The sequence below is a fragment of the Candidatus Clostridium helianthi genome, assembly GCF_045310795.1.
Taxonomy (GTDB): Bacteria; Bacillota; Clostridia; order Clostridiales; family Clostridiaceae; genus Clostridium; species Clostridium helianthi.
The window spans coordinates 1-57,671 of sequence record NZ_JBJIAB010000034.1 but is presented as its reverse complement, the minus strand read 5'-3'; the positions used below and the strand labels follow the sequence as shown (position 1 = coordinate 57,671).

Sequence of the window (57,671 nt, the reverse complement as noted above, 5' to 3'; positions counted from 1 at the left end):
ATTTTAGTATACTTTATACTTTATGCTTTATCTGAAATGACTGTTGCAAATCCACATTCAGGATCTTTTAGGACTTTTGCATCAGAAGCTTTTGGGCCTGGAACAGGATTTGTTGTTGGCTGGGTTTACTGGATTGGTATGGTACTTTCAATGTCTAGTGAGGCTACTGCTGTATCAATTTTATTGAATGAATGGATTCCGAATATATCAATAGCTATAGGAGGAACTATAATTATTGTTGGTGTAACTTTGCTTAATCTTTTAGGGGCTGATAAATTAAGTAAGCTCACTAGTGGTCTTTCAGCTATAAAGCTTTTTGCGATAATTTCATTTATAATTATATCTTTTCTACTTGTTACTGGAATAATTCCGGGAAGAACAGCGGTAGGAGCAGGAGAGCTTATGAGAGAGCCTTTTATGTCAAGTGGCATAGGAGGTATTGCAGGAGGAATGCTTATAGTAGTATTTGCTTATGCTGGTTTTGAAATAATAGGGTTAGCAGCCTCAGAAGCTGATAATCCAAGAAAAACAATACCAAAAGCAATTAATTATACAGTTGTAAGTCTTATATCACTCTACATAATTTCTCTTATAGCATTACTTCCTTTAATTCCTACAGCAGATTTAAGCGAAAATATAAGTCCAATGGTTGCGGCTCTTGATAGATTGGGAATTACATGGGCTGGAAATGTAATTAATTTAGTACTTATTACAGCTATACTTTCTGCATCTCTCGCTTCTATGTTTGGGATTGCAAGAATGCTAAGATCACTTGCAGATGAAGGTGATGCACCTAAGTTTTTGAAGGATAAAGGTGATATTCCTTACAAGGCTATAGTATTTTCAGGAATTTCAATGCTTTTGGGATTAGGATTTGGATTACTATTTCCTAGAATATATCTGTTTCTAGTAACGGCAAGTGGATTTTCACTACTTTTTACTTACGCAGTAATTATGGCAACGCATATAAGATTTCGTAAAAGAAATGGATGTCCTCCAGATGGGAAGTGTCAAATGCCTGGATTTCCGTATACATCTTGGATTGGATTAATAAGTATGATTATTGTTATTTTTAGCATGCCTCTTATTTCGGATCAGGCACCAGGACTTATAGTAGGACTGATAATGATAGCTTCATTTTCATCAATTTATATGATAATGAAATATTTTAGGAGTACTGAAAAGAATAAAAATAGTTATGTAAGGGTTAGCAATAAAATGAACCGTTCAAAGTTAATGACAGAATTTTCGGAAGAAGTTGCAGATGACAACGAATCAAAGCGAAATAACAATCAAAAAAACCAATGTAAGAAATGCAGTAAGAAATAGATCAGAATAAAAAAATATATATAAGTTCTAAATAAGATAATCAATTCTTTACAAAATTATTTGAGATAGTATCTAATAGCCTTAAATAAATATTAATGAATTAAATTTTATGGAACATATATATTATATAACTAAAATAATGATATCCTTTAAATGCTTAACTTTGGGATTAAGTATTTGAAGGATATTTTTATTCTAAATTTTTTAATAATACGGATTTATATAATATTAGTTTTATCGTCTACAATAATATTGAAACTTACTTTCTCTGGATTTGCTTATAGAATATTCATATACTCTACTATTAGTTAAATAACCTACATTTTCAATCTGCATTACAACAGACTCATTGGGTAAATCTAATAAATCGCTCTCATATTTATTTAATTTGACAGGACTGACAGTCCTAATACCGTGACTAATTTTATAATCGTATTGAGACTCAATATATGAAAGTAAACTGGATTCACAATCTTCTGTTTTAAGGTTTGGAAATAAGGAATATGGCATGTAAATCTCTTCTGTATGAATAGGATGGGAATCTATATAACGAACTCTTTTTATAAGCCAAACATGAGAATTTACTTCTACCTGCAATAATTTGCTAAGTTCATCAGATGAACTAATAAGTTTAAATTCATTAACATTTGATCTTATATTATCTGAATTGTAATAATCAGAAAGAGATGATAAAAAAAGAATGCTGTTATTATCAAAGTTCAACTGTAAAAGATGATCCGGAAGATGAGGAGAGTATAATCAAAGGAATGACACCCAACCCACTATTAAAGAAAAATGAATGGGGATGGGCTATTGATCCTATAGGTTTTAGAATAGCTTTAAAAGAGATATATGCAAGATATAAAATGCCTATCTTTGTAACTGAAAATGGAATTGGCGTTAGAGAAGAATTGAATGAAAATAAAACAGTAGAGGATGATTATAGAATAGATTATTTGAGAGCACATATAGAGCAAATGAAATTAGCCATGGAAGAAGGAGTTGATGTTATAGGATACCTAACGTGGGGATGTACTGACATTTTAAGTTCACAAGGTGAGATGAAAAAAAGGTATGGATTTATGTTTGTAAATCGTGATGAATCAGATTTGAGAGATTTAAAAAGGTATAAGAAAAAGAGCTTTGAGTGGTTTAAAAATGTAATTTCTACCAATGGAAAACAATTATAAGATAATGATTAAAGTGGAAACTAGAGACATAATATACTAAGAGATTATATGTTGCATTAGTAAATTTACATTTAAAACTTTAATAAGCCAAGCGATAAGTTAAAACTAGAGTACAGAGACCTAATTGTAATATATATTTAATTACTTGATAAATGTTAGAAGGATTTAATAAAAGTTAAGAAAATATAATTTTTATTAAATCCTTTTTCTGAAATAGAGTTATCTAATAAAATTAGTTGCAACTTTAGGTTCACTTTCAGGTAATGAAATACCTGCTTTTTTACCAGCCTCTATGGATTTTAAAAGCCATGCCATATTTTTGCCAAGCATTCTCATTGTCTGCATTCCTTCTAAATCTTGTTTAACTTCTTCAGGAGTATTGCCATGAACCATATTCCAATACTGAGAAGAAACAACTGGCATATTTGAAATAGTAAAATATTTATTTAATTGATCAAAAGCTGAAGCAGCCCCACCTCTACGGCAACTTACAACTGCAGCACCAGGTTTATGTGCAAAGCAATTTCCAGCATAAAAGAATCGGTCTAAAAAAGATGTAATTGAACCTGAAGGAGCAGCGTAATGAACAGGTGAACCGAATATAAATCCATCAGCTTCTTTTGCCTTCTCTAAAGCGATATTTACGATATCATCACTAAATACGCATTTACCTTCACCACTTTTATAGCAGCCACCACAACCAATACAGCCACTAATAGGTTTATTTCCTATTTGAAAGATTTCTGTTTCAATATTTTCTTTTTCTAATTCACCGGCTACTTCACATAAAGCGGTATAGGTACATCCTTTAGCTTTTGGACTACCATTAATAAGTAATACTTTCATTTTCACACCTCACTATTTAATCGAACAAATTTATATAAATTTTTAATAATTCACTATTGGATTGAAGTTTATGTTATGTTTGAATTATTATTTTATTGTGTTTATTTGAATAGTTTGTTTTAAGTCTTTTTCTTTTGTTAGAGGTTCAGTTGGATAACCTAATGCTAATGCAGCTGCTGGTACGAAACCTTCTGGCAAGCTTAATTCTTTTAGAAGATCATTATCACTAGAAAGAGCAAATAGAAAACCTAATAAATAGACACTACCGATTCCTAAATCAGTAGCAGCAAGAGACATGTTTTCAACTATACATGCAGCGTTAGCGACTTCGATAGCTGGAGCTTTTTCATTTGGTTTTCCGGAAACAATTACTAATGTAGGAGCGCCATAAAATGGTTTCATATTTGGATTTCCAAATACTTTTGCAGTAACTGCTGTAATTTTATCTAATAAGTCGGAATTTTGAATAACAGTTAGATGAACTGAGTTATATGCACCCATCCCTACTGGTGCTGCACAGCCAGCATTAATAATAGTATTTAAAGATTCATCACTGATTTGCTCAGATTTATAGCTTCTAGTAGATTTACGCATTGCGATTGCTTTCATTAATTCCATAGTTAAAATCTCCTTTTATAAATTATTATACTTAGTTAAATGAACTTAGTATAATAATTATACCTACTTGTACAATTACGAACAAGTAGGCACAATTTTATTATTAGGTATCATTTTTTATACTAAGTAACAATTTATTAAGGATATTATGTATGTTTATATCATTATTTGGAGCGCTTAACCATTCCTCTGGAATTATAATATGTTTGCAGCTATTAGATTTATTTTTTAAATATGTGTAAATTATTTGAGATTCATCGATTTCTTCTTTTCCAATTTCTATTGGAACATCTCCATTGTTAAAGTAAAATAAAATATTATCTTTAAGAATACTTTTTAATGTTTCTAAATCAAAGTTTTTTAAAGTATATTTTTCACTAAAGAGTATCCTATTTCCTCTAATAAGAAAAAATTTAACTATGTCATTATCTAAATATTCAATCAAAGCAATATTTCTATTCTTTTTAGTAAATTTGATAATTTTAATTTTCTCTAGCAAATAATTTACTGAGCTTATGTAATCCCTATATTTAGCGGCAGTTTCAAAATCAAATTTTTCAGAAGCGCTACTCATTATATGTTCCATTTCCTGGAGAATGATTTTATCATTACCATTAAGAAGATTTATTATTTTATTTAATATATTAAGATACTCTTCTCGTGATGTAGTATCCAAACACATTCCAATACATAATCCTAGAGAGTAATTAAAACAGGATGAAGTTTTTCGCTGATTATTACTGCATTGTATTTTGCAGTATTCTTTAATACCATAAAGCCCTTTTTCAACAATGTTTTTTCTTGAATATGGACCAAAATAAATGTTTCCATCCATTTCATTCGATTCATGAGATATTTCAATATTTGGATATTTTTCGTTAAGAATTATTTTTATGTAAGAATATGACTTTGGATTTTTCATTAGCCTATTATAAGCAGGCTTAATTTTCTTTATTAATTCACATTCAAGCAAAAAGGCCTCAAATTCAGTATCAGTAATTTTATACTCAAAATCCTTGAGATTTTGAACTAACTTAAGAATTTTAGGAGAATGAGATTTAGAATTTATAAAATATGATCCAACTCTACTTTTTAAGTTCTTTGACTTACCAACATAAATAACGTTATTCAGGGAATCCTTCATAAGATATACACCAGGTGAAGAAGGGAGTTTTTTTACTTTTTCTTTTAAATCAATATCCATATTATCTCCTCTAAAAATATATGTTGAGTAAATTATCATTAGTTAAATTAAAAATAAATTATACATATAATTATATTTTATCATCACGCCTGCAAAATTAATAATAATTTATAAAATAAATATTTAAGTTGTATATGAATATAAAAAAATGATATACTTGTTTGCGCAGAGTGCATCAGAAAAAATTATTAGAGTTTCATTATTTCAAGATAAAAAACTTTTACTGTTTGAACGTATGTGAGTTGAAAAATTTTTTATCTTGAAATGATAGAAATTCTTTGCAATTTTTTTTTTAGCAATCGAAGTAAACAAGTATATCATTTTTCTATTAACTAGAATTTTATTATTTCATTAATTTAACAAGGACAGCTTTTTGGGCATGTAATCTATTTTCAGATTCATCAAAAATTGAATCAGCATGTTCTTCCAAAATTTCAGCTGAAATTTCTTCTCCTCTATGAGCAGGAAGACAATGAAGCACCATAGCATTTTTATCAGCAATAGTCATTAATTCTTTATTAACTTGGAATCCTTCAAAGGCTTTAAGTCTCTCATTAGCCTCTTCTTCTCTGCCCATACTAGCCCACACATCAGTAATTATAACATCAGCATCTTTAGCTGCTTCAAGTGGAGATGTAGTAATTGTAAAAGTAACGCCTTCTTTTTCTGCGATCTCTTTAGCTCTATTAAGGTATTTCTTAGATGCAGTATAATTCTCAGGAGATGCAACTGCAAAATTCATGCCGACTTTTAGGCAGCCAATCATTAGAGAATTGGCCATGTTGTTACCATCGCCAATAAAAGCAACTTTTAGACCTTCTAATATATTTTTATTTTCCCTTATCGTCATTAAATCAGCTAGCACTTGACAAGGATGTTCTTCATCTGTTAATCCATTTATAACCGGAATTGATGCATACTTAGCTAATTTTTCAACTTCATCTTGTGAGAAAGTTCTAATCATTATGCCCTGTATAAATCTAGAAAGGACTCTAGCAGTGTCTTCAATTGGCTCACCACGACCAATTTGCATGTCTCTATCAGTCAAAAAAAGTGAATTTCCACCCAACTGATACATGCCAGTCTCAAAAGAAACTCTAGTTCTAGTAGATGATTTTTCAAAAATCATCCCTAAACTCTTACCTTTAAGGTGATGATGTTCTATGCCATGTTTTTGTTCGTATTTTAACTGATCTGCTAAATTTAAAATATCCAGAATTTCTTCTTTAGAAAGATCATCCATTTTTAGTAAGTCTTTTTTCATATATATGCCTCCAAACAATAAGAAAGTGAAAAATGAGCAGTTAAGGGGAAAATTCAAAAGATGCGATAAAGATCATATTCATGCCAAATTAAAATTTAATTAAGGCTAGATAAAATTTCAAGAATAATGTCTATACCAGCTTTTAATTCTTTCTCAGTTATAGTAAGGGGTGGGAGAAGCCTAACAACATCTTTACCGGCTGTAAGCACTAACAATCCCTTTTTTATAGCTTCTTTTTGGACTAGAGCAGGATCACATTTCACCTTTATTCCGATCATTAATCCCATACCGCGTACATCTACAATTTGAGGATTTTTAGCTTCATCTATTAGCTCTCTTACAAATAATCCTCTTTTATATATTTTCTCAAAGTATTGTTCATTACAAATCTCTTCAAGAACAACTAAAGCACCAGAACATACAACAGGATTTGCTCCGAAAGTTGAGCCATGATCACCAGGTTTGAATACATCTGCAACTTTAGAGGAACAAAGTATTCCGCCTATAGGAAGTCCTGCACCAAGACCTTTTGCTACAGAGACTATATCAGCCTCTACATTGAAATTATTATACCCAAACATCTTACCTGTTCTACCTATACCACATTGAACTTCGTCGAATATTACAAGAACATCTTTCTCATTACACGCTTTTACTACTTCTTGAACGAATTTTGTATCAAGTGGGATAACACCACCTTCACCTTGTATTGCTTCAAGCATTATGGCGCAAACATCATCTGTAAGTTTAACTTTAAAGTCTTCTATATCATTTGCTTTTACATAATCAAAACCTTCTGTAAAAGGGTAGAAGTACTTATGAAATTTCTCTTGACCAGTTGCTTTTAGAGTTGTTATTGTTCTACCGTGAAATGATTGAATTAGAGTAAGAATTTTACTTCTTCCAGCACCATATTTGTCGTAACTGTATTTTCTAGCTAGCTTAATTGATCCTTCATTAGCTTCAGCGCCAGAATTAGCAAAAAAGACTTTACTCATGTTGGCTTTTTCAGTTAATTCTTTAGCAAGTTTTAAACTTGGTTCAGTATGAAATATGTTCGATGTATGAGCAAGTGTTTTTAATTGATTACTAGTAGCTTTAACCCATTTTTCATGTCCATATCCTAAGCTGCTGACACCAATTCCACTTGTAAAATCTAAATATTTATTTTCATCTTGGTCATAAAGATAAACACCTTCGCCGTGAGTGAGTATAAGATCTAAACGACCATAGCTATTAACAACGTGTTCTTTTGCTTCGTTAAAATCATATGACATAAAATTGCCCCCTTTAAATTATTCAATAGTTAATAATATCTAGTATAAACTTTAGATCATTAACTATTATTAGAGAAATTTATTTGAAGTTTCTAAAATATTTTAATATTTTGATTAATAAATCATTGTTCCGATACCCTCATTAGAGAATAACTCTAAAAGAATGGAATGAGGTACACGTCCATCAAGGATAGTTGCTTTTTCAACACCCATTCTAATTGCTTCAACGCAACAATCAATTTTAGGAATCATTCCACCTTTTATTATCCCTTCAAGGCATAATTTAGGAATTTGATGTAATCTTAATGTGCTAATTAGAGTAGATATATCTTTTGGATCTTTCATAACTCCTGGAACGTCAGTAAGCAGTATTAATCTTTCAGCTTTTAATGCTGATGCAATTTTTGCTGCGCAAGTATCAGCATTTATATTGTATGCCTTATTATCATCTTCTCCTAAAGCTACGCTACCAACAACAGGTATATATCCTGAACTTATGGTAGTTTTTAATATTTCTGTATTAACCTTAGTTATCTCACCTACATACCCTAAGTCGTTATCAGATTCTATTTTTTTAGCTTTTAAAAGAGAGCCATCCATTCCACATAAGCCAATGGCCTTTCCCCCAAATTTCTCTATTAAAGAAACTAAATTTTTATTTACTTTTCCACCTAAAACCATTTGAACTACTTCAATGGTAATATCATCAGTATATCTTAAGCCGTTAATAAATTCACTTTTGTGATTTAATCTATTTAATAAATCTGAAATATCAGGACCACCACCATGCACTACAATTGGTTCGATTCCAACACATTTCATTAATATAATATCATTTATTACTGTTTCTCTAAGTTCATCACTTATCATTGCATTTCCGCCGTATTTTACCACTATTATTTTTCCACGGTAACGCTGTATATAAGGTAGTGCATGAACTAAGACTTCTGCTCTTTCAGTATGATTCAACAAGTTAATACCCCCAGTCAATTTAGAATGTACAGTTCATAATTAACATATTAAGAACTGTACATCGGAATAAGTTTAAAATATATTTATTTATAATTTAAGATTAACTTCTGTAATCACCATTTATTTTTACATATTCGTAACTTAGGTCACAGCCCCAAACATAAGCATTATAATCACCTAAGGATAAGTTAACTTTAATAACTATTTCATTTTCGCTAAGAACCTTTTTTGCAATATCTTCATTGAAGGGTAAAGAACTACCAGATTCACAAACTTTTATTGAGCCAGCCTTACTTTCAAAGGCAACATCAACTTTTTCGGGATCGAAATCAATATTTGCATATCCAAGTGCACAAAGAATTCTTCCCCAGTTCGCATCGCTACCAAACATTGCAGTCTTTACTAAACTAGAGTTTATTACACTCTTACCTAAAACAACTGCATCTTTTTCATTCTTTGCACCGATTATTTGACATTCTAATAGTTTTGTAGCCCCTTCACCGTCTTTAGCTATATTTTTAGCCATAATTGTATTTAACTCAGTAAGGGCGTTTAAGAAAGTATTGTAACTTTCATCTTTTTCAATTATAGTAGGATTTTCAGCTAAGCCATTAGCTAAAATTAATACCATATCATTAGTACTTGTATCTCCATCAACGCTGACTCTGTTATAAGTTACTCCAACACTAGATTGCAGAGCCTCATGTAGTAATTCTGGAGCAATAGAAAGATCAGTTGTAATGAAAGAAAGCATTGTTCCCATGTTTGGTTCAATCATACCTGAACCTTTTGCCATCGCTCCCATAGTGATTTTCTTATCACCTATATAAAATTCTACAGCTAGTTGCTTTTGAAAAGTATCTGTTGTCATTATAGCTAAAGATGCATCATTAGCACCTTCCTTTGATAACTTTTCAGTAAGCATTGGAATACCGTCTTTAATAGCATCTATATTTAAAGGAACCCCAATTACTCCTGTAGATGCAACTAAAACATCTTCTGCTTTTAAGTTTAGTTTATTAGCTTGCAATGAAGTCATTTTTTTTGCCTTAACTAAACCGTCATCACCATTACAAGTATTTGCATTGCCACTATTTATTATTATTGCTTGTGCTCTTTTGTTTGATAGATGTTCTTTTGTAACGTAAATAGGAGCACCTTTAACTTTATTTTTAGTATACATTCCTGCTGCTGCAGCAGGAACTTCCGAATAAATCAAAGCTAAATCTTTTTTTAAGCTTCCTGGCTTTAATCCACAGTGTACCCCAGAAGCTAAGAAACCATTAGGAGCTGTAACTCCGCCATCTATATATTTTATATCCAAATTTATAACCCCCTTAGTCAATGCACAGTGCTCGATGCACAACGCATAATGCATAATTAATAATTAAATCTGTTAAAGTTTTTAGTATTTAAAAATGATATGAATTAAAAAGCTGGTGCAATTAGATTTAAACCTTCTGCTTCATTAAAACCTAAAATTATATTCATGTTTTGAATTGCTTGTCCGGCAGCACCTTTAATCATGTTATCTATAGTACTAACAATAATAATTTGATCTTCTCTATGATTCAAGTGTAGAGATATATGACAATCGTTTGTTAATCTTACGTTTTTTATTGAAGCTGTATCACCAAGTGGAAGTACATTTACGAAGCGTTCATTTTTATAAAATTCTGTGTATAGTTTGTGAATTTCTTCAAGATTTACTTTATCTCTTGGAATACAGTAAATTGTCGAAACTATTCCTCTATTAATTGGAAGTAGGTGAGGAGTGAATGTTACATTTACTTTATCTTCTGCCATAGCAGATAATGTTTCCTCGATTTCAGGTGTATGTCTATGAGCACCTACTTTATATGGAGCAAAAGTTTCATTTTCTTCTGGAAAGTGAGTATTTAAAGTTAATCCTCTTCCAGCGCCTGTAGTTCCAGATTTAGAATCACAAATAATATTATCTAATTTTATTAATGAATTTTTAAGTAACGGCATTAGCCCTAATTCTATAGTTGTTGGATAACAACCAGGGTTAGCAACTAAAGAACATTCTTTGATCTTATCTCTATTTAATTCTGGAAGTCCATAAACACTATCTGTATGTATTTCAGGTTGTGTGAATTTTTTTCCGTACCACTTTTCATATTCTTCTTCGCTAGATAATCTAAAATCAGCACCCATATCAATGCAGATCTTCTTGTTGTCTAGAGCTTTTTTAGCAATATCTTCACTTAATCCATGAGGTAGGGCGGTGAAGATTACATCACACTTTTCAACAACATCATGTGCAGACTCACAAATTAGATTTGTTTTGCTTAAAAAATTTTTATATATATTGCTAATCTCTTGCCCCTCAAAAGAAACTGAACTTAAAGCTGTAACTTCAACCTTTGGGTGAGATAATAATAATCTTAAAAGTTCAGCGCCTACATATCCTGTGGCACCAATTATTCCGATTTTAACCAATTTTAAATAGCCCCCTTGTTTATTTGATTATTGCAAAATAATATTATTGATTTTTGTATGTTAATTCGTAACTATAGTATTTCAATTGTCTATAAAATTTCGTGTTAGAAATTTCATAGACAATTGAAAGTTTTTATGAAGTAGAACTTGATTCAGATGGGGATTTCCATCTGAATCTTAGTTAAACCTATACCTCAAGGGATATTAATATACACTTAAGGAGTATTTAGTCTAAGACTTAGCAGCCGTTATCTGAGAATGTTACGGCTGCTATTATTACAAGGAAAAAAATATTAAATTTTTTCTTTATAATTACTAGTCTTATTAAACTTCTTTATTTTCTGCTATAAAATTTTTTAATGCTTCAATTTGAATTTTCACTGATTCTGTAGAAGGACCGCCTATAACTTTACGCTCTTCTACGCAAGTAAGTAAATCTATAGCGTGGTAAATATCTTCCTCAAATGTAGGAGAGAAGTTCTTAAATTCTTCCATAGTTAATTCTTCAATCATCTTGTTATCTTTAATACATTGAAGGACTATTTCTCCGACTACTTCATGAGCATTTCTAAATGGCATACCTTTTTTTACTAAGTAGTCAGCTACATCAGTAGCGTTAGTAAATCCAAGACCAGCACCTTTTCTCATATTTTCTTTCTTAACTTTCATTGTTTTAATCATTCCACAGAAAGTTTTAAGTGAAAGAACAACTGTATCTAATCCATCAAATAGAGCTTCTTTATCTTCCTGCATATCTTTATTATAAGCGAGAGGAATTCCTTTCATAACAGTAAGTAAAGTCATAAGGTCTCCATAAACTCTACCAGTCTTACCTCTAACTAGTTCTGCAACATCAGGATTCTTCTTTTGAGGCATAATACTGCTTCCAGTGCTATAACCATCATCAAGTTCGATAAAGCTAAATTCATTAGTACACCAAAGAATTATTTCCTCTGAAAATCTTGATAAATGCATCATTATCATTGAAAGACAAGAAAGTGTTTCAATAGCATAATCTCTATCAGAAACAGAATCTAAACTATTTAGTGTAACCTTTGAAAAACCAAGATCGCGAGCAACAGATTCTCTATCAATAGGGTATGTGGATGTTGCTAGTGCTCCAGATCCAAGTGGCATCTCATCAACACGTTTATAGCAATCAGAAAGTCTTCCTAGATCTCTTTTAAACATTTCAGCATAAGCTAAAAGGTGATGAGCGAATGTAATCGGCTGAGCCTTTTGCATATGAGTATACCCAGGCATTATTGTACCTATGTTTTCATTAGCTTTTTCCAAAAGAACTTCTTCTAAAGCTATGATATCTTGTTGTAATGACTTTATAGCTTTCTTTAAATATAATCTTAAATCTAAAGTTACTTGGTCATTTCTGCTTCTTCCAGTATGAAGCATTTTTCCATATTCACCAATGTAATATGTCAAAGTACCTTCAACAAAACTATGAATGTCTTCAGAAGTTTCATCAATTTCTATAACTCCATTATCCATTCTTTTTAATATTTCTAGAAGACCAGAAGTAATCCTATCACTAGCTTCCTTAGAAATTATATTTTGATTTCCAAGCATGGAAGCATGAGCTAGACTGCCTTCAATATCTTCTCTATACATTCTGCTATCAACATTTATAGAAGAATTAAAATCATTAACTAATTTGTCAGTGCCTTTTTTGAATCGTCCGCCCCAAAGCTTCATTACATTTCCTCTTTCTTAATTTTTTCTTGCATTTTAGCTTTTACAACTGTTGGAAGACCGTATAGATTAATGAATCCAGCAGAGTCCTTTTGATCGTATACTCCATCTTCTCCGAAAGTTGCATATTCTTCACTATATAGTGAGTATGGGCTAGTCATGCCGGCATTGACAATATTTCCTTTGTATAATTTTAATTTTATTTCTCCTGTAACTGTTTCTTGAGTTTTATTAATAAATTCAGTTAATGCTTCTCTAAGAGGAGTAAACCATTGACCGTTATATACTAAATCAGCAAACTTTAAAGCAATTTGCTCTTTATAGTGAGCTGTTTCCTTGTCTAAGCAAAGTTCTTCTAGATCTTTATGTGCTTTATAAAGAATAGTTCCACCTGGAGTTTCATAAACACCTCTTGATTTCATACCAACAAGTCTGTTTTCTACCATGTCAGTTATACCAATAGCATTTTCTCCACCAATTTTGTTTAATTCATCTAGTAATTCAACGCTGTTCATTTTTTTACCATTTAAAGCAACGGCAATTCCGTTTTTAAACGATAATGTTATATAAGTTGCCTCATTTGGAGCTGCCTCTAAAGTTTTGCAAAGTTCTAAAATTTTATCATATTGTGGTTCATTTTCAGGAAATTCTAAATCTAAACCTTCATGGCTTAAATGCCAAATGTTTTTATCTTTGCTGTAATTTGTTTCACGGTTGATTTTTAATGGAACATTTTTAGCCTCTGCATAATCTATTTCATCTTCTCTTGATTTAATATCCCAAATTCTCCATGGAGCAATTATTGGCATTTCTGGAGCAAATGCTTTAACTGCCATTTCAAATCTTACTTGGTCATTTCCTTTACCTGTGCATCCGTGACAAATTGCATCTGCTCCTTCTGCTTTAGCAATTTCAACTAACCTTTTTCCGATTATTGGTCTAGCAAATGAGGTTCCAAGAAGATATTTACCTTCATATATAGCACCAGCTTGAATAGTAGGGAAGATATAATCATCAACGAACTCTTGAGTTAAATCTTCAATATATAATTTTGATGCTCCTGTTTTTATTGCTTTTTCTTCTAATCCATCAAGCTCGTCCTTTTGCCCTACATTTCCGCATACAGCAATTACTTCGCACCCGTAATTTTCTTTAAGCCATGGGATAATAATTGATGTATCTAGTCCTCCTGAATAAGCTAAAACTACTTTGTTATATTTTATCATTTTAAAAGCCCTCCTAAATAATCATATAAAATGCATAAACATACATGCAATGCTATTTTCTCGAATATAATCAATAAATTAATCTAATTTATAATACCTAACTGATGTTTATAATTATACAGTTTTATAAAAGAATAATCAAGTATAAAATGAAAAAATATTCATAAAAATATTAAAAGTATGCATTAAAAAATAAAGTTTATGCAGAAAAACAATAATTTATGCAAATAACACTAGGTTTTATGCATAAATTATTGTGGTGCATAATTCTGCAAATAAAATGAATACTTATATATGCGGAATTTATGTATGATACAATAAAAGTTCGCATGTCAAAGTTCTATTAGAAAATATTCTCGAAACTTGGAGCTTGTAACTTCTTTAGATGATCAGTATTATGCTTTACTAAATGCAGGGATGTATGCGCTTCAGTTGAATCTTTATGAACAAGATATGTAGATAACTTTAAAGCCTCATTTAGCAAATTATCAAATTCTTGATGACTAAGATAAAGAGATGTTAAAACATTATTATCTTGAATAGTATTTAATAATTCAAGAGATTGATAATAGGCATCCTCCATTTTGTCACTCGCAATATTAAGTTCGATATCTTCAGTTTGCATTTCAATTTTATCGCATAAGCTAATGACAGACTTATTTAAAAAATATACGCAGGACATAGTTAGGAGAAACAAAAGTATTGATATTATAGCATTTCTCATTTCGTATCCTCCTTTTCGTATTTATCAAAAAGTTGATATTTAAATTTACCTTCTGTATCATATAAAGCAATAAGAACATGCTTTATTGATTTAATATTGTGCTTTTTAAGTAGATTAGATATCCATTCTTCATCTTTATTCATGGAAGTTAGTGAGTTTTTATTTACTTCACCATCAGAAATTAATACTTTTGGTAATTTTGCTTCAGTGTTTTGAGCAGTATTTCCTGAATTTGATGCATTAGAAGAATTATAATCTGTTGGTAATATAGATATTTGACCATCATTCTCTAAAATTGCATATTGAATTTCATCAAGATTAAAATAATTGGCAAGTCGTAACTCTTCTAGTAACTCATCTATATTTAATTGTTGCTTTTTTAGCGTTGAGTAATTAATTTTCCCTTTATGGACTAATATGCAAGGCTCTCCATCTACGAGCTTTCGGGTATATTGAAATTTCAATCCTATTTGTGTTAAAAGTGTTTTTAAAAATAGCAATGTTATAATTGGTATAATACCTAATAATAATGGCAGCCTTGTGTCTTGCATTGGCAATGATGCTAAGTCTGAAATCATAATAGTTATTACAAATTCATAAGGCTGAAGTTCTCCTATTTGCCTTTTTCCCATTAACCTCATGGTTAATACAACCAACAAATATAAAATAGCAGTTCTGATTGATACTACAAACATTAAAAAATCACCTCGAAAATAATATTTGCAAAAATAAAATTAATATACACACCTAAAGAAAAAGCAGCTATGCACTTATAAAAAGAGTAGCTGTGCTACAATACGGAACTTTTCTGCAATTAAGATCAGTTCACCATAGAAAAAAGCAGCTATGCTGCAATTAAGATCAGTTCACCATATAAAAAAGTAGTTATGTTAAATAAGAACATTTCATGGTAAGTTTGGAATGTCTATTTTATTTTATAGACTTAATAAAAAAGTTTATCTTTTTTGGAAATAGTGTATATAATATATTTGAAATGATTATTATGGTACCCAAATATTTGAATACAATTAGAATAAGAGACTTTGCAGAGACGGAAAGCTTAATTTTCAAATTGTGAAATTAAAATCTAAAGGGATAATCAAATTATATAAAGAAAGGTTTGAATAGTATGGAGTATAGAGGGATTGAATTTAAAGATAAGAAAATTAAAGCTAAAAAAGGACTGACTTTTTATGAGTTAATTATGGATACTTACAAAGATAGGGTTAAAGATATAGCTATATGCAAACTAAATGGAAGATATTGCGAATTAACTGAAGTAATAGAGGATGATGGGGAAGTAGAATTAATAGGTTTTGATACAGAACTAGGAATGAAAATATTCACAAGAACTTTACAGTTTATATTTATAAAGGTAGCATTGGATTTATTTCCAGAATCAAAGATAACAATAGACCATGCTATAAGTAAGGCAGTATATGGAGAAGTTCATAAGGAAAATCCATTAAGTAAAGGTGAAATTGATAAGATAAAGGTTAAAATGCAAGAAATAATAGATAGAAATGTGCCAATTAAGAGTATGAGAACATCAAAAGAAGAAGCTATTAAGATTTTTGAAGGATATAAGATGGACGATAAAGTTAAGCTTTTAAAGTATTGTGATATAAAGCATGTTCATCTTTATGAGCTTGAAGGAAGGTACGATTATTTTTATGGTCCTATGGGATATTCAACAGGCATCATAAATAAATTTGATGTATTTAAGTATGAATCAGGATTCATTTTACAGAGACCAGAAGAGACTAATCTAAGTGAATTAGCTGAATTTAGAGAAGAGAAGAGCTTAACAAAAATTTTCATAGAGACTCAAAGATGGCTAAACATTTTAGGAATCGAAGATGTTGGGACTCTAAATGAAAAAGTGCTTAACAATGAATTAAGAAATATAATTATGGTTTCAGAGGGGCTTCATGAAAAGAAAATAGCTAATATAGCTGATGATGTTTTAGATAGAAAAGATGTAAAGATTATACTTATCGCTGGCCCATCATCCTCAGGAAAAACTACTTTTGCGAATAGGTTAAGTATACAATTGAGAGTGAATGGATTAATACCTATGCCATTGTCTTTGGATAACTATTTTGTAAATAGAGAAGAAACGCCGAAAGATGAGAATGGAGATTATAACTATGAATCCATTGATGCATTGGATTTAAGTTTGTTGAATGATAATTTGGAAAGGTTAATGAGTGGAGAGGAAGTGGATCTTCCTACTTATAATTTTAAAACTGGGAAAAAAGAATGGAATGACTATAAAGTTAAATTACCTAAAAATGGAGTTTTAATACTTGAGGGGATACATGGTTTAAATCCAAATTTAATTTCAAGCAATTTAAATAGGAATGTATTTAAAATCTATATATCAGCATTGACACAGCTAAATATAGATAATCATAATAGAATTTCTACAACAGATGTAAGAAAGGTGAGAAGAATAGTTAGAGATTCACTATCAAGAGGATATAAGGCGGAAGAAACTTTGAAAATGTGGAAATCTATAAAGAAAGGAGAAAAAAATAATATATTTGTTTATCAAGAAGGTGCGGATGTAGCGTTTAATTCTACATTGGTTTATGAACTTGGAGTCTTAAAGCCATATGCATTAAAAGAGTTAGATGAAATAACAGAAGAAAGTTCAGTTTATTCAGAAGCTATAAGGTTAAAGTCGTTTTTGAATTTTTTCAAAGAGATTAATGTTGATGAAGTGCCAAAGAATTCTCTTTTAAGAGAATTTATTGGAGGATCAGCTTTTTATGAATATTAAATTAAGTATGTTATTTCACTAATATTATTATATAGAACTATAGATAAATTTGAACATTTATCTATAGTTCTTGTGTTCTTAAGATAAATTTATAATAGATAAAATATTAACAATGTTTGATTGTAAAAATAAGGATTAAAAGAAGAAAATAAGAAACAATAATTAGATATGAAATAAGATGCATTGGCAGTCAAGTAATTAAGAATGAATGAGCAAATAATATGCATTGATTTTAATTGTTATATTATTAACTAAGCTTGACACTATAAAGTAAATATGTGATACTAAATCTAACAAGAAAACAATTACATTGCAGTTCTGAAAAAATTTTAGAAATGTAGGCTATAGAGAAATAGAGAATAAAGCCACATAAAACTAAGTTTACTTAGGAAATCTTATGATTACCAAGTAAATTTAAAACTTATGTTTTAAACAGTTAGAAATATATGATTGTTTAAAATGTAAGGAGTTTTATGTGGCTATACTTATGGCCAAAATTACTGGATGTACATTGATTTAAAACTTTTAAATTAAATTAGTCATACTAAAATAAATTATGAATATTATGTAATGTGTTGTTTTCTAGTAATATTAACCGTTCTAAAATGTTAAAAAACAAACAAGTATTGTGAAGTAGAAGGGAGATAATGTTATGACAATTTTTTTCGCAGAATTAGTAGGTACTTTATTACTTATTCTATTAGGTGATGGTGTTGTAGCCAATGTCGTATTAAAAAAATCAGGTGGATCAGGAGCAGGATTAATAGTAATTGCAATAGGATGGGCTTTTGCGGTAGGAATTCCAGCATTGATTTTTGGAAGTTATAGTGGGGCTCATTTTAATCCAGCATTAACAATTGCGTTAGCAGTAATAGGTAAAGTAGCATGGGCTCAAGTTCCGATTTATTTAGCTGGACAATGTATTGGTGCATTTTTAGGAGCAGTTTTGGTATTTATTGTTTATAATGATCAATTTAAAGCTACTGAAGATAAAGGAAGCAAACTTGGTGTATTTTGTACAGGCCCTCAAGTAAAGAATACTTCAATTAATTTTATAACTGAGCTTGTAGGAACATTTGTACTAGTTTATGCAATTTTAGGAATGGGAGATCAAAATCTATCAAATGGAATGGGAACATTGTTTGTAGCATTTTTAATTTTGGCTATTGGTGTAAGTTTAGGAGGCCCAACAGGATATGCAATTAATCCAGCAAGAGATTTAATGCCAAGAATCGCACATGCAGTATTACCTATACCTGATAAGGGAGATTCTAATTGGGGATATGCATGGATTCCTGTTGTTGCCCCAATTGTAGGAGGAACTTTAGCTGCATTATTTTATGTAATGTTACATGGAATATTATAAAAGTTAATTAATAGTTAGAATTGACAGAGACAAACAACTATGTAATACTAAGAATAAAAAAGAAAACAATTACATGGGAGGGCCAATGAATATAAAAGAGTTATTAGAAGAAAATCCAATTATAGCAGCAGTAAAAAATGAAGAACAATTAAATCAGGCGTTAGATTCAGAAGCTCAAGTTATATTTGTTTTATTTGGAGATGTAATGAATATTAAAGAGATAAGTGAAATTATAACATCTAGAAATAAAATAGGAATAATCCATATAGATTTGGTTGAAGGATTTACGAATAAGGAAATTGTTGTAAAGTATATTAAAGAAGAAACTAAATTTAGTGGAATAATAAGTACAAAGCCACAAGTTGTAAAACTAGCAAAAAAGTATAATTTATTAGGAGTTCAAAGGGTTTTTATATTTGATACACTTTCTTTAAACAATGTAAAAAGCCATATGATTTCTGAATGCGATGCAATAGAGGTACTTCCAGGAATAATTCCAAAGGTAATTGAAATCATTTCAAAGTATTCTAGCAAACCAGTTGTTGCTGGGGGGCTAATTGAAACTAAGGAAGAGGTAATGCAGGCATTAAATTCAGGAGCAACATGCGTATCTACAACTAAAAAAGAAATTTGGAATATGTAGGCTGAAGAGAATTAGAGAATAAAGCCACATAAAACTGAATTTACTTGGGAAACACTTAATGGACTGAGTAAATTTAAAATTTGTACGAGGCAGTAAAAATAAATATTATTGCTTCTGTATAAATGGATGTTTTATGTGGCTTTAATTGCCGCTAAAATTACGTCTAGAACACTAACTCAATTTTTTTAGGTCAACTATTTGTTAAATTCATTTCCTAAAATATAAATAATAAATTTAACCTTTTCTAGGTAAATATTAGAATATATAAATATTAGAAAGCAGGGTGTTTTGTATGAAAAAATATATAATAGCATTAGACCAAGGAACTACAAGTTCAAGAGCGATAATCTTTGATAAAGAACAAAATATATTAGGAGTAAGTCAAAAAGAATTTACTCAAATTTATCCAAGCCAAGGATGGGTTGAACATAATCCTCTAGAAATATGGGCAAGCCAATATGGAGTGTTACAAGAAGTTATTGCAAAAACTAATATAACTCAAGAAGAAGTAGCTGCCATAGGAATTACTAATCAAAGAGAAACAACAATAGTTTGGGATAAAAATACTGGAGAACCAGTATACAATGCAATAGTATGGCAATGTAGAAGAACAGCAGGTATAATAGAAGAACTCAAACTAGACAAAGAATTTAGTGAATATGTAAAAGAAAATACAGGATTACTTTTGGATGCATATTTTTCAGCAACTAAAATAAAATGGATATTAGACAATGTGGAAGGTGCTAGAGAGAGAGCAGAAAAAGGTGAATTATTATTTGGTACAGTAGATACTTGGTTAGTGTGGAAACTTACAAATGGTAAGGTTCATGTAACAGATTATACTAATGCTTCTAGAACAATGCTTTATAATATAAAGGAATTAAGATGGGATGAAAAAATCCTAGAAAAGCTTAACATTCCAAAATCAATGTTACCAGAAGTTAAAAATTCATCAGAAGTTTATGGATACACAAATCTTGGAGGAACAGGAGGCGTTAGAGTTCCAATAGCAGGTATGGCAGGCGATCAACAATGCGCTCTATTTGGACAAACTTGTTTTGAAGAAGGTAGTGTTAAAAATACTTATGGAACAGGATGCTTCTTACTTATGAATACAGGAGAAAAAATGATTCATAGTAAAAATGGATTAGTAAGTACTATTGCAGTTGGTATAGATGGAAAAGTACAATATGCATTAGAAGGTTCAGTATTTGTTGGTGGTGCCGTTATTCAATGGATTAGAGATGAACTTAAGTTAGTTACTGATGCAGCAGATACAGAGTACTTTGCACAGAAAGTAGAAGACAATGGTGGAGTATATGTTGTTCCAGCATTCACAGGACTTGGTGCTCCATATTGGGATATGTATGCAAGAGGTGCCATTTTCGGACTTACAAGAGGTGCTAATAGAAATCATATAATAAGAGCTGCTCTTGAATCTATTGCATATCAATCTAAGGATCTTATAGATGCAATGCAAGAAGATGCAGGATGTACATTAACAAGACTTAAAGTTGATGGTGGAGCAAGTAGAAATAATTTATTAATGCAATTCCAAGCTGATATAACAGGGGCAGAGGTTGTAAGACCTATTATAACTGAAACAACAGCTCTTGGTGCAGCATATTTAGCAGGACTTGCTGTAGGTTTCTGGCAATCAAAAGAAGAAATAGCTGAAAAGTGGGCTGTAAGTCAGTCTTATTCTCCAAACTTAGCAGAAGAGAAGAAGGAAAAATTATATAAAGGATGGAAAAAAGCCGTTAAGAGAGCAGAAGGATGGGAAGAGGAATAGAATTATACTTCAATAAGTGTTTATTATTCCAAATTAGTCTAAGTTAATCACAAGATTTGAGCATTATAATGTACCCTAAATGTTGATGACATCTAGGGTACATAGTTTAAAATGGTATTTTAAAATAAAGTAAAATTGAAAATTCAGAGTAAATAGTAGACAAGTATACATTTACATGATATAATGTATATATAATTTAAAATAAATGCTGAGAGAATATAGAGTCAAGCATGAAAACGTTGGTGGATTACACCTTGTTTTTAGCTTGACTTTTTTTATGCGCTATTAATAAGGAGGATGTAATATGTATGATGTAGCAATAATTGGATCAGGGGTTATTGGAAATTCTATTTTTAGGGAACTAACTAAGTATAATTTAAAAGTAGTTGTTTTAGAAAAAGAAAAAGATGTATCGATGGGAACAAGCAAAGCAAATTCAGCAATAGTTCATGCTGGATATGATCCTAAAGAAGGTACTTTAATGGCAAAATATAATGTAGCTGGAAATGAGATGTTTGAAGATCTTTGCAAAGAGTTAAGTGTACCTTTTAAGAGAAACGGATCTCTGATAATAGCTTTTAACGATGAAGATATGAAAACAGTACAAGCTCTTTATGAAAATGGAACAAAAATAGGCGTAAAAGATTTACAAATTTTAAGTAAAGAACAGGTTCTAGAAAAGGAACCAAACCTTAATCAAGAAATTTTTGGAGCTTTATATGCACCAACTGGTGGTATAGTAGGTCCGTTTGAATATACAATCGCACTAGCAGAAAATGCAGTAGCTAATGGAGGAGAAATTAAGCTAGAAAAAGAAGTTGTTGCAATAGAAAAAAATGATACATTCAAAATTACAACTAAAGATGGAGAAATAATAGAATCAAAATTTGTAATAAATGCAGCTGGACTTTATGCAGATAAAATTCATAATTTAGTTTGTAAGGAAAGCTTTAAGATAGTACCAAGAAGCGGAGAATACTTTGTAATGGATAAAACTCAGGGAAGTGTAGTTAGCCATACAATATTCCAATGTCCATCAAAACTTGGAAAAGGGGTTTTAGTTACTCCAACTGTTCATGGAAATTTATTAGTTGGACCTGATGCCAGAGATATAGAAGATAAAGGCGATGTTGGAACACTAGCAGAAGGATTAAATGAAGTAAGAGACGCTTCAATGCGTACAACTAATAAAGTTAATTTTAGAGAAATAATAAGGAGCTTTGCAGGTCTTCGTGCTAATCCAGATACAGGTGATTTTATAGTAGAAGAAAATGATGAAGTCAAAGGTTTCATAGATGTTGCAGGAATGAAATCACCTGGCCTTTCTTCAGCACCAGCTATAGCTCTTGATGTTGTAGAAATATTGAAAGAAGCAGGATGTAAGTTAGATAAAAAATCAGACTTTAAGGCAAAAAGAGAACAAATTCATTTTATGGAATTATCAGCTAAAGAAAAAGCTGAATTAATAAAGAAAAATCCGCAATATGGAAGAATGGTTTGCAGATGTGAAAGCATAACAGAAGGTGAGATTGTAGATGCAATAAAGAGAAGTATAGGGATACCATCCTTAGATAGTATTAAAAGAAGATGTAGACCAGGAATGGGAAGATGTCAAGGTGGATTCTGCGGACCAAGAGTTCAGGAAATAATAGCAAGAGAATGTAATATCCCACTTGAAGATGTAGTTCAAGAAAAATCAGGTTCATATATATTATTAGGTAAGACAAAATAGAAGGATGAGGTGTTATTATGAGTTATGAATTAATAGTAGTAGGTGGAGGACCAGCTGGTCTTGCAGCAGCATATGAAGCATATAATAGTGGAATTAAAAAAATATTAATTTTAGAAAGAGATAAAGAATTAGGTGGTATATTAAATCAATGTATTCATAATGGTTTTGGACTTCATACTTTTAAGGAAGAGCTTACAGGACCAGAATATGCAGGAAGATTCATTGAAATGATTCAAGATACTAATGTTGAAGTTAAACTAGACACTATGGTATTAGAAATCGGAAAAGATAAAACTGTTTATGCAATAAATACAGAAGAAGGATATATGGAACTTAAGGCTAAAGCTATAATTCTTGCAATGGGTTGTAGGGAGAGAACTAGAGGTGCTATAAATATTCCTGGTGATAGACCAGCGGGTGTATTTAATGCAGGTGCAGCGCAAAGATATATAAATGTAGAAGGATATATGCCTGGTAAAGAAGTCCTTATTTTAGGATCAGGAGATATTGGACTTATAATGGCTAGAAGAATGACTCTTGAAGGAGCTAAAGTTAAAGCTGTAGTCGAATTATGTCCATATTCAAATGGATTAAATAGAAATATAGTGCAATGTTTAAATGATTATGATATTCCTCTATATTTATCACACACAGTTGTAGATATTGTAGGAGATAAGAGACTTGAAAAAGTAGTAATAGCAGAAGTAGATGAAAATAAGAGACCTATTAAAGGAACTGAGAAAGAATTTGATGTAGATACACTACTACTATCAGTTGGATTAATTCCAGAAAATGAAATATCATTTAATGCCGGACTTGAACCTGATAGAAGAACTAATGGTTTAATTGTTAATGAGAGTATGGAAACTTCAGTAGAAGGAATATTTGCATGTGGTAATGTAGTTCATGTCCATGACTTAGTTGATTTTGTAACTCAAGAGTCAAAACATGCAGGTTTCTCTGCTGCTAAATACATTAAGGGTGAACTTAAGAAAGACAAATATGTAAACATAATAAATGGTGCAAATATAAATTATACAGTACCACAAAAAGTTAATGCAGAAGCTGTTGATGATAAACTAACTGTATTTATGAGAGTAAATAACATATATCATAATAAGGCATTAGTTGTAAGATGCAATGATGAAGTTATAGCTAAATTTAAAAGAGCTCACTTAGCACCATCAGAAATGGAAAAGGTAGTTTTAAGTAAGGTGCTATTAGAGAAAGTTAAAGGTGATATAACAATATCATTAGAGGATGGTGAATAAAATGGAAAAAGAATTAATTTGTATATGTTGCCCTAAGGGATGTCATTTAAAAGTAGATGCTGAAAATAAAAGTGTACAAGGTAATGGCTGTAATAGAGGTATTGAGTATGGAATAAATGAAGTTACAAACCCAGTAAGAGTAATAACTTCAACTGTTAAAGTAGACAATGGAGAATTACCAGTAGTACCTGTTAAAACAAATAATCCAATTCCTAAAGGACTTAATTTCAAATGCATGGAAGAAATAAATAAAGTAACAATAAAGGCTCCTGTTAAAATAGGAGATGTTGTAATAAAAGATGTTCTTGGAACTGGTGTAGATATAGTTGCGACAAGAAATATACATCAAAAGTAGAAACTAATGAAAGTTTGGTTAAAGCATCATCAATATTTAATATTGATGATGCTTTTATTATGGATTATATTTTAGAAATCACATATTCTAACAATAACTAGATTTAAAATTCCAGCAGGTTAAGTGCTAAATCACTATTAATATGTAGAAACTAAATTGAAACATATATATGTAATCAAATTTATGATATTATTTAGATAGAAAAAGCTAGGGTACAAATATATTAATAAAGAAAAACTAATGATATATATAATAAATAAAAGGGAGGATATTTCTCACAATGAAAGGGATAGGAGTTTTCGATATTTTGGGTCCTATTATGATAGGACCCTCAAGTTCACATACAGCAGGTGCAGCGAGGCTTGGGAAGATAGCAAGAAGTATAGCAGGTGGAGATGTATCAGAGGTGACATTTTTACTACATGGTTCATTCGCTAAAACATATAAAGGGCATGGAACAGATAGGGCTTTAGTTGCTGGTATCTTAGGAATGGAACCAAGCGATGAAAAACTTAGATATTCTATGGATATAGCAAAAGAAAAAGGTGTTAAATTTTCATTTAAGGAAGCAGAATTAGGGGATGTTCATCCTAACACAGTAAAATTCATTATAAAAACAGTTGATGGGAAGTACTGCGAAGTTATGGGATCATCAATTGGTGGTGGAAATATTCAGGTTATAGAAGTTAATAATAATAAGGTTGATTTTACTGGAATGTATGAAACTTTAATAATAGCTCATAAAGATGCGCCAGGGGTAATTAATAGTGTTACAAGTATATTATACAGTGAAAATATAAATGTAGCTTTTATGAGAGTTTTTAGGCAACAAAAAGGGCATGAAGCTATAATGATTTTTGAGATGGACAATAAAGTGAATAATATTTTAATAGAGAAAATTAAGAAAATAGAATTAGTACATAATGTAATTTCAATAAGCCCAGCAAAGGAAGGTGAATAATAATGTTTGCAAAAACAGGTATGGAATTGTTAGAAATATGTGAAAAACATAATATTTCACTAAGTGAATATGCAATAAGATATGAAGTAGAAGAAAAAGGATTGTCAAGAGACGAAGTAATAGAGAAAATGAGGAAAAATTTGAGTGTTATGATCTCGGCTGCTAATGAGGCAATGGAGAAAGAAGTTTATTCTGTTAGCGGATTAATCGGTGGAGATGCTTTTAAGATACATAATTATGCTAGTAGAGGAAAAACCTTAACAGGTGATGTAACTAATATAGCTATGGCTATGGCACTTTCTTCATCCGAGGTTAATGCGTCTATGGGTAAGATAGTTGCATGTCCAACAGCTGGTTCTTGTGGAATATTGCCAGCAGTAATTTTAAGTGCTGGAGAAAAACTTGGATTAGATGAAGAAGGACTTATAAATGGATTATTTGCCGCAGCTGCTGTAGGAATGATTATTGGATTAAATGCAACACTAGCAGGAGCAGAAGGTGGATGTCAGGCGGAATGTGGGTCAGCTTCCGCAATGGGAGCAGCTGCTGTTGTTGAGATGATGGGAGGAACTCCTGAGATGAGTTTAGATGCAGCAGCCATAGTAATTAAAAATGTACTTGGCCTTGTTTGTGATCCAGTTGCGGGCCTTGTTGAAATACCATGTGCCAAGAGAAATGCACAAGGAGCAATAACTGCTTTATGCATGGCAGATATGGTAATGGCAGGTGTAGCTTCAAAAATACCATTTGACGATACGGTAAGTGCTATGTATAAGGTAGGAAAAAGCTTGCCAGAATCACTTAGAGAAACAGCTTTAGGTGGAATAGCTGTAACTAAAACAGGACTAAAACTTAAAGAACAGGTATTTGGAAAGAAATAATGCACATATTAAAGTATTGTACAGAACTTAAAGTAAATTGATAAACAATCGAAATAGAATACATGTATTCTGATTCTTTATTTATCCATAACTTCAACTACTTAACATATGCCTTTGGTTATTTCGAATATAGATACCGAACATAAAGTAAAATATATATTTTTAATTATAGTTTACACTAGAAAGGAAGGTCATTCTTTTGTAGAAGTGTTGCATTGAGTTTTTAGCTGTAGATATTTCATTAGTAGAAGTTGTTTCATTTATTGCTTGTCACGAGCTTGCCTCGGGAGCATGCAGAAATGGTGCAACTTCTTCTAATGGAAATTCACAGCTAAATACTCCAGCAACCTGGAACAAATGAATGATCTTTCTTTCGGTATTTACATATATAACTTTAAGTTTACTTAAGGTATCTAGTGACTAATAATACCTTAAGAAGATGTCGTTGGGATTTTTATATTTCTTTGTATAAATTTACTTCTCCATTGCCTACACGAAGCTCACCTAGTAAAGGAACTATTCTTGTAAAATGCTCACTGTTGTTATGCAAATTAATTGCTTTTTCGTCTTTCCATTCTTCTATAAATGTGAATATAGAACTATCATTAATATCTTGAAACAATCCATATGAGATACAGCCTTCTTCTTCTCTACTTTTATCAACTAACTCTTTCGCAAGGCTTAGATATTTTTCTGTTTGTTCATTTTTAATAACACTTTTGGCCACTATTTTTATCATATTAATCCTTCTTTCTATAATATTTATTAAAATTAGTATATCACTTAATTAAGAAATATTTTAACTTTATTAGTAATAGATGATATAGAAGAATTTAGTACATATATAAACTTACTATAACATGTTGCAATAATAAAATTTAATTTAAAGCTCTAGTAATCTAAGGACTTGATTAAGGCCAGAATGTAGAAATTTAACTAGAATAATATATGCAAATTTCTTAATTTATTGTTCCAGTATATGAATTTGTATATAATTAACTATAAAATTACTAAACTAACTATAGTATAATATGTTGAAATAAGCTATCTATATAAAAATGTCTAAAAAGATTTATAAATAATTTTGATTACAATTTATTGACTTAAAAGACTTTTGAAGTTAGGAAAAGCTATTTTATTAATAGAGGAGAGGAATTTAATGAACTTAGGAGTAAGAAATCAGATTACTATTCTTATAGTTGATGATGAAAAAAGTATAGTGGACTTTATTAAAATGGGGTTGGAAGCTGAAGGTTATTTAGTATATGAGGCATATGATGGGAATCAAGCAATCGAGATAGCAAGTAAAATAAACCCTAATATAGTGATATTGGATATTATGTTGCCGGGAATGGATGGATATGAGGTATGTTCAATTATTAAGAAGTCTATAAAAACATCAGTTATTATGCTAACAGCATTAGACGAAGTTGATGATAAGGTAAAAGGGTTGGATATTGGAGCGGATGATTATATGGCAAAACCTTTTAGCTTCAAGGAGCTTTTAGCACGCATTAATGCTAGGATAAGAAATAGTTTTCCGGAGCTAAGCGATATTACTAATATAGGAAATTTTAAAGTGGATGATAAAGCTCATGAAATAACTTATCTTGAAAAAGTATTAGAGCTACCTCCAACGCAATACAACTTGTTGAGTTTTTTACTTATGAATAATGGAATAGCATTGAGCAAATCGCTTATACTTGAAAAAGTATGGGGATATGATTTTAATGGAGAAGATAATATTGTTGAAGTATATATAAGGTACTTAAGAGATAAAATTGGAGACAAAGATCATAATATCATTAAAACTGTCCGCGGTGTTGGATATAAGATGGTGGCACAATGAAAAAATTAAAAAATAAATTAAAAATAAAGAGTTTGAAATGGCAGTTGTTATTTAGGTTTCTTGTGATATTAATTCTATTACTGGGAATAATGGGACTTTTTCAGTATATAAGTATGAAAAATTATTTATATAAAACAAAGGTGCAAGTGCTTCATGAGAGGTTTCATAATCTAGACTTTAAGAAAATGTCAAAAGAAAATATGGAGGATATAACTGAAAGTGATACTAAAGAAATTTTAAAGAATTTATGGGATAAAAATATGAGTGTAGCTCTAATAAATAAAAATGGAGAGCTGTTAGGTCAAAGAAGCAATATAGATACACCTAGAGATGATGATGACGGTGACGATGATTCAAAGGAGCCGGATGAACGAAAGAGGAAAGAGATACCAGTACCGGTGCTTTCTAGAGAGAAATATATAGAGATTTGCAATGAGCAAGGGAATTTAGAACATACATATGAAGTAGTAAGAGATGAAAACAATAATTATCAAATGGTTGCATGGATAAAAGTTGGGGATTTAGATACACCATCAGGGTTAATACAGTTGAGTACACCAATAGACGATATTACAAGTATCTTAGATAGGCAAGAGTATGTGCATATTAGTCTTTCAATTATGATTCTCATAGTGGGAACAATACTTGGAATCACTATTTTTAATCGAACATTGAAGCCGTTATATAAGATAACTGATACTGTGGAAGGAATAAGTGTAATTGATCTGCATACAAGACTAACGGAAGAAAGTGGTCAATTAGAAATTAATAGATTATCAAAATCCTTTAATATTATGCTTGAAAGAATAGAGACGTCATTTGAAAAGGAACAGCTTATCAAAGAAAAAATGAGACGATTTGTATCTGATGCATCACATGAATTACGTACACCACTAACTTCAATTCATGGTTTTGTTGAAGTATTATTAAGAGGGGCAGCAAAAAATCAGGAAAAATTAGATTTGGCTTTAAACAGCATATTGATGGAAAGTGAAAGGCTTGCAAAACTGGTAAATGATCTTTTAATATTAACTAGGTTAGATCAGCAGCCAGTTGTTGAAATAAAAAAGGAGAATTTGAATGATGTTATAAATGAAATAATTCCTCAACTGCAGATACTTTCTAAGGATAGAACTTTAAATATAGAGTTGAAGGATTATATAGATGTATATATAAATAAAAATCAAATTAAGCAGGTCATATTCAATATGGCTCAAAATGCTGTAATTCATACTGATAAAGAAAAAGGTGTTATAACAATTTCTATAGGTATAGAAGATTACAAAAATAAAACCTTCGCGGTTTTGAAGATATCTGATAATGGAACTGGAATACCTAAAGAGCATTTAGATAAAATATACGATAGATTTTTCAGAAGTGATTCTCACAGAGCTAGGGAACGAGGGGGATATGGATTGGGTCTTTCTATAGTAAAATCAATAATTGATAGCAATCGTGGAAAAATAAGAGTAGAAAGTGAGCTTGGAGTCGGGACAACATTCTCAATATATTTAAAATTAGAAAATAAGGCAGATGGATTTGATGTTTCTTGATTGTGCCTAAATAAGAAAAGATGTTACAAAATAGATTGATCATATTATTTTGTAACATCTTTTTTAGTATATTTCTTTATTCTATTGATTAAAATATCAACGCATCTTTAGTTTAAGACATCGCTAAGAAAATCTGGGTGAGTAATCTTAAATAGTTCTCAGCAAATTCTAAGCTTTAACTAAGGATACATTAAGACTTTTTTGTTATAATTCCAACAATGAGGAAATTTATATATTTTAGGCGGTGAATATTATAAGTATGGTAATAATTTTTATATTAATGGCTGTGATAATAACAGTCGTTTTATTTTTTGTACTTGTGACTGGTAAAATTGAAAAACATGAAGTTGCTAAGAGCAGTTATGCTCTTGGAACTTTGATCAACTTAAGAGCAAATGGAAATAAAGCTAAAGTAGCAATAGATAAAGCGCTAGAAAGGTTAAATGAAATTGATAATAGAATGTCAGCTTTTAAAGAAAGTAGTGATATATCAAAAATAAATTTTAATGCAGGAAATAAGGGAGAGAAAGTAAATAATGATACTTATTTTGTAGTTAAAAAAGCCATAGAATACAGTAGAATTTTAGAAGGTACTTTTGATCCAACAATAAGACCATTAGTAAAGTTATGGAGTATAGGTACAAAAGAAGAACGAATTCCGGAAAAATCTAAAATAGAGAAGGTATTAAAACTCATAAATTATAATGATGTTATTTTTGATGACAAAAATAATTTAATAATGCTAAAACATGATAAACAGGCTTTAGATGTCGGAGGTATTGCAAAAGGATTTGCGGCTGATGAAGTAAGAGATATTTTTTATCAGCATAATATTAAAAGTGCATTAATTGATTTAGGTGGAAACATTTTTGCTCTTGGAAGTAAGGAAGACGGTTCAGCTTGGAAAGTTGGAATTCAAAATCCATTTAAGCCTAGGGGAGAATTTATAGGAATATTAAGCGTAAAAAATAAATCAATAGTAACCTCAGGTAACTATGAAAGATATTTTATAAAAGATGGAAAGAAATTTCATCATATAATTGACCCTAAAACAGGATACCCATCTGAAAGTAAAATTATAAGTGCAACTATTATATCAGACAATTCAATCGACGGAGATGGCTTGTCAACTGGTGTTTATATAATTGGTATTGATAAGGCTATGAAGATTATAGAGACTATAGAGGGGATTGACGCTATATTTATTACAGAAGATAAGAAAATATATAAAACATCAGGTATTGATGAAAGTATTTTTACATTAACAGATAGTGAATTTTTTTAGATACTGTGCCTGGAGCTAAATATAGAAGTAAGGGCATAATTGAGGCAATAAGAAAGCTTTAAATCAAGCAAAATGATAAGAAGAGATAATACAGATTGAAACAAAACTCGTTAAGTTGGAATGCAACCTACTAGCAGGGATAAATTCAATTTGTAATATCTTTTTTTATTTACATTATTCTAACTATCTAGCTTTTTTCTTAATTCTAAGATGTTTTAATTGCCATTTCTCAGCGAATTCTCAGTTTAGATTAAGGGCGCGTTAAGGTTCTATTGCTATAATTCACTTAATCAAAGAAATTGAAATAGCAGATAATGAAGTGAAAATAATATTTCTATTAGAAATTAATTGGAAAAATGTGATTAATGATAATTAACATAAAAGTTTATTATTGCTAAATATAGAGAGTTAGAAGAGGGGAAAGAAATATGGCAAGTAAAATAAAAAAATCGCAGATTATAAGGCATATTATACAATTGATTACATTTATTCTGTTACCAGGCCTTTATTCAATGACATTCAGTGAAGTAAAAACTGTATATCAAATGATTATCAATGGTAATTTTAACTTTTTGGAAGCATTACCAAGCTTAATAGAATTTATAGCTATTATGCTTTTGACTATAGTATTAGGAAGATGGTTCTGTGGTTGGATATGTGCATTTGGCGCATATAATGATTTAGTATATTTTATATCAAAAAAAGTATTCAAAATAAAATTTAGAGTAGATGAAAAAGTTGATTCTATACTTAAGTATTTCAAATATGTAGTATTACTTTTTATAATAGCTATTTCATGGACTATGGGAAGCAGTATACTAGAAAGCACAAGTCCTTGGGATGTTTTCGGTCAAATAACTGATGTATCTACTATTTTTTCGAGTTTACTTGTTGGATTGATATTTTTAATATTAATCACAATAGGAGCAGCGTTTATTGAGAGGTTTTTCTGCAGATACCTATGTCCTTTAGGGGCAATATTCTCTATTATTTCTAAGATTGGAATAGTTAAGATTAATAAGCCAAAAGCTGATTGTGGTAAATGTAGAGCTTGCACAATGAATTGTTCAATGGGTTTATCGCTCTATAAGGTAGATTGTGTCAAAGGTGGAGATTGTATAAATTGCTTAAAATGTACTGAAGTATGTTACAGAAATAATGCTAATGTAAATGTACTTGGAAGAGATTTAGATGCTAAGTTAACAGGATCAGTAGCTATGGCTGCATTTTTAGGTATATATGGACTTACTAACTTTGCCGGTAATGCAGTAACTAAATCTGGAATCACAGCTAAAAGTAGCGCAGTTTCAAGCAATTTAAATTCACAAACAGAATCTTCGCAAAAATATAAGGATGGAACATACACAGGCATTGGACAAGGATACAGAGGCGGACAAACTGAAATGTCAGTTACTATCTCTAATGGAAAAATAACCAAAATAGAAACTATATCTAATGAAGATACTCCAAAGTTTTATCAAAGAGCAGAAGGAACTATAACTAATAGTATAATTTCAAAACAATCAACATCAGTAGATACCGTTTCAGGAGCTACATTTAGTAGTAAAGGTATTATAAGTGCTGTTAAAAGTGCATTAGAACAAGCAGCTATTGGAGATTTAACAAATGGTATTTCAGATAATAGTAATGCAAATAAAACTGAAGCTGCACCAGAAAGTTCAAAATTGAATCATGAAACTACAAGTTCAAATACAGTTCAAAATAATGCAAGTGAATATAAGGACGGAACATATACAGGAAGTGGAACAGGCTATAGAGGAGGAACAACTAAGGTTTCTGTAACTGTGTCGGATGGGAAGATATCAAGTATACAAGCTATATCTAATCAAGATACTCCAAAGTTTTATCAAAGAGCAGAGGGAACTATAATTAAGAGCATAATTTCAAAACAATCAACATCAGTAGATACTGTATCTGGGGCAACTTATAGTTCAAAGGGTATCATGAGTGCGGTAACAAATGCTTTGAATGGAGCAAAATAATAAAATATACTTGACGTTTTAAACTTAATGGTATAACCTTTAAATTGTGAAAGAAAATTTTATAATTGAATAACTAGGGGAGCTAATATTTTGGCTGAGATTGGAAAGATTGATTTCCTAGACTCTTATAACCTGATTTGGATAATACCAGCGTAGGGAAGTATATTAATATTATTTGTGTAAGTATTGATATGATTTGTGCATGATTTATTGATGTATCCCTTGTGGATACATTTTTTTTATGCAAAAGAATTAACTTCTTTTAAGGTTAATTAATTTAAACGTCATTGCAAAGGTGATTTAGTAAAAAATTTATTTCACATTAATAAAGTAAGTTTATTGATTTTATTATTAAAGGAGTGATTTTTAATGAAAGAAAAGAGTAAAGCACAGAAGATAGCACTAAGTGGTGTATTAATCGGTATTTCTGTTATTTTCGGAACATTTTCAATACCGATTGGAGCCGCTAAAATATCTCCAATACAACATTTCGTAAATGTAGTTGGAGCAATAACACTTGGGCCAGTATATGCTCTTATGAATGCATTTGTAACATCTCTAATAAGAAATTTTATGGGAACAGGAAGTTTATTAGCCTTTCCAGGAAGCATGATAGGAGCATTACTTGCAGGAATTCTTTATAAAAAGTTTAGGAAGCCAGGTACTGCAGTAATTGGAGAAATAATTGGAACTGGAATATTAGGAGCATTATTAGCTTATCCAATAGCTACAATGGTATTAGGAAAACAAGTTGCAGTTTTTGTATATGTTGTTCCGTTTATATCAAGTTGTAGTGTTGGAGCGATTATAGCGTACTTTTTTATAAAAGTTCCTGTCATTAAAAAAATACTAGTAGATAATGAATTTCAAGTAGAGAGAGAAGAAACTAATAACATAGATAAGATTTGAATGAAATATTACATGTGAAAGGATGAGTTTATGTTTAGAGCATTAACTATTGCAGGATCAGATACTTGCGGAGGAGCAGGAATTCAAGCGGATTTAAAAGCTTTCTCAGCAAATGGAGTATATGGGATGAGTGTTATCACAGCGGTAACGGCTCAAAATACTATGGGGGTTTTTGGAATTCAAGATATAAATCCTGAAATGATTGAATCTCAGATAAATGTTATTTTTGAAGATATAAGAGTAGATGCTATAAAAATAGGAATGGTTTCTAAAATTGAATCTATAAAAGCTATATCAAAATCTTTGAGAAAAGTTGATAAACTACCGGTGATAGTTCTAGATCCAGTTATGATTTCTAAAAGTGGATTTAACCTGTTATCTAAGGATTCAAAAGATACTTTAGTTAAGGAATTATTTCCATTAGCAACATTAATAACTCCTAATTTACCAGAAGCAGAAGAAATTTTAGGGATGAAAATAGAAAACTTAGATGAAATGAAGGATGCGGCCTTGAAACTTAAAGAACTTGGTCCGAAGGCAGTTTTAGTTAAAGGGGGGCATTTAGAAGGGGAAGCAACAGACTTGTTATATGATGGAAAGAATTTTCTTATTCTAAAACAAGAAAGGATAAATACTACCCATACTCATGGAACAGGATGTACTTTATCTTCAACTATAGCAGCAAATTTAGCTAAGAATATGACAATAGAAGAAGCAGTTAGAAGTGGTAAAGAGTATATAACATGTGCAATCGAACATGGTTTTGAGCTTGGTAAAGGTGTAGGCCCTACTAATCATTTTTACGAGCTATATAAGAAAGCAGGAATGATTGAATAATTTTTGAAATTTTATTTACATGCATTTATCAGGCAGTATTAATTAATGCTATATAACTCAAGTTAAATTTTATAACTAATAAATTAAATAATAATGGTATGAGGAGAGGGAAAGAAATGAATTATAAAACACAAATGGAAGCAGCTAAAAAAGGTATAGTTACAAAGGAAATGAAAATAGTAGCGGAAAAAGAAAGAATTTCAGAAGAAAAATTAATGAAACTTGTTGCAGAAGGCAAAGTAGCTATACCGGCTAACATCAATCATAAATCACTTAGTCCTGAAGGGATTGGTGATGGATTAAGAACAAAGATAAATGTAAACTTAGGGATATCAGGAGATTCAGTTGATTATTGCAGAGAGATGGAAAAAGTAAAAATGGCAATTGATCTTGGTGCAGAAGCAATAATGGATTTAAGTAATTACGGGAAGACTCAAGAGTTCAGGGAAAAGCTTATAGAATATTCTCCAGCTATGATAGGAACTGTTCCTATGTATGATGCAATTGGATACCTTGAAAAAGATCTTTTAGATATAAAAGCAAAAGATTTCCTTGACGTAGTGTTAGCTCATGCTAAAGCTGGAGTTGATTTTGTTACTATTCATGCAGGAATAAATAAAAGAACAGTTTCACTATTTAAAGAAGATAAGAGAAGATTAAATATAGTATCAAGAGGAGGATCATTACTATTTGCTTGGATGGAGATGACAGGAAATGAGAATCCATTTTATGAATACTATGATGAATTACTTGATATACTAAGAGAATATGATGTAACAATAAGTCTTGGAGATGCTATGAGACCTGGCTGTATTGATGATTCAACAGATGCTGGACAAATTACAGAACTTATAGAGTTAGGATTATTAACAAGAAGAGCTTGGGAAAAAGATGTACAAGTTATGATAGAAGGACCAGGACATATGGCAATGAATGAGATCGCAGCTAATATGCAAATTGAAAAAAGGTTATGCCATGGGGCACCTTTCTATGTACTAGGCCCTCTTGTTACAGATATTGCACCTGGGTATGATCATATAACTTCAGCTATTGGTGGCGCTATTGCAGCAACACATGGAGCTAATTTCCTTTGCTATGTAACACCAGCTGAGCATTTAAGACTTCCTGATTTATCCGATGTTAGAGAAGGAATTATTGCATCCAAAATTGCAGCTCATGCAGCAGACATTGCTAATGGACTTCCAGGGGCTAGAGATAGAGATAATGCAATGGCAGATGCTCGTCAAAAACTTGATTGGGAAGAGATGTTCAAGATTGCTATTGATGGGAAAAAGGCTAGAGAATATTTTGAAAGTGTGCCACCAGAAGATATGCATAGCTGTTCTATGTGCGGGAAAATGTGTGCTGTGAGAACAACTAACAGAATTTTAAATGGCGATAAAGTGGAGCTTCTCGACCAGAAATAAGATTTATATGAGGTATAATTATATATGTTGCAGTTGAATTTCTATAGTATTATTTTTATTGAGTACTTAGTTTACTAGAATTTTAAATGCAAGTTCATAATTGCAACATAGATATCAAGCAAAAGAAACTTGAAAAATTTTTACTTTTGAGAGGAGGTATTTTAGTGAGGATTATTAAAAGAATGAATTCTCACTAAAAGATATTTATGAGTAATGAAATATCAATTAAAATAGGAAGTTTATTAAATGAAGTTAGGAATAAGAAACCACTTGTGCATAATATAACAAATTATGTTACAGTTAATGATTGTGCGAATATTTTACTTGCAATAGGTGCATCACCAATTATGGCTGATGATATAAAAGAAGCAGCAGATATTACTAAGATTTCATCTGCCCTTGTAATAAATATTGGAACATTAAATGAGCGAACTATTGAATCTATGATTGCATCTGGTAAGAAAGCAAATGAATTAAATATTCCAGTCGTTTTTGACCCAGTTGGAGCAGGAGCATCAGATTTTAGAAATTCAACAACAAAGAGATTATTAGAAGAAGTGAAAATAAGTGTTTTACGTGGAAATATGTCTGAGATTAAATTTATAAGCGGATTGGGCTCTACAACTAAGGGAGTTGATGCCTCAGAAAATGATGCAAGAACAGGAAATGATGAGGGAATAGATGTAGCTAAAAACTTAGCTAAAAAACTTCAGTGTACTGTAGCCATTACAGGTGCAACAGATATTATATCTGATGGAGAAAGAGTAGTTATACTTGAAAATGGAACTAAGATGTTATCTAACGTCACAGGAACAGGCTGCATGACAACTGCATTAATTGGAGCGTTTTGTGGGGCAGGTTCAGATTATTTTATAGGAGCAGTTTCTGGTATCATTTCAATGGGAATATCGGGTGAAATTGCTTTGGATAAAGCAGGGAAGATTGGAACAGGAAGTTTTCATATTGCAATTATAGATGCCATAAGCAATTTGACTTCTAATATCATTGAAAAGATGAATAAGATAAAGGAAATATAATAAACAATGTTTGCGTGTATATCATTAAAATAAAATACACGCATTAATGTGTGAACTTATCTAAAATATAATATGAAGGAGAGAGGAGTTTCATGAAACCTAAAATAGATTATAGTATCTACCTTGTAACAGATAGAGATTTAATGAGTACAGAAACTTTAGAAGAAGCTGTGGAAAAAGCTATAATTGGAGGATGTACATTAATTCAATTAAGAGAAAAAGATTGTTCATCACTCGACTTCTATAATACAGCTGTGAGAGTTAAAGAAATTACAGATAAACACAATATTCCATTAATAATAAATGATAGAGTGGATATTGCACTAGCAGTAGATGCGGCTGGAGTACATGTTGGACAAAGTGATATTCCTGCAGCAATTGTAAGAAAAGTCATAGGAGATGATAAAATCCTTGGAGTTTCAACACGGTCTGTAAATGAAGCTCTTGAAGCAGAAAAAAATGGAGCTGATTATTTAGGAGTTGGTGCGATGTATTCAACTGGTACTAAAAAAGACGCAGATTCAACTAGTATGGATGAATTAAGAAAAATTAGAGAAAATGTATCTATACCTATAGTTGTAATAGGTGGAATAAATAAGGATAGAGTTAAGGATTTCGAAGGAATAGGAATTGATGGACTTGCAATAGTTTCTGCTATTATAGCTAAGAAAGATATTACTGCAGCCGCTAGAGAATTAAAAAATGAATTTATTAAAATCTAACTATTAAATATATAGTATTTTAAAGGCACTGTTTACTGGAATTTCTGGTATGGTGCTTTTATTTTATTCTTATTTAGATTAAGTATAGAATATATTTTGCAGAATATTGTCACATAGTATGTTTTGACAAATTATAGTAAAAAAATTAAACTTAAGATAGCATAAAGATTATAGTAGAATAGCAAGTTTAATGGAGTTTAATGGCGATTAAAGTAATACTTCATATAATCTCCATATAGAGCTTGAAAGTAAGGATGTGCTTTGCTACGAAATTTGGGAAATATATCAATAGAAGGTTAGGACTATCAATTTTGATAACGTCAGTAGTATTTATATTGGGATTAGTATATATAGAAAATCACAAAAACATAAGATCTAATGATATTGTCAGAAAAGAAAAAGAAAAATACGTGGAAAGAGAACGAGTATCGAAGAGCATAACTACAGTAGAAACAAATGATGATAGAATTTTGACACAAATAGCTAGAAAAAAATTAATAGTAAATAGCTATTATAATATTGATGCTGCTTCAAATAGTAAAGAGGGTGATCTTAGAGGCGTTGTAAAAGAAAAGTGGAGGCATATTAAGCCTAAGAAAGAATATACAATAGGCGTTTTGCTACCTCATTTTGAAGATCAATATTGGGTCTCAGCGAATTATGGAATAATAAATTATGCAAAGGAATTAGGAGTGAAGGTAAAGTTATACGCAGTTGGGGGATATATAGAGTTTGGAAATCAAAAAGAGGAGCTAATGGATTTAGCAGAGGATGATAAAATTGATGGAATAGTGTTTGCTGCATTAGATAATAAAAAATTTAATTCAGATGTAGAGAGCATTGTTCATAATAATAAGCCTATTGTTGCACTAGTAAATGATATTAATACTCCTGATATTAGCGCAAAAGCAATAGTTTCCTATTATGATATGGGATATAAAGCAGGAGAGTATTTAGTTGAAGATTCAGCGGGGAAAGATATAAAAATTGCATTTTTTCCTGGGCCAAAAGAATCAGGATGGGCAGCAGATACATTAAATGGTTTTAAAGATGCAGTTTCAAGGTTAAAGAAAAATGATCAAAAGATAGATATTAGCAATCCTTTTTATGGAGACACTAGACCTGATGTGCAGCGATTACATATAACAAGTGTTTTAGAAAATAATGATGATTATGATTATTTAGTTGGTTGTGCTCCAGCAGTGATTGAAGCCGAAAAATTTATTGCCGAACATAAGGAAAAATTTAAAAATATAAGAATTGTATCAACATACATGACAAGTGATGTTTTTAATTTAATAGAAAAGGGAGCTGTCTTAGCTTCTCCATCAGATCAAACTATTCAACAATGTAGAATAGCACTAGATATGATTGTAAGAATTTTAAATGGAGAAAAGGCAGGAGTAGATTTCCCATTCCAAAGTGGTCCGTGTGTGCCTATAATTTCAAGGAATAATATTTCACAATTTAAGTATGAAGACCTATTTGGAAGTAAAGAGTATATTCCAGTATTAAATCATATGGATAAATAAGGGTTAAGTTATGAGCATAAAAAAGAAATTTAGGAATATGAAGATTAAGCGTAGATTTACAATTTCAACATTAACAGTAGTTATAATTACCATGTTAATATTTGAAATAATAAGAATAATAATACTAGTTGTAGGAATAAATAGGGATTCATTTCAGAAAGTCGAAACAATAACTAGGTTAGCGGCACTAAGTTATCAAGATCCAATTTGGAATTTAAATATTGTAGGAATTAAAGAAATTAGTGATGCATTACTTGAGGATGAGGAAATTGGTTACATTCAAGTTAAAGCTAAAGGTAATGGAGAAATATATAATAAGTATAAAAAGGATGATATATATTCTGAGAAAAATTTGATTATAAGGAAAGTTAATGTTTTAAAAGATGAAATACCAATAGGTGAGGTCACTATAGGTCTTACAAGGTATTATAAATCAAAAGTTATTGAAAATTACATAATTGCAACAATCATAAGGATTTTGGTAATGGTTTTACTTCTTTGGTTAGCAATAAGTATTGTTTCTCGTATTGTTACCAAGTCTATATATGAGTTGAGCGTAGGAACTGATGAGATATCAAATGGAAACTTGACTCACAGATTACTTATTAATTCAAGAGATGAAATAGGGGAATTGGCTATTAAATTTAATAATATGGCTCAAAATTTATATAATATGATTCAGCAGAGGAATGAAGCAATAAATGAACTCAAATCTTCAGAAGAGAAATTCAATAAGGCATTTAATTATAGCGCCGATGTAATTGCCATTGTAAGGCTTAGCGATAAACTATACATTGAAATAAATCAAGCGTTTTTACGCACTTTTAAATATAAACGTGAAGATATAATTGGTCATCATTCTGATGAGTTTAACTTGTGGGAAAATGAAGAACATCATTTGAAGGTGATTCAAATATTAGATAGTGGAGGCATGTTGCGTAATGAAGAGATAACTTGGAATACTAAATATGGAGAAGTTAGGGTTGGATTATTTTCAACGGAAATAATCGAAATTGACTGCGTAGAGTGCATAATATTTGTTTGGAATGATATCACAGAACGTAAAAAAATTAGCGAAGAGTTGAAACGCGTTAATGATGAACTCGAAGATAAAGTTAATGAAAGAACAAAACAACTTATGCAGACTCTTGCTGAATTAGAAGAACAACATAATAAGCTCAAATCAGCTCAAACAAAATTGATTCAGTCAGAAAAGATGGCTAGTCTTGGCACTTTAGTAGCAGGGGTAGCACATGAAATTAATAATCCCATTAATTATATATATTTAAGTTCAAAAGTTCTGGATATGGATTTATACAATTTTAAAGAGGAACTTATGGAATTATTGGATAATGCGGATGATTATGTGTTAAATTTTTTTGAACAATATTTCAACAAATTTTCTAAATCAATAATTAATATTCTAGATGGATCTAATCAAGTAACAACTATAGTTAACGATTTAAAATTATTCTCTAGGCTTGATGAGGCAATTAAAAAGGAGATAGATGTTTCAGAAGCTTTGGAAACAACAATAAGGTTAGTTAAAACTCAATATACTAAACAAATTAAATTTATTAAGAACTTTCAAACTAATAAGAAGATAGTGTGCTATCCTTCACAATTAAATCAGGTATTTTTAAATATAATTGTAAATGCGTGTCATGCTATAGTTGAGAAGCAAAATGACTTAGTATATGAGAATAATGGATTAATAGTAATAAGCATTTTTGACAATAACAAAGAAATTATAATCGAATTTTGTGATAATGGGTGTGGTATGACTAAAGATACAATATCAAGAATATTTGAACCATTTTTTACAACTAAACCAATGGGACAAGGAACAGGGTTAGGTATGTCTATATCATATGGTATTATTGAAAAACACAATGGAAGTATTGATGTGGAATCTAAGGTGGGGGAAGGTTCAACTATAACTATTCATATTCCTTACTAAAGATATTAATAATAAAATCAATAAGGCACCATAATCTAAGATCATATTTTAATTTCAGTAAGGAGAAGATAAATGAAATTTGTTATAAATAAGGACAAGCTTAGAGAACTTAATAAAACAGATGGTAATAAAGATAAAAAATATACAATACTATTAATTGATGATGAACTAGCAAATCTTGAGGCTTTAACAAGACTCTTAGAAGAAGAGTATGATGTAATTAAAGCAGAAAATGGGTTTGAAGCGTTAAATATACTTAAAGATGAATCATGTTCTAAAAAAATCAATTTGATTATCTCAGATCAGCGCATGCCAGGAATGACAGGGGTTGAATTATTAAAGCAAACAATATCTATTGTTCCAAATGCAATTCGTATTATTTTAACTGGATTCATGGATGTGAAAGATATTATTGATTCAATTAATGAAGGGCATATTTATAAATTTCTTTTAAAACCATTAGAGGCAGATGAGTTGTTGATTTCTGTAAAAAGGGCCTTGGAGACATATGAATTGAAAATGAAAAATATTAAGCTTATAGACGAGTTAAAGCAAACAAATAAAAAATTAAAGAAGAGTGAAGTTTACTTAAGCACTATTTTTAATTCGGTAAGTGATGCAATATTGATTCATGATTTTAATGGGATTATAGTTAACGTTAATGATACTGCTAATAGGCTATATGGGTATCTATCTGATGAACTAATTGGTATGAGTATAAAAGATATTATTTCAAAAAATTCACCGTACATATATGATGATATACTCAAATTGATTAATGATAGAAAGAAAAATAAAATCAATACTCCAGTAACACTTGAAGCTATTTCAATAGATAAAAATCATAAAGAGTTTTGGGTTGAGAGTAATAGTCGTGCAATAATATTTAATGAGCAGAAGGTTATTATTGCAACTGTAAGAGACATAACTGAAAGAAAAAATACTGAATTAAAATCAAAAGAAGAGGCTTTAGAATTAGAGAAATTAAGAACTGAATTTTTTGCTAATATTTCTCACGAATTGAGAACACCACTTAATATAATACTAGGTGTGATACAAATTCTAAAAAGAGATCTTTTAGATAAAGAAAAACCGATTGACAAAGGAAAAATAATTAATAATATAGATATTGAAAGACAAAATTGTTTCAGGCTACTTCGTTTAATAAATAATTTAATTGATTCAACTAAATTAGATGCAGGACATTTTCAGATTGATATGATTAATTGTAACATTGTCAGTGTCATAGAAGAAATTACTCTGTCAGTAGCTAGTTATATAAGTAATAACAATATAAACCTTATATTTGATACGGATGTTGAAGAAAAAATTATTGCTTGTGATCATGATAAGATTGAAAGAATTATGTTAAACTTACTCTCTAATTGCATAAAGTTTACAGACGATAATGGAAGTATATTTGTAAACATATTTGATGGAGAAGAATATATAACCTTGTCTGTAGAAGATACAGGCATAGGAATCCCAGAAGAAAAAGTTGATATTATTTTTGATAGATTTAGGCAGGTGGATAAATCTTTTACAAGAAATTATGAAGGCAGTGGAATTGGATTGTCCCTTGTAAAGTCTCTCGTAGAGATGCATGATGGCACGATATCGGTGGAAAGTAAATATGGGGTAGGAACCAAATTTACGATTAAGCTTCCGGTAAAGGTATTAAATAAAAGCAAAGAAAAAGTTGATATAAGTAATAATATAATCAATACTCGTGTAGAAAAAATAAATATTGAATTTTCAGATATATATAAACAACATTTGTAGAGGAATAAGTAAAATAGTATGTGAGTATGCTTGGAATTTATAAATGTATACTAAAATTAACGAAACAAGCAATATCTTATATGTTTTTATGAAAATATGTAAGAATTTATATATAATATATATGACAAAATACATTAGTATAAAGATGTTAAAGGTATTATTAATTGTTTGTTATACAAAAAAGGTGTATAATGTTCTAATTTGGACGAAATATATCTAGGGAGGGATTTTTACATGGAGATATTAGAATTAAAAAAAAATTTATACTGGACAGGAGTATTAGATGCTAATTTAAGGGTATTTGATATTATCATGGAAACAGAATTTGGAACTTCTTATAATTCTTATTTACTTAAAACAAGTGAAAAAACAGTATTATTTGAAACTGCAAAGGCTAAGTTCTTAGATGGATATTTAAAGGCACTAAATAAGTTAGTTGATATTAAGGATATTGACTATATTGTAGTAAACCATACTGAGCCAGATCATGCAGGAAGTATAGAAAAACTTATTGAAATAAACCCTAATATTAAGATTATTGGAAGCCAAGTTGCTATAGGATTCTTGAAGAATATTGTTAACAGAGAATTTAATGGAATAATAGTTAAAGAAAATGAAACTTTAAGCTTGGGTGACAAAACTTTACGTTTTATGTCAGTACCAAATTTACATTGGCCTGATACGATGTATACTTATATTGAAGAAGATAAGACATTAGTTACTTGTGATTCATTTGGTTCTCATTATAGTTTTGATGGAATTCTACTAAGTAAGGTTACAGATAATGAAGGATATTTAAGAGCTCTTAAATATTATTTTGATTGCATTATTGGACCTTTTAAGAATCCATTCATGGTTAAAGCATTAGATAGGATTAAAGATTTAGAAATTGATATGATTTGTACAGGGCATGGTCCAGTTCTTGATTGTAGAATAGATGAAATTATGGATTACTATAGGAAATGGTCTAATGTTACTAACCCAAATCCAAGAAAGACTGTTATAATCCCTTATGTAAGCGCTTATGGATATACAAGAGAATTAGCGCATAAAATAGCTGAGGGAATTGAAGCTAGTGGTGATATTGACGTTAGAACTTATGATATGGAAACAGCAGATCAAGCAAAGGTACTTGAAGAACTTGAATTTGCAGATGGGATTCTTTTCGGATCTCCAACAATAGTAGGTGAGGCTCTAAAGCCGATATGGGATTTAACTACTTCAATCTTTGCAAGAACTCATGGGAATAAGCTAGCAAGTGCTTTTGGAAGTTATGGATGGAGTGGGGAAGCTGTTCCTCATATTATAGAAAGACTAAAGCAACTTAGAATGAAGGTTGTTGATGAGGGATTCCGTGTTAAATTCAAACCAAGTGAGAGTGAGTTAAGTGATGCTTATGATTATGGTTATAATTTTGGATTCCTGCTTTTAAATAAAGAAAATCTAAATAAAAATTAATATGTAATTGTTATTTTATTAGGACTTATTGTAATAAGTCCTAATTTTAGTTATCATATTTTAAAAATGACAAGTTAAAGAATGAGTTTTGACTTTGTTTAGAAAAGAGTACTAAGGAAAAGGTATGAGTAATTATGATTCTTAGAAAAGGAGATTAAATAATGAGCATAGGATATGCGTGTTTAACAATAGGAGTTCCAGATACTAATTTAAAAAGCTGCACAGCGAAGAGTTTAACTGAAGAAAAGTTATTGGAAATAATATCGTATAATTTGAAATCTCTTAAAAATATAATTGAATATAATATAAAGAATAATATAAAGCTTTTTAGGATTAGTTCAGACTTAATACCATTCGGATCCAGTCATCTGAACCAATTATCATGGTGGAATATATTTTCGCAAGAATTTGCGGAAATAGGTAGAAAGATCATGGATAATGATATAAGGGTATCTATGCATCCAGGGCAATATACAGTACTTAATTCTCCTAATGATGATGTTGTAAAGAGAGCTATTGAAGATTTAAATTATCATGTTAAAGTTTTGGATAACTTTGGAGTTGGAGCAAATCATAAAATTATATTGCATATCGGTGGGGTTTATAATGATAAAGAGCAGGCCATAAACAGATTTACAGACAATTATAAACGATTAAATGATCAAGTAAAAGAAAGACTTGTTATTGAAAATGATGATAAATCATACAATATAAATGATGTTCTTAAAGTAGGAAGTGAATTAGATATTCCAGTTATTTTTGATAATTTCCATAATGAAATAAATTGTTATGATAGAGAAAAAAGCGATTCATATTGGATAAGTGAGTGCAATAAAACATGGAAAGAGAAAGATGGAAGGCAGAAAATACATTATTCTCAGCAAGACCCTTTGAAAAAGGCAGGTTCTCATTCAAATACGATAAAAATTAGTAAGTTTATAGAGTTCTATGAAAGTGTAAAAGGGCAAAATATAGATATAATGCTTGAAGTTAAGGATAAAAATCTTTCAGCTGTAAAGTGTATAAATTCTATGGCTGAAAATAGCAAAATAAAAAAACTTGAGGAAGAATGGGGAAGATATAAATACAAAGTTTTAGAGAATTCTCCTTCAAATTACTTAGAAATAAGGAAGTTACTTAAAGATAAAACTCAGTATCCAGCAGCTGAGTTTTATAATTACATTGAAGATGCTATGGAAGAGGAAATAACAATTGGTAACTCAATAAATACTGCATTACATGTATGGGGATATTTTAAGAATTTAGCAGATGATAAAGAGAAACTGAACTTTTTAAAAAGCATTGAAGATTATAAAAATGGCAAAGTTTCAATAAAATTAATAAAAAATAAATTATTTAAGATGGCTGTAAAATATAATGAATCATACCTTTTAAACTCTTATTATTTCCTATAAAAAAGATTTATTAATTGTGAATTATAATAATTTTCTAGTATTTTATACAGTTTTACTATAAAAAAAGGTATAATATTTTCATATAGATGAAAGTTATAGGGAGGAATTTTATATGGAAATATTAGAATTAAAAAAGAATTTTTATTGGACAGGAGTTTTAGATCCTAATCTAAAAGTATTCGATATAGTTATGGAGACAGAGTTTGGAACATCTTATAATTCCTACTTACTTAAAACAGGTGAAAAAACTGTATTATTTGAAACTGCCAAAGCTAAATTTTGGGATGGGTATTTAAGTGCATTAAATAAATTAGTTGATATTAATGATATTGATTATATTGTAGTAAATCATACAGAACCTGATCACGCGGGGAGTATAGAAAAACTTATTGAAATAAATCCTAATATTAAAATAGTTGGGACACAAGTTGCTATAGGATTTCTAAAGAATATTGTAAATCGTGATTTTTATAGCATAACAGTAAAGGAAAATGATACTTTAGAATTGGGAAATAAAACATTACGTTTTATGTTTTTGCCTAATTTACATTGGCCAGATACAATGTATACATATATTGAAGAGGATAAAACCCTGATAACTTGTGACTCGTTTGGGTCTCACTATAGTTTTGATGAAATACTATTGAGTAAGGTTAAAGATAATGAGGGCTACCTAAGAGCTACTAAATATTACTTTGATTGTATTATTGGGCCTTTTAAGACGCCATATATGGTTAAAGCATTGGATAGAATTAAAGATTTAGATATTGATATGATATGTACGGGGCATGGTCCAGTTATAGATTGTAGAATTGACGAAATCATGGAACTTTATAAAGAATGGTGTACTGTAGTTAATCCTAACCCAAGAAAAACTGTAATTATACCTTATGTTAGTGCGTATGGATATACTAAGGAGCTAGCTGGTAAAATATCAGAAGGTATTAAAGATAGCGGAGATATAGATGTAAGATCATACGATTTAGTAGAAGATGATAAGGAAAAAGTAATTGAGGAATTAGGATTTGCTGATGGTATTTTATTTGGAACACCTACTATAGTTGGTGAGGCTTTAGAGCCAATTTGGGATTTAACTATAAAGATGTTTGCTAGAACACACGGGGGAAAACTTGCTAGTGCTTTTGGAAGTTATGGATGGAGTGGTGAAGGAGTTCCACACATTATAGAAAGATTGAAACAACTTAGGATGAAGGTTGTAGATGATGGGTTCAGAATTAAATTTAAGCCTAGTGATAGTGAATTAAGTGAGGCTTATGACTACGGGTATAATTTTGGATGTATACTTCAAAATAAAGAGAATCCAAAGAAAAAGTCAGCCAAAAGGACATTAGTAAAATGTTTAGTATGTGGAGAGATATTTGATTCAAGTCTTGAAATATGTCCAGTTTGTGGTGTAGGAAAGGAAAACTTCGTACCGGTTGAAATAGATGATAGCAATTATAAAAATAATACAAATGATATTTATCTAATTCTTGGAAATGGAGCGGCAGGTATAAGCGCTGCAACGGCCATAAGAGAAAGAAATGAAACTTGTTCTATAGTATTAGTTTCTAATGAAAATGTGCTAGGTTATAATCGTCCAATGCTTACAAAGTCAATGATAGCTAGATTTAATTCAAAACAAATTGCAGTTCATGATGAAGCTTGGTATAAAGAAAATAATATTACAAATGTTCTTGATAGAGAATTAATTGAAATAAATACTAAAGATAAAGAGGCAGTGTTTAAAGATGGAATTAAATTAAAGTATGATAAATGTATATATGCTTTAGGAGCTGAATGCTTTGTTCCACCAATTTCAGGAAAAGATAAGAAGGAAGTTATAGCAATTCGTAGAATTTCCGATACAGATAAAATTACAGAATTATTGCCAAAGGTAAAGAATGCAGTTGTAATAGGTGGAGGAGTTCTCGGACTTGAGGCTGCATGGGAATTAACAAAAGCAAAATGCAAAGTTACAGTATTAGAGCTTGCTGATAAATTAATGGGACGTCAATTAGATTATGAAGGCGGAAAATTCCTTGAAGAAATAATTAAAGGTCAAGGAATTGATGTGAGATTAGGCGTAAAAATTGATGAAATAGAGGGTGAAGATTCAGTTACTGGAGTTAGAATTAATGGAGGAGAAGTTATTGCAGCTGATTTAGTTGTTATATCTTGTGGTATTGTACCTAATTCTAAAATAGCTCAGGAAGCAGGAATTAATGTTAATAGAGCAGTAATAGTAAATGAAAAAATGGAGACTAATATTTCTGATATTTATGCATGTGGAGATTGTGCAGAATATAATGGGATAAATTATGGAATATGGTCACAAGCTCTAGAAATGGGAAAAGTAGCAGGGGCTAATGCAGCGGGAGACTCATTAACTTATGAAACAGTAGATGCAGCATTAACATTTAATGGGGCTAATACTTCATTATATGCAATTGGTGACAACGGTAAAAATCCAGAAATTCAATATAAAACAGTTGAATTTAAAGATCCAGTTAAGAAGACATATACAAAATATTATTTTGCAAACAATCGTTTATGTGGAGCTATTTTAATTGGAGATACTAGCAACTTGGCTAAAGTAACTCAAGATGTAAAAGAAAGTAGATTATTTAAAGATATGTTTAAATAGATCATAAGCTAAATGTATAAAGAGTACCTGTAATTACAAAAAGTTGCAGGTGTTTTTTATTGGTATAAAGAATACCACCGGTTAGACCGGTGGTTCCGGAAAGCTTCTAGCTATGCGTAGAAAAAACTAACTTTGTAAATAGAATAAATTCATTTGAGAAGCTTAGAGTATTAAAATGAACAAACTTGTAAGTTAAATGCTTCAACGTGCGAGTAGCACGGCCAGTAGCAAAGTCTTACAGGCGCAGAGCAAGCCACCCGTTTTCACGGGTGGTCCTGACTATTATAATATTTTGGGGTTGGATAAATTTAATTTAAAGGAGTTATAATAAATAGAAATATTTATAAATTAAATAAGTCATTGAATTTAAATTAAGTAGTGGATGGTGAAGTGAAAGATGAAGAGCGATACAAAGGAAATCATTTTGTTTGGAGTGCTTGGAGGTGTTATTTCTACCTCACAGATTATATTGAGTTTTATACCTAATATTGAAATTGTAAGCTTACTTATAATATTATTTTCGCTAATTTTTAAAGGAAAAGCTTTATATATTGTTTATACTTTTGTTTTTATCATGAGAATAATTTATGGATTTGGGGTTTGGTGGCTTGGATATGTAATATTATGGCCACTATTATGCATTACAACAGTTACTTTTAGAAAATTTATTGAAGGGAGATATTTTAAATTATCACTTTATTCTGGAATTTTTGGAGTACTGTTTGTTTTTTTTATGCTATTCCTTATGAAATTTTTGGAGGTTTGAATGCTGGTGTTACTACTGGATCTCAGGGGTTAAATTTGATATTATACATGGAATTAGCAACTATTTTATCATGAAGGCTTTTGGAGAAAGAATATTTGACATGCTGAGCAAACTGAATTTATCATATATATCCTTCATAGAATAACAAATTTATACTAGTAATATACACAAAACAAATTAATTTTACTTGTTAATATTATGTGCAATTAAATAATGCTTTATTAATATAAAAATATTATAGTAATAGCAAAGAGATATATAAATTACTATAAGTTAGAATTTAGAATTGAGAAATTAAAATGAAGTTGAGAGGTGTTTATATGAAATTTAGAAAAATAAATTCAGATTATGTAATAAAAATGGAAAAGGGTGACGACTTAGTAAAAGAAATTGCAAAGTTGTGTAAAAGTGAAAATATAAAAGGTGGATATTTCACAGGCATTGGTGCTCTTTCTAATGTTAAATTAGGGTGGTTTAATCCAGTAGAAAAAGTGTATCAGACTAAAGATTTTGATCAATACTTCGAAATAACAAGCCTAGTAGGTAACGTTGGAAGATTGCCTAATGGTGATCCACTTGTTCATAATCACGTAACACTATCTGACTCAAACTTTAGTGTTACAGCGGGTCATTTATTTGAGGGGAAAGTGTCCTTAGCAGTGGAAATATTTCTTAGAGATTTAGGAGAAGAATTAGAAAAGGCTCAAGATCCAGAACTTCACTTAAACTTTTTAAAGTTGTAAAATTAAATATATTATTGTGTTTATAATAGGAAGTGCTTTGCACTTCCTATTAATTTTAAACAGAACTTTTATTTTTCACATGCTAAATAGATCACAATGGATAGTTTAAAGCTTTTATATCATAACAGCCTAGTATTAGCTAAAGTGATTGCTGTAATTATATTTATGAATTGGAACTTTTACATAGAGGATAGTATACTAAAATCAGGAGTTAGATGCAGGCCAATCTAATGGTTTTCACCAGCTAATAAATTATTTAATATTATAAAAAGCAATTGAGGAGGAGAAAATATTATGACAAAAACAGGAAGTCCTATTGTTACAGATATGAAAGTAATACCTGTAGCAGGATATGATAGTATGTCAATGACTTTAAGTGGTGCACATGCTCCATTTTTTACAAGAAATCTTGTAATTCTAACGGATAATGCAGGTCACACTGGAATTGGAGAAATCCATGGTGGAAATTATACATGCTCAGCATTGGAAAGTTGTAAACCTTTAGTTGTAGGTAAGGAAGTAGGCGCATATCGCTCTATTTTGAATAGTATTCATAAAGCAGCAAGTGGTGCTCCAAGAGCAGAAGGCGATGATGGAGAAGGAATTCAAACTTTAGATATAAGTAAGCTGAAGTTTGTTGTTAAATCTGAATGGGCAATTGAATGTGCATTGTTAGATTTACTTGGCCAGTATCTTGGTTTGCCTATGTGTGAATTATTAGGTGAAGGAAAACAAAGAGATAAGATTGAAACGTTAGGATATCTTTTCTATGTATCAGATAAAGAAAAAGCAAAAAATTTGCCATACTTAGATGAAAGTAATAGTACAGATCCTTGGTTTAGAATGCGTAGAAATGAAATGCTTACAGCTGATAAAATTGTAGAGCAGGCTGTAGCATTACAAGAAAAATACGGATTCAAAAACTTTAAGTTAAAAGGTGGAGTTTTAGAAGGTACTAAGGAAATGGATGCAATTAGGGCACTTAAAAAGCAATTTCCTAATGGAAGAATTAATATTGACCCTAACGGTGCATGGAGCCTTAATGAAGCTGTTAATTTGTGTAAGGGCATGAAGGATATTCTTACTTATGTTGAAGATCCTTGTGGACCTGAAAGTGGATATAGCAGTCGTGAAATTATGTGTGAGTTTAAGAATGCAACAAACCTTCCAGTAGCAACAAATATGATTGCAACTGACTGGAGACAATTCTATCATGCAGCATCACTTAAATCTGTTGATATTGTATTAGCTGATCCTCATTTCTGGGGCATGAATGGAAGTGTTAGAATGGCACAAATTTTAAATGATTGGGGACTTACTTGGGGTTCTCATTCAAATAATCACTTTGACATTACATTAACTGTATTTGCTCATGTTGCAGCAGCAGCTCCTGGAAAACCAACGGCTCTTGATACACATTGGATTTGGCAAGATGGACAAAATTTATGTGAAAATACACCACAGATTAAAGATGGATATCTTGAAGTACCAAAGGGATCAGGGCTTGGAATTAAATTAAATATGGAAAAAGTTATGGCTGCTAATGAACTTTATAACAAGCTTGATAATCATGATAGAGATGATGCGATGGCTATGCAGTATTTAATTACTGATTGGAAATTTGATCCTAAGAAGCCAGCGTTAGTTAGATAATTTTAAAAGTAGAATTAAATAAAATTGTATAAACGAGGATTTTTTATAATTAAAATTTGAAATGATTAAATACAATATATGTATCTTATAACTATAGATTATAAACTGATTCAATCGTAAAGATAATTTGATTATGAAATTTCCTCAAACAATAAAATATAAAAATAGTATTTATAAAAAAATAGATTATAATAAAAAGTTATTTTAAAGATATATTTTTTGAAAAGGTTTTAAAAAAGGTATATTAAATTTATAACAAGTATCAGGAGGAAAAAATGACATATACAGCTTTTATAGGTTTTGCAATGATGATAATTATTACATATCTTTTATTAAAAAAGAAAGTTAGCACATTATTAGCGTTTGGTGTTATACCTATTATTGGAGCAATCTTAATAGGTTCATCTCTAAATGATATAGCGAAATATGTTTCTAAAGGTTTAGATATGACGCTTTCACTTACAATGATCATGTTATTTTCACTGCCATATTTTAAATTGATGGATGATGCTGGTCTTTTTAATACAATAGTTAAATGGCTTTTAAATCATACCAAATTACATCCTATAAGTCTTGCTATCATAACAGTTTTAATTCCATCAATAATAGAAATAGATGGTTCAGTTATTTCAGCATATGTAATTACTATACCACTATTACTTCCATTATATAAAAAGTTAAAAATGGATCCTAAGGTATTGTTGTTTCTATGTTCAGCAGGAATGTGTTTTGATTATATTATACCATGGAATGCAAGAACCTTAAGAGGAGCAAGTTTATTAAAATCTATAGATAATGCACCAAATTTTATTTTTGCAAAATTAATTCCAATACAAATTGCTTATCTTGTAATTCTCATAATACTCGCTATTGTGTTAGCAAAGATTCAAATGAAAAAAGGAGCAGGAATTGTAGCGGGAGAATTAGATAATAGTGAATTAGAAGAAACTTTTAAAGAAACTGAATTATCACGTCCTAAGATGTTTTTCCCAAATCTTATATTAACAATATTAGTTGTTGTCGGATTAATAGTAGTGAAAGTTCCAAATTACTTTATGTTTGCATTAGGATTAGTGCTTGCACTTACAATAAATTATCGTGATTTGAAATTACAGAATAAATTATTAAGTAAATATGCAGCAGAATTATATCCAACTGCTCCAGCGGTATTATTATCAGGTGTAGTTGTTGGTGTCTTACAAGAAAGTGGAATGATGGATCAAATGGTCAATGTACTAGTTAATATTATTCCTAATGGGCTTGGAGCTTGGGTATATATAATAATAGCTCTTATAGGTACACCACTTATGTTTATATTTACAAATGATACTTGGTATTATGCTTTAATTCCAATTATTGCTGGAATATGTGGTAAATTTGGAGTACCAACTGAATTTGTTGTACTTGCACTAATGATGAATATTGGAGCTATGGTATCACCTGTTGCACAGCCACAAATTTATTTAGCATGTGACTTAGCAGATCATACTGAATTGGCGGATTATGTAAAGTTTGCATTTCCACTATTCTGGATACTAACTATTATTTGGGTAGTATTAGGTATGGCTCTTCGTATTTTCTTATAAAAAGCATATATAAGATAATTAGTATTTTTATGAGTTTAATATGTCTTAATCAAAAAGAAGATTCAAATTAATGAATCTTCTTTTTGTCCAATAAAGTGTTAGGCGTTATAGGATGTTGATTATTTGAATATTATTCCGCTGGAAAATGATAATTTTTAACATGATTAATAAGTATTTTTTCCACATCATTTAATACAAGGTTTGCTCTATATGCAAGAATATTGTAGCGATATAATTTTGGAGAAAAGAAAAAATATGTGATATTTTTATTGGGCTTGGTAAAGGATTCAGGAACAAAGGCAACACCAACTCCATTTGAAACCATTTCTATGACAGCTGCCATACTATTTAATTCACAAACAGTATCTGGGGAAAAATTACTTATTTTAAAAATGTCATCAGCAATATTGCGAATTGTGGAATCCTTTTTTGATAAGATAAAACTATCATTTTTGAATATTTTCTCTAATTCTGATGTTACGATTTGTTTCGATTCATTTTTATGAATTAGACAATAATTATGAGTATTTGGCACTGCAAAAACAACCTCTTCTTCACGTAGCACTTCATATTTCACTAGAATGTCGTTTAATGTATTAACTGACATAATCGCAAAATCTATTTTACCTAAATTTATGTCCTTTTTGATTGAAGGTACAGAATCCTCAATGATTTCCAATATGATATTAGGAAAGGCTTTTTTATATTCTGAAATAATATTCGTAATCATATTAAGTCCCCATTGAGAAGTGACTCCTATGATTATGCGTCCTGTACCGGAAAGGTTTTTTATATTCTGATATAGTTTCTTTTTTATCTGAACGACTGCTTTGGCAGATTCCACATACAGGTTTCCAGCAGGGGTAAGTGTCATTTCATTTTTAGTTCTGTTAAATAATGGAGTCCCAAGTTCACCTTCTAGCTTAGAGAGATATTGACTCAAAGAGGATTGTGATACGAAAAGATTCTCTGCTGATTTTGTCATATTTTTTTGTTCTGCAATTTCTATTATATATTCTAAATGTTTGATATCCATAAGTAACTCCTATTGATTTAAGCCAGCAAAAGTGATTTGTTTGATATCCCTGAAATCACTTTTACTGCTAATAATATTCTTATAGTGTATATTTACAATTCACAATTTAAACTTGGCAATTATAATTACTTCAAATATTTGTTAGACAAGATATATTATAGCTCAATTATTAAGAGTTCTTCAACTGATATACAAGAGAAATAGTGCTAAAAATTAAATTTGATAACATAAAAAATGCCAAGTTCAAAATGCCAGGATTGTTTCTCATCAGGAAAGAAAGCAGATTACTCTCATAATGAATTTATTAGAGTAATCTGCTGATGCAGCATTATAGAAAAATAGACTTGGCAGATGAACTTGTTATTTTGGATTGTATCTTATTTGTACTAAAGCATTACAGCACCAGTATCAGCAGAAGAAACTCTGGATGCATATTTAGCTAGTGCTGGCTTCATTGGTCTTTCAATTGGCTTCCAATTCTTGCGGCGCTTAGCAAGTTCTTCTTCAGATACTTCCAATATAAGTGAACGATTAGGAATGTCAATAATAATAGAATCACCATCTTCTACAAAAGCAATAGGTCCGCCAGCGGCTGCTTCTGGAGAAATATGTCCAATGCATGGACCATGTGTTGCACCAGAAAAACGGCCATCTGTAATAAGGGCACAGCTTTCTCCAAGTCCACGTCCCATAATCATAGCTGTAGTCATAAGCATTTCACGCATACCAGGGCCACCCTTAGGGCCTTCATATCTAATAACTAAAACATCACCTTTTTTAATAGTATCGCTTCGAACTGCCTCATTGGCTTCTTCCATAGAATTAAATACTTTAGCAATTCCTTTAAAGTAATGCATGCTTTTTGTAACGCCAGATTGTTTTACTACAGCACCTTTAGGTGCTAAATTTCCATAAAGAACAGCAAGTCCGCCTTCTGGATTTTTAGGAGCAGATAGAGGATATAGAACGTCATTTTCTACTACAGGAGTGTCTTTAATATTCTCTACAATTGTATATCCAGTTACAGTCATGTGATTTGGTTTTAATTTGCTTTCAATGGCTTTTAAAACAGCAGGAACTCCACCACAGGCATCAAGTGCAACAAGTGGATATTTTCCAGATGGCTGTAAATTGCAGATAAAAGGAACTTCTCTGCTTAAGCGGTCAAAATCATCTAATGTTAAATCAACATCAGCTTCTTTAGCAATAGCCATTAGATGTAATACTGCATTGCTGGATGCACCTGTAGCCATTGTTGCTGAAATAGCATTTAATAAAGCTTCTCTTGTAAGTATTTTACGTGCAGTTAAACCTTCTTCTAACATTTTTACTATACGGCGCCCAGATTGTTTAGCTAAAAGACGTTTATTGTTAGATACTGCAGCAGAACTACCACAACCAGGCAATGTAAGTCCAAGGGCTTCAACTATACAAGCCATTGAATTAGCTGTTCCCATGTGTGCGCAAGTACCAGCAGTTGGTAAAGCGGCACGTTCAGCAGCGTGAAGTTCATCAAGAGTCATTTTTCCAACTTGAACTTGTCCTGAATATTCACGAAGTTCACTAGAACAGAAATTGCTATTACCTTTAAAGTTACCAGGAAGCATAGGTCCGCTTGTAACAACAATAGCTGGAATATCTAAACGTGCAGCAGCCATAATCATTCCAGGCACAATTTTATCACAGCCAGGTATAAGGACCATTGCATCAAATTGATGAGATTCCACCATCATTTCAATAGAGTCTGCAATCAACTCACGGCTTGGAAGTGGATAACGCATACCCATATGTCCTTGGCATAGACCATCACAAATAGCAATGGTTTCTAATTCTCTAGGAACACCACCAGCATCACGAACTCCTTGTTTCACGTAGTCAGCGATTTCACGCATGTGAATGTGTCCTGCAACGATTTCATTAAAGGAACTAACGACTGCGATTAATGGCTTTTTCATATCCTCTTCATCTAATCCAACTGAGTACAAAAGTGCACGTTGCCCTGTTCTTTCTAGGCCGTTTGTTAAGATGCTGCTTCTATATTTATTATCCTTGATTTGATCAAATTTATTATCTTGTTCCATATGTTTTACCTCCCTATGTTTATAATTACAGTATAGATATTGTGGATATTGATGTAAAACAGTTAAAAGTACATATATATACAAGAAAAATATTGTATATAATTGAGACAGAAGTAAAAAAGATTTATAATGGTTTAAACAATATTTTATAGAAAAGTATTAATGGAAAATGAATAAGAGCGGAGGACATATGAAGAATAGTTGGGAATATTTTTTAATAGCAGCAGAAGAAAAAAGTATTAGTGAAGCAGCAAGAAGGGTTTTTATTACTCAGCAGGCCTTTAGTGATCAGATTAAGCGATTGGAACAAGAATATGGCGTGAGGTTATTTCATAGAAAGCCACAGTTGTCATTAACAAAAGCTGGAGAAATAATGGTTCGCAGACTTCAACAGATAAAAAGTATTGAAAATATTATGAATGCAGAACTTCTTGAATCAAAAGAAGGAATTCGTGGACAGCTACGTATAGGAATGCATTCTACAAGAGCAAAGATTATTATGCCTGATTTATTGGTAGAATATCAAAAAGGTTTTCCTAATGTTTTCCTTACTGTTTTTCATGATGAATCGGATAATTTAGAAAAGAAACTTTTAGATGGCAGTATTGATATGTTCTTAGGGGTAAATGTTAAACCATCACCTGAAATTGAAAAAATTCACTTGATGGATGCTAAAATATATTTGGTCATATCAGTTGATTTATTAAATCCCGCATTCAGCACATGTATTAATGGAAAATATTGTTTCTAAACATAAAAGTTAAAGAATGATATTATTATTTTA

Annotated in this window: 47 protein-coding genes and 1 riboswitch (1 of these 48 running past the window's edge); of the genes, 31 read left to right on the top strand and 16 right to left on the bottom strand. The window is 30.6% G+C overall.

From position 1 onward, the window contains the following. Positions 1 to 1,329: the 3' portion of an amino acid permease gene (locus ACJDTP_RS20615; RefSeq protein WP_406762290.1), read on the top strand. The gene continues 147 nt to the left of window position 1, outside the view; only the last 1,329 of its 1,476 coding nucleotides appear in the window; its start codon lies off the left edge, out of view; it ends in the stop codon at positions 1,327 to 1,329. A gap of 234 nt (positions 1,330 to 1,563) precedes the next feature. Here ACJDTP_RS20615 and ACJDTP_RS20610 read toward each other — a convergent pair whose 3' ends face one another. After that, positions 1,564 to 2,052, bottom strand: a complete 489-nt coding sequence (locus tag ACJDTP_RS20610; RefSeq protein ID WP_406762289.1) for a UTRA domain-containing protein — start codon at positions 2,050 to 2,052, stop codon at positions 1,564 to 1,566. Positions 2,053 to 2,096: 44 nt separating this feature from the next. Between ACJDTP_RS20610 and ACJDTP_RS20605 the strand changes: the two genes are divergently transcribed. After that, positions 2,097 to 2,519 (top strand): family 1 glycosylhydrolase, encoded by a 423-nt coding sequence (locus ACJDTP_RS20605; RefSeq protein WP_406762288.1) that lies wholly within the window; start codon positions 2,097 to 2,099, stop codon positions 2,517 to 2,519. 219 nt (positions 2,520 to 2,738) lie between these two features. On the opposite strand, the gene ACJDTP_RS20600 is transcribed toward ACJDTP_RS20605, so the two are convergent. The 12 genes from ACJDTP_RS20600 to ACJDTP_RS20545 form a co-directional block, all read right to left on the bottom strand. Next, the gene (locus ACJDTP_RS20600; protein ID WP_406762287.1) at positions 2,739 to 3,365 is read right to left on the bottom strand and encodes a flavodoxin family protein; all 627 of its coding nucleotides are present in this window, start codon (positions 3,363 to 3,365) and stop codon (positions 2,739 to 2,741) included. 87 nt (positions 3,366 to 3,452) lie between these two features. After that, positions 3,453 to 3,983 (bottom strand): nitroreductase family protein, encoded by a 531-nt coding sequence (locus ACJDTP_RS20595; RefSeq protein ID WP_103697918.1) that lies wholly within the window; start codon positions 3,981 to 3,983, stop codon positions 3,453 to 3,455. Between the two features lie 103 nt (positions 3,984 to 4,086). Beyond that, a complete protein-coding gene (locus tag ACJDTP_RS20590; protein ID WP_406762293.1) occupies positions 4,087 to 5,181 on the bottom strand; it encodes a GIY-YIG nuclease family protein in 1,095 nt (364 codons plus the stop codon). Between the two features lie 349 nt (positions 5,182 to 5,530). Beyond that, positions 5,531 to 6,451 carry an ornithine carbamoyltransferase gene (argF, locus tag ACJDTP_RS20585; RefSeq protein ID WP_406762286.1) on the bottom strand — a complete coding sequence of 307 codons (921 nt, stop codon included), beginning with the start codon at positions 6,449 to 6,451 and terminating at the stop codon, positions 5,531 to 5,533. A 95-nt stretch (positions 6,452 to 6,546) separates the two neighbouring features. Then, a complete protein-coding gene (locus ACJDTP_RS20580) occupies positions 6,547 to 7,728 on the bottom strand; it encodes an aspartate aminotransferase family protein (protein ID WP_406762285.1) in 1,182 nt (393 codons plus the stop codon). 114 nt (positions 7,729 to 7,842) lie between these two features. Beyond that, positions 7,843 to 8,700 (bottom strand): acetylglutamate kinase, encoded by an 858-nt coding sequence (argB, locus tag ACJDTP_RS20575; RefSeq protein WP_017211161.1) that lies wholly within the window; start codon positions 8,698 to 8,700, stop codon positions 7,843 to 7,845. A 100-nt stretch (positions 8,701 to 8,800) separates the two neighbouring features. Next, positions 8,801 to 10,024, bottom strand: coding sequence for a bifunctional glutamate N-acetyltransferase/amino-acid acetyltransferase ArgJ (gene argJ, locus ACJDTP_RS20570; RefSeq protein WP_406762284.1), 1,224 nt, complete (start codon positions 10,022 to 10,024; stop codon positions 8,801 to 8,803). A gap of 104 nt (positions 10,025 to 10,128) precedes the next feature. Next, entirely contained in the window at positions 10,129 to 11,163 is a 1,035-nt protein-coding gene (argC, locus tag ACJDTP_RS20565) for an N-acetyl-gamma-glutamyl-phosphate reductase (protein ID WP_406762283.1), read from the bottom strand. Between the two features lie 324 nt (positions 11,164 to 11,487). Next, a complete protein-coding gene (gene argH / locus ACJDTP_RS20560; RefSeq protein ID WP_077843319.1) occupies positions 11,488 to 12,873 on the bottom strand; it encodes an argininosuccinate lyase in 1,386 nt (461 codons plus the stop codon). Then, positions 12,873 to 14,096 (bottom strand): argininosuccinate synthase, encoded by a 1,224-nt coding sequence (locus tag ACJDTP_RS20555; protein ID WP_077838346.1) that lies wholly within the window; start codon positions 14,094 to 14,096, stop codon positions 12,873 to 12,875. Before ACJDTP_RS20555 ends, argH begins: the two co-directional genes overlap by 1 nt. A gap of 343 nt (positions 14,097 to 14,439) precedes the next feature. Next, positions 14,440 to 14,820 carry a DUF4363 family protein gene (locus ACJDTP_RS20550; protein ID WP_077843318.1) on the bottom strand — a complete coding sequence of 127 codons (381 nt, stop codon included), beginning with the start codon at positions 14,818 to 14,820 and terminating at the stop codon, positions 14,440 to 14,442. After that, positions 14,817 to 15,515: a DUF421 domain-containing protein gene (locus tag ACJDTP_RS20545; protein ID WP_077843317.1), complete on the bottom strand. Its 699-nt coding sequence runs from the start codon at positions 15,513 to 15,515 to the stop codon at positions 14,817 to 14,819. Before ACJDTP_RS20545 ends, ACJDTP_RS20550 begins: the two co-directional genes overlap by 4 nt. Positions 15,516 to 15,949: 434 nt before the next feature. On the opposite strand from ACJDTP_RS20545, the gene ACJDTP_RS20540 reads away from it, so the two are divergent. The 9 genes from ACJDTP_RS20540 (at position 15,950) to sdaAA (ending at position 26,606) form a co-directional block, all read left to right on the top strand. Continuing rightward, positions 15,950 to 17,605 carry a nucleoside kinase gene (locus ACJDTP_RS20540; protein ID WP_406762282.1) on the top strand — a complete coding sequence of 552 codons (1,656 nt, stop codon included), beginning with the start codon at positions 15,950 to 15,952 and terminating at the stop codon, positions 17,603 to 17,605. Positions 17,606 to 18,257: 652 nt separating this feature from the next. Next, positions 18,258 to 18,971, top strand: coding sequence for an MIP/aquaporin family protein (locus ACJDTP_RS20535; RefSeq protein ID WP_017211153.1), 714 nt, complete (start codon positions 18,258 to 18,260; stop codon positions 18,969 to 18,971). 85 nt (positions 18,972 to 19,056) lie between these two features. Continuing rightward, on the top strand, positions 19,057 to 19,614 hold the full coding sequence (locus ACJDTP_RS20530) for a glycerol-3-phosphate responsive antiterminator (RefSeq protein ID WP_017211152.1): 558 nt from the start codon (positions 19,057 to 19,059) through the stop codon (positions 19,612 to 19,614). A 292-nt stretch (positions 19,615 to 19,906) separates the two neighbouring features. Then, positions 19,907 to 21,406 (top strand): glycerol kinase GlpK, encoded by a 1,500-nt coding sequence (glpK, locus tag ACJDTP_RS20525; RefSeq protein WP_406762281.1) that lies wholly within the window; start codon positions 19,907 to 19,909, stop codon positions 21,404 to 21,406. Between the two features lie 304 nt (positions 21,407 to 21,710). After that, a complete protein-coding gene (locus ACJDTP_RS20520) occupies positions 21,711 to 23,138 on the top strand; it encodes an NAD(P)/FAD-dependent oxidoreductase (protein ID WP_406762280.1) in 1,428 nt (475 codons plus the stop codon). A gap of 17 nt (positions 23,139 to 23,155) precedes the next feature. Further along, positions 23,156 to 24,409: an NAD(P)/FAD-dependent oxidoreductase gene (locus tag ACJDTP_RS20515; RefSeq protein WP_012060663.1), complete on the top strand. Its 1,254-nt coding sequence runs from the start codon at positions 23,156 to 23,158 to the stop codon at positions 24,407 to 24,409. Position 24,410: 1 nt separating this feature from the next. Beyond that, on the top strand, positions 24,411 to 24,764 hold the full coding sequence (locus ACJDTP_RS20510; protein ID WP_103697922.1) for a DUF1667 domain-containing protein: 354 nt from the start codon (positions 24,411 to 24,413) through the stop codon (positions 24,762 to 24,764). Between the two features lie 280 nt (positions 24,765 to 25,044). Next, positions 25,045 to 25,725 carry an L-serine ammonia-lyase, iron-sulfur-dependent subunit beta gene (gene sdaAB / locus ACJDTP_RS20505; protein ID WP_103697923.1) on the top strand — a complete coding sequence of 227 codons (681 nt, stop codon included), beginning with the start codon at positions 25,045 to 25,047 and terminating at the stop codon, positions 25,723 to 25,725. A gap of 2 nt (positions 25,726 to 25,727) precedes the next feature. After that, complete coding sequence (gene sdaAA / locus ACJDTP_RS20500; RefSeq protein ID WP_103697924.1) at positions 25,728 to 26,606, top strand: L-serine ammonia-lyase, iron-sulfur-dependent, subunit alpha; 879 nt, start codon at positions 25,728 to 25,730, stop codon at positions 26,604 to 26,606. A 454-nt stretch (positions 26,607 to 27,060) separates the two neighbouring features. On the opposite strand, the gene ACJDTP_RS20495 is transcribed toward sdaAA, so the two are convergent. After that, complete coding sequence (locus ACJDTP_RS20495) at positions 27,061 to 27,345, bottom strand: putative quinol monooxygenase (RefSeq protein ID WP_103697925.1); 285 nt, start codon at positions 27,343 to 27,345, stop codon at positions 27,061 to 27,063. 420 nt (positions 27,346 to 27,765) lie between these two features. Here ACJDTP_RS20495 and ACJDTP_RS20490 point away from each other — a divergent pair, with 420 nt between their 5' ends. The 19 genes from ACJDTP_RS20490 (at position 27,766) to ACJDTP_RS20400 (ending at position 53,770) form a co-directional block, all read left to right on the top strand. Next, on the top strand, positions 27,766 to 28,455 hold the full coding sequence (locus ACJDTP_RS20490; RefSeq protein WP_406762279.1) for a response regulator transcription factor: 690 nt from the start codon (positions 27,766 to 27,768) through the stop codon (positions 28,453 to 28,455). Next, positions 28,452 to 30,008 (top strand): sensor histidine kinase, encoded by a 1,557-nt coding sequence (locus ACJDTP_RS20485; protein WP_406762278.1) that lies wholly within the window; start codon positions 28,452 to 28,454, stop codon positions 30,006 to 30,008. Before ACJDTP_RS20490 ends, ACJDTP_RS20485 begins: the two co-directional genes overlap by 4 nt. A 259-nt stretch (positions 30,009 to 30,267) precedes the next feature. Then, on the top strand, positions 30,268 to 31,293 hold the full coding sequence (locus ACJDTP_RS20480) for an FAD:protein FMN transferase (protein WP_406762277.1): 1,026 nt from the start codon (positions 30,268 to 30,270) through the stop codon (positions 31,291 to 31,293). A 428-nt stretch (positions 31,294 to 31,721) separates the two neighbouring features. Beyond that, complete coding sequence (locus tag ACJDTP_RS20475) at positions 31,722 to 33,296, top strand: FMN-binding protein (protein ID WP_406762276.1); 1,575 nt, start codon at positions 31,722 to 31,724, stop codon at positions 33,294 to 33,296. Positions 33,297 to 33,361: 65 nt separating this feature from the next. Continuing rightward, positions 33,362 to 33,472, top strand: a riboswitch (TPP riboswitch). Positions 33,473 to 33,665: 193 nt separating this feature from the next. Next, entirely contained in the window at positions 33,666 to 34,205 is a 540-nt protein-coding gene (gene thiW, locus ACJDTP_RS20470) for an energy coupling factor transporter S component ThiW (protein WP_406762275.1), read from the top strand. Between the two features lie 30 nt (positions 34,206 to 34,235). Further along, complete coding sequence (gene thiD / locus ACJDTP_RS20465) at positions 34,236 to 35,042, top strand: bifunctional hydroxymethylpyrimidine kinase/phosphomethylpyrimidine kinase (protein ID WP_406762274.1); 807 nt, start codon at positions 34,236 to 34,238, stop codon at positions 35,040 to 35,042. Between the two features lie 116 nt (positions 35,043 to 35,158). Then, positions 35,159 to 36,469, top strand: coding sequence for a phosphomethylpyrimidine synthase ThiC (gene thiC, locus ACJDTP_RS20460; protein ID WP_406762273.1), 1,311 nt, complete (start codon positions 35,159 to 35,161; stop codon positions 36,467 to 36,469). Between the two features lie 206 nt (positions 36,470 to 36,675). Then, a complete protein-coding gene (gene thiM, locus ACJDTP_RS20455) occupies positions 36,676 to 37,506 on the top strand; it encodes a hydroxyethylthiazole kinase (RefSeq protein WP_406762272.1) in 831 nt (276 codons plus the stop codon). A 92-nt stretch (positions 37,507 to 37,598) separates the two neighbouring features. Continuing rightward, positions 37,599 to 38,228, top strand: coding sequence for a thiamine phosphate synthase (thiE, locus tag ACJDTP_RS20450; RefSeq protein WP_406762271.1), 630 nt, complete (start codon positions 37,599 to 37,601; stop codon positions 38,226 to 38,228). Between the two features lie 311 nt (positions 38,229 to 38,539). After that, positions 38,540 to 39,760: a TMAO reductase system periplasmic protein TorT gene (torT, locus tag ACJDTP_RS20445; protein ID WP_406762270.1), complete on the top strand. Its 1,221-nt coding sequence runs from the start codon at positions 38,540 to 38,542 to the stop codon at positions 39,758 to 39,760. Between the two features lie 10 nt (positions 39,761 to 39,770). Continuing rightward, a complete protein-coding gene (locus ACJDTP_RS20440) occupies positions 39,771 to 41,720 on the top strand; it encodes an ATP-binding protein (RefSeq protein WP_406762269.1) in 1,950 nt (649 codons plus the stop codon). Positions 41,721 to 41,792: 72 nt separating this feature from the next. Continuing rightward, entirely contained in the window at positions 41,793 to 43,502 is a 1,710-nt protein-coding gene (locus ACJDTP_RS20435) for a hybrid sensor histidine kinase/response regulator (protein WP_406762268.1), read from the top strand. A gap of 234 nt (positions 43,503 to 43,736) precedes the next feature. Then, complete coding sequence (locus ACJDTP_RS20430) at positions 43,737 to 44,960, top strand: FprA family A-type flavoprotein (RefSeq protein ID WP_406762267.1); 1,224 nt, start codon at positions 43,737 to 43,739, stop codon at positions 44,958 to 44,960. Positions 44,961 to 45,121: 161 nt separating this feature from the next. Next, positions 45,122 to 46,375, top strand: a complete 1,254-nt coding sequence (gene uvsE / locus ACJDTP_RS20425; protein WP_406762266.1) for a UV DNA damage repair endonuclease UvsE — start codon at positions 45,122 to 45,124, stop codon at positions 46,373 to 46,375. Between the two features lie 112 nt (positions 46,376 to 46,487). After that, entirely contained in the window at positions 46,488 to 49,022 is a 2,535-nt protein-coding gene (locus ACJDTP_RS20420) for an FAD-dependent oxidoreductase (protein ID WP_406762265.1), read from the top strand. Positions 49,023 to 49,419: 397 nt separating this feature from the next. Next, a complete protein-coding gene (locus ACJDTP_RS20415; RefSeq protein ID WP_406762264.1) occupies positions 49,420 to 49,788 on the top strand; it encodes a hypothetical protein in 369 nt (122 codons plus the stop codon). A gap of 320 nt (positions 49,789 to 50,108) precedes the next feature. Continuing rightward, entirely contained in the window at positions 50,109 to 50,531 is a 423-nt protein-coding gene (locus ACJDTP_RS20410; protein ID WP_406762263.1) for a PPC domain-containing DNA-binding protein, read from the top strand. A 294-nt stretch (positions 50,532 to 50,825) separates the two neighbouring features. Continuing rightward, positions 50,826 to 52,184 (top strand): enolase C-terminal domain-like protein, encoded by a 1,359-nt coding sequence (locus tag ACJDTP_RS20405; protein WP_406762262.1) that lies wholly within the window; start codon positions 50,826 to 50,828, stop codon positions 52,182 to 52,184. Positions 52,185 to 52,459: 275 nt separating this feature from the next. Then, positions 52,460 to 53,770, top strand: a complete 1,311-nt coding sequence (locus ACJDTP_RS20400; RefSeq protein ID WP_406762261.1) for an SLC13 family permease — start codon at positions 52,460 to 52,462, stop codon at positions 53,768 to 53,770. Positions 53,771 to 53,900: 130 nt separating this feature from the next. Here ACJDTP_RS20400 and ACJDTP_RS20395 read toward each other — a convergent pair whose 3' ends face one another. Both ACJDTP_RS20395 and ilvD read right to left on the bottom strand, forming a co-directional pair. Continuing rightward, positions 53,901 to 54,806 (bottom strand): LysR family transcriptional regulator, encoded by a 906-nt coding sequence (locus ACJDTP_RS20395; protein WP_406762260.1) that lies wholly within the window; start codon positions 54,804 to 54,806, stop codon positions 53,901 to 53,903. Between the two features lie 386 nt (positions 54,807 to 55,192). Continuing rightward, the gene (gene ilvD, locus ACJDTP_RS20390) at positions 55,193 to 56,887 is read right to left on the bottom strand and encodes a dihydroxy-acid dehydratase (RefSeq protein WP_406762259.1); all 1,695 of its coding nucleotides are present in this window, start codon (positions 56,885 to 56,887) and stop codon (positions 55,193 to 55,195) included. A gap of 190 nt (positions 56,888 to 57,077) precedes the next feature. Between ilvD and ACJDTP_RS20385 the strand changes: the two genes are divergently transcribed. Then, complete coding sequence (locus ACJDTP_RS20385; protein ID WP_406762258.1) at positions 57,078 to 57,638, top strand: LysR family transcriptional regulator; 561 nt, start codon at positions 57,078 to 57,080, stop codon at positions 57,636 to 57,638. Positions 57,639 to 57,671: the final 33 nt, after the last annotated feature.

Excerpts from the sequence above, each read along its gene's own strand:
- ACJDTP_RS20580 (WP_406762285.1), bottom strand. The coding sequence starts at position 7,728 with ATGTCATATGATTTTAACGAAGCAAAAGAACACGTTGTTAATAGCTAT.
- ACJDTP_RS20405 (WP_406762262.1), top strand. The coding sequence starts at position 50,826 with ATGACAAAAACAGGAAGTCCTATTGTTACAGATATGAAAGTAATACCT.
- ACJDTP_RS20490 (WP_406762279.1), top strand. The coding sequence starts at position 27,766 with ATGAACTTAGGAGTAAGAAATCAGATTACTATTCTTATAGTTGATGAT.
- thiE (WP_406762271.1), top strand. The coding sequence starts at position 37,599 with ATGAAACCTAAAATAGATTATAGTATCTACCTTGTAACAGATAGAGAT.
- ilvD (WP_406762259.1), bottom strand. The coding sequence starts at position 56,887 with ATGGAACAAGATAATAAATTTGATCAAATCAAGGATAATAAATATAGA.
- sdaAA (WP_103697924.1), top strand. The coding sequence starts at position 25,728 with ATGTTTGCAAAAACAGGTATGGAATTGTTAGAAATATGTGAAAAACAT.
- ACJDTP_RS20545 (WP_077843317.1), bottom strand. The coding sequence starts at position 15,515 with ATGTTTGTAGTATCAATCAGAACTGCTATTTTATATTTGTTGGTTGTA.
- ACJDTP_RS20475 (WP_406762276.1), top strand. The coding sequence starts at position 31,722 with ATGGCAAGTAAAATAAAAAAATCGCAGATTATAAGGCATATTATACAA.
- ACJDTP_RS20385 (WP_406762258.1), top strand. The coding sequence starts at position 57,078 with ATGAAGAATAGTTGGGAATATTTTTTAATAGCAGCAGAAGAAAAAAGT.
- ACJDTP_RS20550 (WP_077843318.1), bottom strand. The coding sequence starts at position 14,820 with ATGAGAAATGCTATAATATCAATACTTTTGTTTCTCCTAACTATGTCC.
- ACJDTP_RS20600 (WP_406762287.1), bottom strand. The coding sequence starts at position 3,365 with ATGAAAGTATTACTTATTAATGGTAGTCCAAAAGCTAAAGGATGTACC.
- ACJDTP_RS20595 (WP_103697918.1), bottom strand. The coding sequence starts at position 3,983 with ATGGAATTAATGAAAGCAATCGCAATGCGTAAATCTACTAGAAGCTAT.
- ACJDTP_RS20480 (WP_406762277.1), top strand. The coding sequence starts at position 30,268 with ATGGTAATAATTTTTATATTAATGGCTGTGATAATAACAGTCGTTTTA.
- ACJDTP_RS20440 (WP_406762269.1), top strand. The coding sequence starts at position 39,771 with ATGAGCATAAAAAAGAAATTTAGGAATATGAAGATTAAGCGTAGATTT.
- argH (WP_077843319.1), bottom strand. The coding sequence starts at position 12,873 with ATGAAGCTTTGGGGCGGACGATTCAAAAAAGGCACTGACAAATTAGTT.
- ACJDTP_RS20410 (WP_406762263.1), top strand. The coding sequence starts at position 50,109 with ATGAAATTTAGAAAAATAAATTCAGATTATGTAATAAAAATGGAAAAG.
- ACJDTP_RS20420 (WP_406762265.1), top strand. The coding sequence starts at position 46,488 with ATGGAAATATTAGAATTAAAAAAGAATTTTTATTGGACAGGAGTTTTA.
- ACJDTP_RS20540 (WP_406762282.1), top strand. The coding sequence starts at position 15,950 with ATGGAGTATAGAGGGATTGAATTTAAAGATAAGAAAATTAAAGCTAAA.
- sdaAB (WP_103697923.1), top strand. The coding sequence starts at position 25,045 with ATGAAAGGGATAGGAGTTTTCGATATTTTGGGTCCTATTATGATAGGA.
- ACJDTP_RS20485 (WP_406762278.1), top strand. The coding sequence starts at position 28,452 with ATGAAAAAATTAAAAAATAAATTAAAAATAAAGAGTTTGAAATGGCAG.
- ACJDTP_RS20520 (WP_406762280.1), top strand. The coding sequence starts at position 21,711 with ATGTATGATGTAGCAATAATTGGATCAGGGGTTATTGGAAATTCTATT.
- ACJDTP_RS20415 (WP_406762264.1), top strand. The coding sequence starts at position 49,420 with ATGAAGAGCGATACAAAGGAAATCATTTTGTTTGGAGTGCTTGGAGGT.
- uvsE (WP_406762266.1), top strand. The coding sequence starts at position 45,122 with ATGAGCATAGGATATGCGTGTTTAACAATAGGAGTTCCAGATACTAAT.
- thiW (WP_406762275.1), top strand. The coding sequence starts at position 33,666 with ATGAAAGAAAAGAGTAAAGCACAGAAGATAGCACTAAGTGGTGTATTA.
- thiM (WP_406762272.1), top strand. The coding sequence starts at position 36,676 with ATGAGTAATGAAATATCAATTAAAATAGGAAGTTTATTAAATGAAGTT.
- ACJDTP_RS20535 (WP_017211153.1), top strand. The coding sequence starts at position 18,258 with ATGACAATTTTTTTCGCAGAATTAGTAGGTACTTTATTACTTATTCTA.
- ACJDTP_RS20395 (WP_406762260.1), bottom strand. The coding sequence starts at position 54,806 with ATGGATATCAAACATTTAGAATATATAATAGAAATTGCAGAACAAAAA.
- ACJDTP_RS20430 (WP_406762267.1), top strand. The coding sequence starts at position 43,737 with ATGGAGATATTAGAATTAAAAAAAAATTTATACTGGACAGGAGTATTA.
- ACJDTP_RS20435 (WP_406762268.1), top strand. The coding sequence starts at position 41,793 with ATGAAATTTGTTATAAATAAGGACAAGCTTAGAGAACTTAATAAAACA.
- ACJDTP_RS20510 (WP_103697922.1), top strand. The coding sequence starts at position 24,411 with ATGGAAAAAGAATTAATTTGTATATGTTGCCCTAAGGGATGTCATTTA.
- glpK (WP_406762281.1), top strand. The coding sequence starts at position 19,907 with ATGAAAAAATATATAATAGCATTAGACCAAGGAACTACAAGTTCAAGA.
- ACJDTP_RS20515 (WP_012060663.1), top strand. The coding sequence starts at position 23,156 with ATGAGTTATGAATTAATAGTAGTAGGTGGAGGACCAGCTGGTCTTGCA.
- thiD (WP_406762274.1), top strand. The coding sequence starts at position 34,236 with ATGTTTAGAGCATTAACTATTGCAGGATCAGATACTTGCGGAGGAGCA.
- argF (WP_406762286.1), bottom strand. The coding sequence starts at position 6,451 with ATGAAAAAAGACTTACTAAAAATGGATGATCTTTCTAAAGAAGAAATT.
- ACJDTP_RS20400 (WP_406762261.1), top strand. The coding sequence starts at position 52,460 with ATGACATATACAGCTTTTATAGGTTTTGCAATGATGATAATTATTACA.
- ACJDTP_RS20530 (WP_017211152.1), top strand. The coding sequence starts at position 19,057 with ATGAATATAAAAGAGTTATTAGAAGAAAATCCAATTATAGCAGCAGTA.
- ACJDTP_RS20495 (WP_103697925.1), bottom strand. The coding sequence starts at position 27,345 with ATGATAAAAATAGTGGCCAAAAGTGTTATTAAAAATGAACAAACAGAA.
- ACJDTP_RS20605 (WP_406762288.1), top strand. The coding sequence starts at position 2,097 with ATGACACCCAACCCACTATTAAAGAAAAATGAATGGGGATGGGCTATT.
- thiC (WP_406762273.1), top strand. The coding sequence starts at position 35,159 with ATGAATTATAAAACACAAATGGAAGCAGCTAAAAAAGGTATAGTTACA.
- ACJDTP_RS20555 (WP_077838346.1), bottom strand. The coding sequence starts at position 14,096 with ATGATAAAATATAACAAAGTAGTTTTAGCTTATTCAGGAGGACTAGAT.